Origin of the sequence: Pseudomonas sp. AAC (genome assembly GCF_000725445.1) — a bacterium.
GTDB classification, from domain to species: Bacteria; Pseudomonadota; Gammaproteobacteria; order Pseudomonadales; family Pseudomonadaceae; genus Pseudomonas; species Pseudomonas citronellolis.
Genome location: NZ_KL647094.1, coordinates 1246147 through 1302558, shown reverse-complemented (window position 1 = coordinate 1302558; position 56412 = coordinate 1246147). Strand labels below are relative to the sequence as shown.

Annotated in this window: 50 protein-coding genes, 1 tRNA gene and 11 pseudogenes (2 of these 62 cut by a window edge); 37 read left to right on the top strand and 25 right to left on the bottom strand. The window is 59.1% G+C overall.

All coding sequences use genetic code 11. The annotated features are described in order from the left end of the window. From FG99_RS05580 to FG99_RS05570, 3 genes are all read left to right on the top strand, one after another. A protein-coding gene (locus FG99_RS05580) for an OprD family porin (RefSeq protein WP_081884566.1) crosses the window boundary here: on the top strand, window positions 1–1270 show its 3' portion. Its footprint begins 29 nt before the window's first position; 1270 of the gene's 1299 nt are visible here — the last part of the coding sequence; its start codon lies beyond the left edge, outside the window; the stop codon is at window positions 1268–1270. Between the two features lie 313 nt (window positions 1271–1583). Beyond that, on the top strand, window positions 1584–2723 hold the full coding sequence (locus tag FG99_RS05575; protein ID WP_043267805.1) for an acyl-CoA dehydrogenase family protein: 1140 nt from the start codon (window positions 1584–1586) through the stop codon (window positions 2721–2723). A gap of 65 nt (window positions 2724–2788) precedes the next feature. Then, complete coding sequence (locus FG99_RS05570) at window positions 2789–3970, top strand: CaiB/BaiF CoA transferase family protein (RefSeq protein WP_043267803.1); 1182 nt, start codon at window positions 2789–2791, stop codon at window positions 3968–3970. Between the two features lie 2 nt (window positions 3971–3972). Here FG99_RS05570 and FG99_RS05565 read toward each other — a convergent pair whose 3' ends face one another. From FG99_RS05565 to FG99_RS05555, 3 genes are all read right to left on the bottom strand, one after another. Next, window positions 3973–4470, bottom strand: a complete 498-nt coding sequence (locus tag FG99_RS05565) for a SprT family zinc-dependent metalloprotease (protein ID WP_043267801.1) — start codon at window positions 4468–4470, stop codon at window positions 3973–3975. 439 nt (window positions 4471–4909) lie between these two features. Next, entirely contained in the window at window positions 4910–5506 is a 597-nt protein-coding gene (locus FG99_RS05560; RefSeq protein WP_009618488.1) for a Yip1 family protein, read from the bottom strand. 161 nt (window positions 5507–5667) lie between these two features. Then, window positions 5668–6264, bottom strand: a complete 597-nt coding sequence (locus FG99_RS05555) for a DNA-J related domain-containing protein (RefSeq protein ID WP_043268005.1) — start codon at window positions 6262–6264, stop codon at window positions 5668–5670. Between the two features lie 89 nt (window positions 6265–6353). Between FG99_RS05555 and FG99_RS32450 the strand changes: the two are divergent. The 5 genes and pseudogenes from FG99_RS32450 to FG99_RS31085 form a co-directional block, all read left to right on the top strand. Next, a pseudogene (locus FG99_RS32450) lies at window positions 6354–6485 on the top strand (tRNA 2-thiocytidine(32) synthetase TtcA); the annotation flags it as partial. 395 nt (window positions 6486–6880) lie between these two features. Then, complete coding sequence (locus FG99_RS05550; RefSeq protein ID WP_256204831.1) at window positions 6881–7888, top strand: site-specific integrase; 1008 nt, start codon at window positions 6881–6883, stop codon at window positions 7886–7888. Continuing rightward, window positions 7885–9537 (top strand): hypothetical protein, encoded by a 1653-nt coding sequence (locus tag FG99_RS05545; RefSeq protein WP_042939406.1) that lies wholly within the window; start codon window positions 7885–7887, stop codon window positions 9535–9537. Before FG99_RS05550 ends, FG99_RS05545 begins: the two co-directional genes overlap by 4 nt. Then, window positions 9500–11827, top strand: coding sequence for a hypothetical protein (locus tag FG99_RS05540; protein ID WP_042939407.1), 2328 nt, complete (start codon window positions 9500–9502; stop codon window positions 11825–11827). The genes FG99_RS05545 and FG99_RS05540 overlap by 38 nt, the downstream gene beginning before the upstream one ends. A gap of 49 nt (window positions 11828–11876) precedes the next feature. After that, window positions 11877–12239, top strand: a complete 363-nt coding sequence (locus FG99_RS31085; RefSeq protein ID WP_079390465.1) for a hypothetical protein — start codon at window positions 11877–11879, stop codon at window positions 12237–12239. Window positions 12240–12343: 104 nt separating this feature from the next. Here the strand turns inward: FG99_RS31085 and FG99_RS05535 are convergent, their stop codons facing one another. The 4 genes and pseudogenes from FG99_RS05535 to FG99_RS05520 all read right to left on the bottom strand — a co-directional run bounded on the left by FG99_RS05535 (window position 12344) and on the right by FG99_RS05520 (window position 15508). After that, window positions 12344–13552, bottom strand: coding sequence for a GIY-YIG nuclease family protein (locus FG99_RS05535; protein ID WP_042939408.1), 1209 nt, complete (start codon window positions 13550–13552; stop codon window positions 12344–12346). Further along, window positions 13545–14420: pseudogene (locus FG99_RS05530) on the bottom strand (DEAD/DEAH box helicase); the annotation flags it as partial. The gene FG99_RS05535 and the pseudogene FG99_RS05530, both read right to left, overlap by 8 nt. 1 nt (window position 14421) lies before the next feature. Continuing rightward, window positions 14422–14916: pseudogene (locus FG99_RS05525) on the bottom strand (type IIL restriction-modification enzyme MmeI); the annotation flags it as partial. A gap of 370 nt (window positions 14917–15286) precedes the next feature. After that, a complete protein-coding gene (locus FG99_RS05520) occupies window positions 15287–15508 on the bottom strand; it encodes a helix-turn-helix domain-containing protein (RefSeq protein ID WP_023083092.1) in 222 nt (73 codons plus the stop codon). Window positions 15509–15612: 104 nt separating this feature from the next. Here FG99_RS05520 and FG99_RS05515 point away from each other — a divergent pair, with 104 nt between their 5' ends. The 4 genes from FG99_RS05515 (at window position 15613) to FG99_RS31075 (ending at window position 18577) form a co-directional block, all read left to right on the top strand. Further along, window positions 15613–16200: a hypothetical protein gene (locus FG99_RS05515; RefSeq protein WP_043267793.1), complete on the top strand. Its 588-nt coding sequence runs from the start codon at window positions 15613–15615 to the stop codon at window positions 16198–16200. Continuing rightward, complete coding sequence (locus FG99_RS05510; RefSeq protein WP_042939413.1) at window positions 16197–17597, top strand: DEAD/DEAH box helicase; 1401 nt, start codon at window positions 16197–16199, stop codon at window positions 17595–17597. Before FG99_RS05515 ends, FG99_RS05510 begins: the two co-directional genes overlap by 4 nt. 66 nt (window positions 17598–17663) lie before the next feature. Then, window positions 17664–17927, top strand: a complete 264-nt coding sequence (locus tag FG99_RS31080; RefSeq protein WP_070878380.1) for a BPSL0761 family protein — start codon at window positions 17664–17666, stop codon at window positions 17925–17927. A gap of 14 nt (window positions 17928–17941) precedes the next feature. After that, window positions 17942–18577 carry a DUF6088 family protein gene (locus tag FG99_RS31075; protein WP_070878382.1) on the top strand — a complete coding sequence of 212 codons (636 nt, stop codon included), beginning with the start codon at window positions 17942–17944 and terminating at the stop codon, window positions 18575–18577. 63 nt (window positions 18578–18640) lie between these two features. On the opposite strand, the gene FG99_RS05495 is transcribed toward FG99_RS31075, so the two are convergent. Together FG99_RS05495 and FG99_RS05490 are read right to left on the bottom strand one after the other, a co-directional pair. Then, the gene (locus FG99_RS05495) at window positions 18641–19795 is read right to left on the bottom strand and encodes a helix-turn-helix domain-containing protein (RefSeq protein WP_042939420.1); all 1155 of its coding nucleotides are present in this window, start codon (window positions 19793–19795) and stop codon (window positions 18641–18643) included. Between the two features lie 6 nt (window positions 19796–19801). Continuing rightward, complete coding sequence (locus tag FG99_RS05490; RefSeq protein WP_042939422.1) at window positions 19802–20452, bottom strand: hypothetical protein; 651 nt, start codon at window positions 20450–20452, stop codon at window positions 19802–19804. Window positions 20453–20785: 333 nt separating this feature from the next. Here FG99_RS05490 and FG99_RS05485 point away from each other — a divergent pair, with 333 nt between their 5' ends. Further along, window positions 20786–21019 (top strand): hypothetical protein, encoded by a 234-nt coding sequence (locus FG99_RS05485; RefSeq protein WP_031653269.1) that lies wholly within the window; start codon window positions 20786–20788, stop codon window positions 21017–21019. A gap of 166 nt (window positions 21020–21185) precedes the next feature. Continuing rightward, complete coding sequence (locus FG99_RS32750) at window positions 21186–21467, top strand: hypothetical protein (protein WP_041106953.1); 282 nt, start codon at window positions 21186–21188, stop codon at window positions 21465–21467. A 522-nt stretch (window positions 21468–21989) separates the two neighbouring features. Here FG99_RS32750 and umuC read toward each other — a convergent pair. Both umuC and FG99_RS05475 read right to left on the bottom strand, forming a co-directional pair. Next, window positions 21990–23153: pseudogene (umuC, locus tag FG99_RS05480) on the bottom strand (translesion error-prone DNA polymerase V subunit UmuC); the annotation flags it as partial. Window positions 23154–23604: 451 nt separating this feature from the next. Continuing rightward, entirely contained in the window at window positions 23605–24495 is an 891-nt protein-coding gene (locus FG99_RS05475) for a cation efflux transmembrane domain-containing protein (protein ID WP_037060584.1), read from the bottom strand. A gap of 154 nt (window positions 24496–24649) precedes the next feature. Here FG99_RS05475 and FG99_RS05470 point away from each other — a divergent pair, with 154 nt between their 5' ends. Then, the gene (locus FG99_RS05470; protein WP_009400465.1) at window positions 24650–25138 is read left to right on the top strand and encodes a hypothetical protein; all 489 of its coding nucleotides are present in this window, start codon (window positions 24650–24652) and stop codon (window positions 25136–25138) included. A 64-nt stretch (window positions 25139–25202) separates the two neighbouring features. On the opposite strand, the pseudogene FG99_RS31060 reads toward FG99_RS05470, so the two are convergent. Further along, window positions 25203–25376 (bottom strand): annotated as a pseudogene (locus FG99_RS31060) (transposase domain-containing protein); the annotation flags it as partial. On the opposite strand from FG99_RS31060, the gene FG99_RS33160 reads away from it, so the two are divergent. Beyond that, the gene (locus tag FG99_RS33160) at window positions 25311–25457 is read left to right on the top strand and encodes a DUF4113 domain-containing protein (RefSeq protein WP_336512780.1); all 147 of its coding nucleotides are present in this window, start codon (window positions 25311–25313) and stop codon (window positions 25455–25457) included. The pseudogene FG99_RS31060 and the gene FG99_RS33160 sit on opposite strands and share 66 nt — an antisense overlap. 62 nt (window positions 25458–25519) lie before the next feature. Here FG99_RS33160 and FG99_RS05465 read toward each other — a convergent pair whose 3' ends face one another. From FG99_RS05465 to FG99_RS31925, 8 genes and pseudogenes are all read right to left on the bottom strand, one after another. Continuing rightward, window positions 25520–25936, bottom strand: coding sequence for a hypothetical protein (locus tag FG99_RS05465; RefSeq protein WP_009400469.1), 417 nt, complete (start codon window positions 25934–25936; stop codon window positions 25520–25522). Next, window positions 25929–27773 carry a site-specific integrase gene (locus tag FG99_RS32745; protein WP_232244909.1) on the bottom strand — a complete coding sequence of 615 codons (1845 nt, stop codon included), beginning with the start codon at window positions 27771–27773 and terminating at the stop codon, window positions 25929–25931. Before FG99_RS32745 ends, FG99_RS05465 begins: the two co-directional genes overlap by 8 nt. Further along, window positions 27763–29379, bottom strand: coding sequence for a hypothetical protein (locus tag FG99_RS05455; RefSeq protein WP_037060585.1), 1617 nt, complete (start codon window positions 29377–29379; stop codon window positions 27763–27765). The genes FG99_RS32745 and FG99_RS05455 overlap by 11 nt, the downstream gene beginning before the upstream one ends. 10 nt (window positions 29380–29389) lie before the next feature. Then, window positions 29390–30547: a tyrosine-type recombinase/integrase gene (locus FG99_RS05450; RefSeq protein ID WP_009400475.1), complete on the bottom strand. Its 1158-nt coding sequence runs from the start codon at window positions 30545–30547 to the stop codon at window positions 29390–29392. Window positions 30548–30654: 107 nt separating this feature from the next. After that, a pseudogene (locus tag FG99_RS33155) lies at window positions 30655–30774 on the bottom strand (hypothetical protein); the annotation flags it as partial. Then, window positions 30761–30850: pseudogene (locus tag FG99_RS32740) on the bottom strand (peptidase S24); the annotation flags it as partial. The pseudogenes FG99_RS33155 and FG99_RS32740, both read right to left, overlap by 14 nt. A gap of 2 nt (window positions 30851–30852) precedes the next feature. Further along, window positions 30853–31041 (bottom strand): annotated as a pseudogene (locus FG99_RS32735) (transposase domain-containing protein); the annotation flags it as partial. Then, window positions 30998–31261, bottom strand: coding sequence for a transposase (locus FG99_RS31925; protein ID WP_074198800.1), 264 nt, complete (start codon window positions 31259–31261; stop codon window positions 30998–31000). The pseudogene FG99_RS32735 and the gene FG99_RS31925, both read right to left, overlap by 44 nt. Window positions 31262–31275: 14 nt before the next feature. Here FG99_RS31925 and FG99_RS31920 point away from each other — a divergent pair, with 14 nt between their 5' ends. The 12 genes and pseudogenes from FG99_RS31920 (at window position 31276) to FG99_RS05395 (ending at window position 43495) form a co-directional block, all read left to right on the top strand. After that, window positions 31276–31539, top strand: a complete 264-nt coding sequence (locus FG99_RS31920) for a hypothetical protein (protein ID WP_041771899.1) — start codon at window positions 31276–31278, stop codon at window positions 31537–31539. Window positions 31540–31752: 213 nt separating this feature from the next. Then, a pseudogene (locus tag FG99_RS31045) lies at window positions 31753–32030 on the top strand (helix-turn-helix domain-containing protein). A 36-nt stretch (window positions 32031–32066) separates the two neighbouring features. Next, entirely contained in the window at window positions 32067–32636 is a 570-nt protein-coding gene (gene hsp20 / locus FG99_RS05440) for a small heat shock protein sHSP20 (RefSeq protein ID WP_013984531.1), read from the top strand. Window positions 32637–32731: 95 nt separating this feature from the next. Further along, window positions 32732–35581: a heat shock survival AAA family ATPase ClpK gene (clpK, locus tag FG99_RS05435; protein WP_043267789.1), complete on the top strand. Its 2850-nt coding sequence runs from the start codon at window positions 32732–32734 to the stop codon at window positions 35579–35581. 3 nt (window positions 35582–35584) lie between these two features. Then, a complete protein-coding gene (locus FG99_RS05430; RefSeq protein WP_041110302.1) occupies window positions 35585–35770 on the top strand; it encodes a hypothetical protein in 186 nt (61 codons plus the stop codon). A 60-nt stretch (window positions 35771–35830) separates the two neighbouring features. Further along, window positions 35831–37711 carry an ATP-dependent zinc metalloprotease FtsH gene (ftsH, locus tag FG99_RS05425; protein ID WP_041110301.1) on the top strand — a complete coding sequence of 627 codons (1881 nt, stop codon included), beginning with the start codon at window positions 35831–35833 and terminating at the stop codon, window positions 37709–37711. Beyond that, complete coding sequence (gene trxC / locus FG99_RS05420; protein ID WP_041110300.1) at window positions 37708–38148, top strand: thioredoxin TrxC; 441 nt, start codon at window positions 37708–37710, stop codon at window positions 38146–38148. The genes ftsH and trxC overlap by 4 nt, the downstream gene beginning before the upstream one ends. 6 nt (window positions 38149–38154) lie before the next feature. Further along, window positions 38155–39861: a cation:proton antiporter domain-containing protein gene (locus FG99_RS05415; RefSeq protein WP_043222783.1), complete on the top strand. Its 1707-nt coding sequence runs from the start codon at window positions 38155–38157 to the stop codon at window positions 39859–39861. Window positions 39862–39976: 115 nt separating this feature from the next. After that, window positions 39977–40875: pseudogene (locus FG99_RS05410) on the top strand (GGDEF domain-containing protein). An 11-nt stretch (window positions 40876–40886) separates the two neighbouring features. Beyond that, window positions 40887–41375 (top strand): phosphate-starvation-inducible PsiE family protein, encoded by a 489-nt coding sequence (locus FG99_RS05405; protein ID WP_004152114.1) that lies wholly within the window; start codon window positions 40887–40889, stop codon window positions 41373–41375. Continuing rightward, window positions 41362–42324: a zinc metalloprotease HtpX gene (locus tag FG99_RS05400; protein ID WP_051878465.1), complete on the top strand. Its 963-nt coding sequence runs from the start codon at window positions 41362–41364 to the stop codon at window positions 42322–42324. The genes FG99_RS05405 and FG99_RS05400 overlap by 14 nt, the downstream gene beginning before the upstream one ends. A gap of 19 nt (window positions 42325–42343) precedes the next feature. Next, window positions 42344–43495, top strand: coding sequence for a S1C family serine protease (locus FG99_RS05395; RefSeq protein WP_013984523.1), 1152 nt, complete (start codon window positions 42344–42346; stop codon window positions 43493–43495). Window positions 43496–44020: 525 nt separating this feature from the next. Here FG99_RS05395 and FG99_RS05390 read toward each other — a convergent pair. Next, window positions 44021–45171 (bottom strand): IS3 family transposase gene (locus FG99_RS05390; protein ID WP_141766183.1). Its coding sequence is split into 2 segments (ribosomal slippage): window positions 44021–44934 and window positions 44934–45171, totalling 1152 coding nucleotides; the frame shifts between segments, so codons are not numbered across the junction. A 688-nt stretch (window positions 45172–45859) separates the two neighbouring features. Between FG99_RS05390 and ttcA (FG99_RS31035) the strand changes: the two genes are divergently transcribed. The 3 genes and pseudogenes from ttcA (FG99_RS31035) to FG99_RS05375 all read left to right on the top strand — a co-directional run bounded on the left by ttcA (FG99_RS31035) (window position 45860) and on the right by FG99_RS05375 (window position 48308). Next, on the top strand, window positions 45860–46753 hold the full coding sequence (gene ttcA / locus FG99_RS31035; protein WP_108104971.1) for a tRNA 2-thiocytidine(32) synthetase TtcA: 894 nt from the start codon (window positions 45860–45862) through the stop codon (window positions 46751–46753). A gap of 168 nt (window positions 46754–46921) precedes the next feature. Beyond that, window positions 46922–47623: pseudogene (ttcA, locus tag FG99_RS05380) on the top strand (tRNA 2-thiocytidine(32) synthetase TtcA); the annotation flags it as partial. A gap of 13 nt (window positions 47624–47636) precedes the next feature. Further along, on the top strand, window positions 47637–48308 hold the full coding sequence (locus tag FG99_RS05375) for a DNA-3-methyladenine glycosylase I (protein ID WP_043267779.1): 672 nt from the start codon (window positions 47637–47639) through the stop codon (window positions 48306–48308). Here FG99_RS05375 and FG99_RS05370 read toward each other — a convergent pair. Both FG99_RS05370 and ddaH read right to left on the bottom strand, forming a co-directional pair. Then, complete coding sequence (locus FG99_RS05370; protein WP_043267778.1) at window positions 48305–49720, bottom strand: basic amino acid/polyamine antiporter; 1416 nt, start codon at window positions 49718–49720, stop codon at window positions 48305–48307. The genes FG99_RS05375 and FG99_RS05370 overlap by 4 nt on opposite strands. Window positions 49721–49842: 122 nt before the next feature. Then, window positions 49843–50607: a dimethylargininase gene (gene ddaH / locus FG99_RS05365; protein WP_043267777.1), complete on the bottom strand. Its 765-nt coding sequence runs from the start codon at window positions 50605–50607 to the stop codon at window positions 49843–49845. Between the two features lie 177 nt (window positions 50608–50784). Between ddaH and FG99_RS05360 the strand changes: the two genes are divergently transcribed. From FG99_RS05360 to FG99_RS05335, 6 genes are all read left to right on the top strand, one after another. Continuing rightward, the gene (locus FG99_RS05360) at window positions 50785–52179 is read left to right on the top strand and encodes a sigma-54 interaction domain-containing protein (protein ID WP_043267774.1); all 1395 of its coding nucleotides are present in this window, start codon (window positions 50785–50787) and stop codon (window positions 52177–52179) included. A gap of 13 nt (window positions 52180–52192) precedes the next feature. Beyond that, a complete protein-coding gene (locus tag FG99_RS05355) occupies window positions 52193–52957 on the top strand; it encodes an NAD-dependent deacylase (RefSeq protein WP_043267772.1) in 765 nt (254 codons plus the stop codon). A 65-nt stretch (window positions 52958–53022) separates the two neighbouring features. Beyond that, window positions 53023–53655 (top strand): C40 family peptidase, encoded by a 633-nt coding sequence (locus FG99_RS05350; protein ID WP_089391873.1) that lies wholly within the window; start codon window positions 53023–53025, stop codon window positions 53653–53655. 82 nt (window positions 53656–53737) lie between these two features. Continuing rightward, entirely contained in the window at window positions 53738–54268 is a 531-nt protein-coding gene (locus FG99_RS05345) for a C40 family peptidase (protein ID WP_043267766.1), read from the top strand. A 16-nt stretch (window positions 54269–54284) separates the two neighbouring features. Continuing rightward, a complete protein-coding gene (locus FG99_RS05340; protein ID WP_043267764.1) occupies window positions 54285–54947 on the top strand; it encodes a class I SAM-dependent methyltransferase in 663 nt (220 codons plus the stop codon). Between the two features lie 58 nt (window positions 54948–55005). Further along, window positions 55006–55081: transfer RNA gene (locus tag FG99_RS05335), tRNA-Ala, on the top strand. 54 nt (window positions 55082–55135) lie between these two features. Here FG99_RS05335 and FG99_RS05330 read toward each other — a convergent pair. Further along, window positions 55136–55834 carry a pirin family protein gene (locus FG99_RS05330; RefSeq protein WP_043267762.1) on the bottom strand — a complete coding sequence of 233 codons (699 nt, stop codon included), beginning with the start codon at window positions 55832–55834 and terminating at the stop codon, window positions 55136–55138. A gap of 129 nt (window positions 55835–55963) precedes the next feature. Beyond that, window positions 55964–56412: the 3' portion of an L-cystine ABC transporter ATP-binding protein TcyN gene (tcyN, locus tag FG99_RS05325; RefSeq protein WP_009618464.1), read on the bottom strand. It continues 316 nt past the right edge of the window; 449 of the gene's 765 nt are visible here — the last part of the coding sequence; its start codon lies beyond the right edge, outside the window — the gene reads right to left on this strand; the stop codon is at window positions 55964–55966.

Genomic DNA, 56412 nt, shown 5'->3' with positions numbered 1-56412 from the left:
CATGGGCGGCCTGGCGCAGGCCGTGCTCGGCGCCAGCATTGTCGTACCCGCAGTCGCTCACGCCGACTTCATTTCGGACAGCAAGGCCAACGTTGAACTGCGCAACTTCTACTTCAACCGCGATTTCCGCAGCTCCACCCAGGCGCAGCAGAGCAAGCAGGAAGAGTGGGGCCAGGGCTTCATCCTGAAATTCGAGTCGGGCTACACCGACGGCACCATCGGCGTGGGCGTCGACGGCATCGCCGCGCTGGGCCTGAAGCTGGACTCCAGCGCCGACCGCACCGGCACCGGCCTGCTGCCGAAGACCGCCGACGGCGACGCGCCGGACGACTTCAGCAAGGGCGGCGCCACCCTCAAGCTGCGCTACGAGAAAAACACCCTGAAGATGGGCACCCTGACGCCCAAGCTGCCGGTCGTGGTGACCAACGACAGCCGCCTGCTGCCGCAGCTCTTCGTGGGTAGCGCGGTCAACTCCACCCAGCTCGACGGCCTGAACTTCGACGCCGGCCGCCTGAACCAGACCAACCGCCGTGACTCCTCCAACTACGAGGAAATGACCGTCACCACCGGCGGCAAGAAGAACATCACCGTGCGCAGCGGCAACACCACCAACGAGTTCGACTACGCCGGCGCCACCTACAACTGGACCAAGAACTTCAGCACCGGCTACCACTACGGCCAGTTGGACGACTTCTACAAGCAGCACTACCTGACCCTCGGCTGGACCCTGCCGATCGCCGAAGGCCAGTCGCTGAAGTCCGACGTCCGCTGGGCCAAGTCCACCGACGATGGCGGCAGCAACGTCGACAACAAGGCGTTCAACGCCATGGTCACCTACAACCTGGGTTACCACGCCTTCGGCGTCGGCTACCAGAAGATGAGCGGCGACACCGGCTTTGCCTACATCAACGGTACCGACCCCTACCTGGTGAACTACATCCAGATCCTGGACTTCGCCAACAAGGACGAGAAATCCTGGCAGGCCCGCTACGACTACAACTTCGCCGGCCTCGGCATCCCCGGCCTGACTTTCATGACCCGCTACGTGAAGGGCGACAACGTCGACCTGCTGAACGCCAGCGGCGACGACGGCAAGGAATGGGAACGCGACACCGACATCGCCTACGTCGTCCAGGAAGGCGCGCTCAAGGGCTTCGGCATCAAGTGGCGCAACGCGACCACCCGCAGCGACTTCGCCCGCAACAGCGCCTCTTCCAACAAGGCCGACGAGAACCGCCTGATCCTCAGCTACACCATGCCGCTGTGGTAATGGCGGGCTGAAGCAAGACGTCACTCCTATGGTTTGAGCCCCGCCGCCTGGCGGGGCTTTTTTTCGTCTGCGACAAGTGGTAGCGCCGTCGTAGGATGGGTTGAGCGAAGCGATACCCATCACCATGGCCCGATGGGTTTCGCAAGCTCAACCCATCCTACGAAAAGCACCTCGACGCAGTCGGCTGCGGAAACATCCGCGTGGTTTCCTCCATGGAAGAAAGCGTCAATCCAGGCTGAGCGCTGCCGTCATTGAGGCGTGGCGGGGCTGGCACCTAACCTGCCGGCACTTCCACCGACCAGGATTCGCCAGCATGCAGCGCATACACTTCGAGACCGAGCACAACCTGTTCCGCGACGCCTTCGCCGCCTTCCTCGCCAAGGAAGTGGTGCCGCACCAGGAGGCCTGGGAAGAGGCCGGGGTGGTCGACCGCAGCGTCTGGCTGAAGGCCGGCGAGCTGGGCTTCCTGCTGCCCTGGGCCGACGAGGAATACGGCGGCGCCGGGCTGAAGGACTTCCGCTACGAGCAGATCATGTGCGAGGAGCTGGCGCGCATCAACGAGCCGGGCTTCATGATCCCGCTGCACTCGGCGCTGTGCGGGCCCTACATCGCCGAATACGGCAACGCCGAGCAGAAGGCGCGCTTCCTGCCCGGGATCATCCGCGGCGAGACCATCCTCGCCGTGGCCATGACCGAGCCTTCGGCCGGCTCCGACCTGGCCGGCATGCGCACCACCGCCGTGGACAAGGGCGACCACTACGTCCTCAACGGCTCCAAGGTGTTCATCTCCAACGGCCTGCTGGCCGACCTGGTGATAGTCGCGGCCAAGACCGACCCGAACAACAAGCACGCCATGGGCCTGTTCCTGGTCGAGCGCGGCATGCCCGGCTTCGAGCGCGGGCGCAACCTGAAGAAGCTGGGCATGAAGAGCCAGGACACCGCCGAACTGTTCTTCAACGACGTGAAGGTGCCCAAGGAGAACCTGCTGGGCGACGCCAAGGGCGGCTTCTACTACCTGATGAACATGCTCGCCCAGGAACGCCTGACCAACGCCTGCGGCGCGGTGGCCGGGGCCGAGGCGGCGCTGCAGGCCACCCTCGACTACGTGAAGGAGCGCAAGGCCTTCGACCGGCCCATCGCGCACTTCCAGAACACCCGCTTCAAGCTCGCCGAGATGCGCACCCAGGTGGACGTGGCCCAGGTGTTCACCGACCGTTGCGTGATGGACCACAACCAGAAGAAGCTCAGCCCCGAGGTGGCCGCCGAGGCCAAGCTGTTCACCACCGAACTGCTCGGCAAGGTGGTCGACGAGGGTGTGCAACTGCACGGCGGCTGGGGTTACATGTGGGAATACCCGATCTGCCGGATGTACGCCAACGCGCGCATCCAGCGCATCTTCGCCGGCACCTCGGAGATCATGAAGGAGATCATCAGCCGCGGCATGAAGCTCTGAGGCGCGGCTGCTTCACTGGGCCCCCGCGAACGCGGGGGCGCGGAAAACCAGACCCAGGAGTTCCCATGAAAGGCCCGCTCGCCTCGCTGAAAGTCCTCGACTTCTCCACCCTGCTGCCGGGGCCCTTCGCCTCGCTGTTGCTGGCCGACATGGGCGCCCAGGTGCTGCGGGTGGAATCGCCCACGCGCATGGACCTGGTGCGCGTGCTGCCGCCCCACGACGACGGCGTCTCGGCCAGCCACGCCTACCTCAACCGCAACAAGCGCAGCATCGCCCTGGACCTGAAGCGGCCCGAGGCGGTAGAGGTGGTGAAGCAACTGGTGCGCGAGTACGACATCGTCCTGGAGCAGTTCCGCCCCGGCGTCATGGACAAGCTGGGCGTCGGCTACGAGGCGCTCAAGGCGATCAACCCGAGGCTGATCTACGTCTCCATCACCGGCTACGGCCAGACCGGGCCCTACCGCGACCGCGCCGGGCACGACATCAACTACCTGGCCCTGGCCGGCGTGGCCAGCTACACCGGACGCAAGGACACTGGCCCGCTGCCCCTGGGCGTGCAACTGGCGGATATCGCCGGCGGCTCGCTGCACGGGGTGATGGGCCTGCTCGCTGCAGTCATTCATCGGCAGCAGACCGGCGAAGGCCAGCAGGTGGACATCAGCATGACCGACTGCGCCTTCAGCCTGAACGGCATGGCTGGCGCCGGCTACCTGGCCTGCGGCGTGGAGCCGGGCATGGAGGCCCAGGCGCTGAATGGCGGCAGTTTCTACGACTACTACCGCACCCGTGATGGCCGCTGGTTCTCGGTCGGCAGCCTGGAGCCGCAGTTCATGCAGCAGTTCTGCGCCGCCATCGGCCGCCCCGAGCTGGCCGCGCGTGGCCTGTCGCCCAAGGCCGAGGACCAGCGACTGCTCAAGCGCGAGATCGCCATCGAGTTCGAGAAGCGCGATTTCGCCGACTGGTGCGAACGCTTCGCCGCCGTGGACGCCTGCGTGGAGCCCATGCTGCCGTTGTCCGAGGCGGTGGAGCACCCGCAGATCCAGGCTCGCGGCCTGGTCACCGAGGTGCCCCGCGGCGATGGCCGCAGCCAGCGGCAGATGGCCTGTCCGATCCGCTTCTCCGCCGGCCTGCCGGCACCGAAACACATAGGCGTGGCGGCGGGCGCGCACAGCGCCGAGGTCCTGGCCGAACTGGGCTACAGCGACGAGCAGGTGGCGGCGCTTAAGGCCGCGGGCGCGGTGGGCTGAGGCTACTCGCGGACCACTTCCCCGGTGAACACCAGGGTGGTGCGGCAGCGCCGGCAGTAGTAGCGGCGGCCCTGGGCCACCAGGTTGTGGCGCTGGGCGGAGAAGGGGAAGTCGGGGTTCTCCTCGCAGCGGCAGCGGTAGATGTAGCGCGTGGCGCGGCGCCGCTTGATCTCGTAGGTGTGGCAGCGGTCCGGCGGCAGGCCGTAGACGCCGCGCATGATCAGTTGCCACTCCTCGCCATGGGGGCGGATGCGCGGGCCGAACATCTGGTGCGCGATCAGGTGCGCGACCTCGTGGGCCACGGTCTGCTTGAGGAAGTGCTCGCGGTTCTCGCGGTAGAGCTGGGGGTTGAAGCGCAGCAGGTTCTCGTCCAGGTGCGCCACCCCGGCCTTCTGCCCGCGCAGGCGGAAGCTCACTTCCGGGCGCGGGAAGCGGCGCTGGAAGAAGCTTTCCGCCAACTGGTAGCAGGCTTCGACACGGGCGTTGAGCTGTTCGGGCATACAGTGTTTTCTCCGACGGCTGCCGATTATGCCGCAGGCGCCGGCGTTGTGCAGGCCGCTCGTCTGCCGTGCAGGTTCGGGCAAGCGGCGGGGAGTTTCAGGCAAGGAAGAGCAGGTGTTGTAGGAGCGAGCTTGCTCGCGAACGGAGTTTCCCTGTTATTCCTGTTTGGCTTGGCACACCGCTCCCTCTCCCTAACCCTCTCCCTGAAGGGAGAGGGGACCGTTCGGTGAGGTTGGGTGTTTCGGCGTCAGTTGGAGGCGAAGGTTCAGCTTGAAACCATGCCCATCAGCCGGTACGGACAAGCTCCCTCTCCCTTCAGGGAGAGGGCTGGGGAGAGGGTTGCGGACTTCGACAACGCTCTGTGGCCAAGCCAGAAACCAAACCCCAAAAAACGAAAACCGGGCCCCCAGGGCCCGGTCTGCATTCGCTAGTCAAGCCTCAGGTATATTCCGGCCCCACCCCGCTCCCCCAGAGGATCACCGACAGCGCGATCATCGCCACCAGCACCACCAGGCCCACCGCCAGCACCGAGCTGGAGAACAGGAAGCCTTCGTCCTTGGGAATGTTCATGAAGGTCGGGATGCCGACGTACAGCAGGTAGACCGTGTAGCAGATCGCCGCGGTGCCTATGACCATGCCCAGCCACAGGTGCGGGTAGAGCGCGGCCACGCCGCCGATGAACAGCGGGGTTGCCGTATAGGCGGCGAACACGATGCATTGGGTCATGCTCGGAGTGGCGTCGTAGGTGCGCGCCATCCAGTGGATGAAGGCGCCCATGACGGCGACGCCGGCGAGCATCGCCACGTAGGTGAGCACGGTGAGCTGGATCGCGCTCGCCGGTGTCAACTTGACCGGCCCTGCGCTGCCCAGCACCCAACCCACCTGGGTGGTGCCAATGTAGGCGCAGATGACCGGGATGGCAGCCAATATCAGCACATGGGTCAGGTACATGTGGCTGATGCTTTCTTCTTCGCCGCGGATTTCCTGCCATTCCTGATCGGGATGGGTGAAGAGCCCCCACACATGATGGATCATCTCGGCAACCTCCTCGTTATTATGCAGGCCGCCTCCCAGCGCCGCGCCGGGGACGCATGGCCAGCGCCTTCCGGTGCCCGTCAGACTCGTGCGACCTTGTGTCGCAGTATAGGAAAGCCCCGAAGGCCGCGTCCTGCCTGGGGTTAGAGCAAATCGGAGCTTCATGGTCGGCTGTAATAGCGCTCGAGAATTTCCATCGCCTTGTTTATCGACTGCAGGCGCGTGGTACTGCCGCCGCGGTCCGGGTGGTGCTGGCTGACCAGTTGGCGGTAGCGCAGCTTGATCAGCGCGTAGTCCACCGGGCCGTCTTCCAGCTCGAACAGGGCCAGCGCGGCGGCCTTCTCGCCGTCGCCCTGCATGCGCGTCCAGAAGCTTTCCAGCAGCTTTTCCACGTCGCGTTCGGTGGTGTCGCGCAGGTTGCTTTCGTCCAGGTAGTAGTCGCGCAGCGGGTCGCTCTCCACCAGGCCCGGCGCGCCGGGTTGCCAGGGCAGCAGGCGGATCTGCAGCGGGCCGATCTGCAGGAAGCCGGCCTCTTCGGCGCAAAGCTCATCGCGCAGGCGGTAGAGGGCGTTGAACACCAGGAAGTGGGTGCGGAACAGCACCAGCTTGTCCAGCAGCGGCAGGTGCGGGACATGGGTGGAATGCCGCGCCTTCAGCTGCTGGATCAACTGATATTCGGAAAGGCCTTCAGGGGCCTCGCGCAGCAGTTCGAGCAACTGCCCGGCGAGGTCGAGGCGGGCGTCGAGGTCGGGAGTCATGGGCATGAGCCTAGCATCAGGCTACCGATGAAGGCGGGGTGCGCGTAAAATAACCAGCTTTTCGTCTTCCCCCCGGATTCCACAGCACCATGGCCAGCACCCTTTCGGTCAACCAGAACAAACTGCAGAAACGCCTGCGCCGCCAGGTTGGCGAGGCCATCGCCGACTTCAACATGATCGAGGACGGCGACAAGGTCATGGTCTGCCTGTCCGGCGGCAAGTTATAGCCAAAAAAATATTTGTAAAGCCTTTAAACCTGTAGACACTGCCTGTAAGTCCCGCCTTCCGCCGCTCTTCCTTCTCTCTCGTTTGACAGAACTCATTTGTAGGCTAGTTTGTAACTAAACCAGTTATTGGACTAGATTTTTTGTCAGCCATGAGAGTCAAACGATACCAATTCAATTCGTTGCCCTTCGTGTCGATAGTGGACGAAGCGGATTGCCCTATTGATCCGTATGTTTCCTGCTACCTCAATGGTGCTTTGTCTGCTAAATCGGCCAATACGAGATTTAGGTACGCAAATGAACTGCTGTTCGTGCTGCAGTACTTTTCGGAAAAAAATATTGACCTACCCGCACGAGTTGCATCGGGAATTTTTATATCCCAGATGGAGTACATGCAGTTCTATGACAGATGCTGCTTAAGTAAGGGTTCTGGTGATGAAGGTATAAATATAAGGTTTCTAGATATAAATGATAAACACCTAAGGAACATCATTGTTGCCAATCAGAAAGGGATGACAAAGGTCGCTAGCGAAACCTTGCAAGGTCGCATCAGACGACTTCGACAATTTCTTTTGTGGCTGTTCGATGAGTTTCACGAAGTGCAAGATGCTGACGAAAAAACAAAAAATAAATTTAATAGGCTTATTTCAAAAATTAGGTTAGATGAAGATGCCCTTGGCAAGAATGGAGGGCAACATGTCGGCGATCCTGAGGACTCGGTGATCCCGGATGAAGTTTTCGTAAGATTTTTAGAGATGGTGATGCCATCATCTCCTAATAATCCCTTTAAAGCATCCAGGGTTAGGAATTACTTGATCGTCAATTTGCTAGTCCAAAGCGGCATCAGAAGAGGTGCGCTGGCAAAATTGAAGATTTCAGACTGTCTATTCCATGGCACTAACGATCAGCTAGCTATTTATCGATCTGCAAATGATCCAACAGATCCGCGCTCTGAAAAACCCAATCAAAAGACAAAAGCACACTTCGCCTCGGTTGATCCAGGTTTTTTGGAGAAGGTTAAGTTCTATGTTGACAACGTTCGTATTGTCTTTCCTCGTGCGCAATTCCATGACTTCGTGTTTGTCAGCGAAAATGACTCGAAAGGCACTGCGGGTCAGCCTCTTTCTTTAAAGGCAATAAATGCAATATTTCAAAAGCTCTCTAGATCGCTGGGCTTTCATGTCCATCCTCATATGTTGCGCCACAAATGGAATGAAATTTTTGATAAGAAAGGGGAGTCGCTTGGGGTCAATCCGGCTTTGCTTGAGGATGCTAGAAAATATGCCATGGGCTGGTCGCAAAATACGACTCAGAACAGGCGATATAATGAAAAGCGAATTGCGCTGAAGACGAGAGAGATATCAATGGCGCATCAAAAAAGAGTGGATCAGCAAAAATGACTCGCGAGAAGAGGCGGGAAGTTTTTAAGTCTCTGACTAATGAAGGCTCATGGATTACGGCCAAATCTGGCCTGATGGTAAATACCTCGGACGATGTATGGATATTACTGCCGAATAATGGAAAAGGAAAACGGTTGTGCGTTGACTGGGTTCATTCGTCTAACATGCCAGATGATGATAAAAAATTAATTCTGAGTGTATTTGTGGACTACGTGCGAACCAAGGCTGCGAGTACGGCGTCAGGTATCGTTTGCAATGTAAAGCCATTTATGTTGAATGGCATTCCCTCGTTAGCCAGAGTTAAATCTATATGGAGTGGGCTGCAGACAAACAATAAGAAGGGGCTCAATCAGTTCTTTGGAGCGCTCTCTAGGCAAGGTGATACGCGGTATGAAGAATATCACAAGTATACACGGGCGCATTTGGATAAGGGTAAAGACAATACCCTTGATCCTTCCATTGGGGCATTAAGTGATATTGAGTTTGATTCGTTAGCCAGGCAGATCAATAAAAATATACAAGAGTTCGATTGGGACGCCCCTCGTGATCATTTGTTTTTCCAATCGCCGAGGCTATATGCGCGGCTGAGAAGGTTAGTCACTAACAAGCTGTTGCTCTCCATTGTGAGGCGACCAATTCAAATCGCGCTATTGAAATGGTCTGATCTGATCCCTGCAGGTGCAAGTTTTCGAGACGCAGGAATTCTTCCTGTGGACGAAATCGGCACGTTAGGGGGGCAAACATTGCAGCTTCGAGTGTTCATCGCTAAGTCTAAGGGGGCACAATTCTCAAGGGAGCGTCCCGAGCGCTATCCAATCCATCTTTCCGAATATATCTCAAAGATTCTCATAGACTATAAGCGAGTTGTCTTGGAAGGGCTCGTACTGTTGATGGACTCGGCGGAGATTCAAGTGGATCAATCTGAGCTCTTGAGTCTCATGAATGATATGCCCATGTTTCCAGAAATTAGCTTTTTTGAAGTGCGATTTGACTCTTTGGATTTTTTCAAAAGTATGTTTACGCCTAAGTCTACTGCCTACCACATATCGGAGAGTGCAGTTGCACAGGCCATGAGATGGGTTCCGGTTACCTCTGATCGAACTCTCGAGTGTATGGCTACTTCCAACAGAATTCGTCACACCGTATTAACTCGCGGCGCTCAAAATGGTTTGCCCGCCGTTCAATTGGCCAAGATAACAGGTGTCACCGTGCCGGCTGCAAGGCATTACATAGATTTGGATTATGTATCTAGGAGAGAGATTGACTCAAAGTTTATCGGAAATGAGTTTCTAAAGAAGGCTTTTAGCCATACCTTAACTGTCGTTCCGGAAGGCGATGAGGTCATTGTCGACAATAAGTTCAACCCTGTTGGTGGGGCACTCAACAAGCATTCCTGCGCGACCTGTTCAACTATTTTAGGGAGACCATTGGGGTGTTATGGGTGCCCAAACTTTCGTCCGATACTAGAAGCTGATCACAGGTCGGTATTGGCTGATGCAGAGGGCAAGCTTGCTGCAAATCGCAACTCCTTAGTCAATCCTCTTTACGCTCGCAGTATTGAAAAATTGGAGAGACAGATTGTTTGGGTGAGGCAAACAATAATGGTTTGCGATGAAGAACTCGCAAGGCGGCGCACAATCGATGCTTAACAAATACCTTGGCCGATTGGAACGGCTCATCAGCGAATATCGCGAAGCCAAGCTAGCGCAATTTGAAGGGCATGGCGGCAAGAAAGCGGAGTTTGATGATTTGGTCTGGTATCATATTGATCCCAATACTGGCCGCCGAACCCGATTCTTGTGCGGTGTACATGGCCGCAAGGGCAAAGGAAACGCCGGCAACTACCCCATAGACGCCCTTCCTTACCCCTATGACCACCTGATAAAAATATGGATCATAGAAACAACTAATACACCACTTTCCGCCAAAGAAAAACAAGCTCGGACGTCGGTAGCTAGGAAGATGTTGTCACTCATAGATGGTGATCTCTATGAGCAATCAGAGTCCACAGTCACCAGCCTTAATTTGGGGGCGCGTTCAGCTGACCGCTTGCGGCCGTTTCTCGCGTTCTGCGCTGAAAAGGGGGTAATGCGAAAGGTCAACCTGAAGGGCAGCGACAACAGAGACAGGACGGGACATGCCGCGTTTGACAATACGCTGGAGAAACTTCCAGATACCCAAACAGTACTTGCGCTAGCCGACATCTTCTCTAGTGTGTTTGAGTATGTGGATGAACATGGCTCGCTGAGCCCTGGTAAAGAGATAAAAATCCATGATGCCTTAGTGGTGACTTCTGCACTACTGTCGCTGGCATCGCCCAATCGAATTTCTGCGGAAATACCAGTTCTGCCTAAACAAAAACTGCATTGTTACTCTGAAAGTAATGGAGAGCCAGTTTATTATCTCGACTGGATTGGAAGTAAAGGCTACGGGAACCACAAAAATCACGTACTTGCGGTGCTCGCTGAGCCGATAAAGAAAGCCCTAAACTTCTTCTACAAGGCATGCGAGCCGGCAAGAATTCTCTGTCGATTCTACGAGAATCCGGGCAAAAGCTTGAAAGCGTTGCTCAGTGGGTTCGAAATGGAACCAGAGCTAGAGAGAAATTTAAATTTAACCAAACGGCCTAATCTTTTCACATTGGGCTATGCTTTAGGGTTTTATGGGGTTAATGATTGCGTTCCGGTCCTTAAGGAAGGAGCTGATCTGACTTCCATCCATCAAAGTCAAAGAGGTCGTTTTTTCGAAAAAAAACCGATTTACTCGTTGCGGTCTCAAGATCAGTTGTCCGTGTCGCAAACGAGAAGTGCAGCTTTAGCAGGATTACCCCACTTGTTCGGGTACGCCAATATGCCAAAAGTTTTTTCCGATAAGTCTGTCGTTTCGGTTGAAGAAGTGCAGGAGTGGTGGATTGCTTTCTATAGGACATCAATTTTGCCGGAATTCCCACTCTCATTTTCAACCGGAGAATCAAGTATCAAACTTAAGGATGCCATGTTCTGCTTCTTGGGGAGTTGGCTTTATGGTGCGCCCGAGAGTGTCGGAAGTGGTGGGAAAGTTTTTCAAAAGACAAACTATGCGGTGGTGCCATTAGCGTCGCTAGGCGCCTCGGTTCTTACTCGACTGGTCGGCCAGGGGCGCTACACGACATCGATTTTTCAGGATTACGGATTTTCGTCAGAGTTAATTCTTCGACCGCATAGTCTGCGGCACTTATCTAACACCCTTGCTGATTTAAGTAGCATTCCAGTTGAAATTATCACTGCTTGGTCTGGCAGAAAGAATCCCGAGCAAACCCTTACTTATATTCATACGACTCACGACGAGAAAGCCAGTCGTGTGAGTGCGATATTGAATCCGCCAGATATCGACAGGCGGGATATTCGAGTCGTTTCGCAAGATCAACTTACACAAACCACCAACCTGCCGGCATCTGTCACCTCCACCGGTCTTTGTACTCAAAATCTTAATGTAACGCCTTGCAATTATTTGAACGATTTCGTCTCGCAGTGCTTCATGTGTCCGGAGACTTGTCACATAGCAGGCGATGTGAAGACAATCGAGTTTTTTGAGAAGGATTTATCGTTTCAAACTTTGAGATTAGAATCGGTAGCGTGTGATCCACGCTTACCAAACTCCCAGGCAATGAGGCAGTGGTATCTAATTCACTCGCGAAATACCCATATTCTATCCATGCTGAATGATTTGATGAAAAGTAAGCCTGTCGGAACGATGATTCGTTACTCAGATAAAAATTCTGAGTTCAGTTTGACCGATCTAAATACCAAGATCATTACAAAGGTCGCGTGTGCCCTACCGGATTTTGAGGCTCGCCTGAAGGGTATTATTGAAGATAAGACTGCCAGAACAGCATCTGATGCTAATCCCGAGTTGCGCTCTCTTTTATCCTCTTTCGGTCTGTCTGAAGGCGAGGTGTGATGTGGTAGTCCCAAAAATATCAGCTCAGCAGCAGCGTAAGATAGAGATAATGTTGGCTAAATGGGTAGGTAAGCTGACGTGGGATGCTCTGGTGACTAAGGTTGAACTTGAGCTTGGCATAAAAACAACTAGGCAAACCCTCTGCACTTATGTGGGTATCAACACGTCTTATAAGAACAAAAAAGCTCAACTTCGTGGCGCAACGCCTTCCCTTGTCACAAAGATAACTGCTTCTGAAATAAAGCTTGTAGAGCAAATAGAGAACTTGAAGGCTGAGGTTGCGGTACTCAGAAAGAATAATGCAGAGCAACTCCGTATGATTGAGAGGATGCTTTTGAACGCCAATGCCATTCCCAACCTGGATCTCTATGCCTTGGTTAAGAAAAGGCCGGAAGAGATACACAATAGCTAAAATTTCGCATACCGCCTCGACTATGACGTGTTGGGCACACGCGTGGTTTGCTATCCGAGGGGGGTATCCGGGAGAGAAGTCCTGCTTTCGCCCGGATATGATCATCACGCTTTAATTGCGCCTTCGCTGACCAGGCGAGCCGTTTGTGGGTCATACGCTACACCGGTAATCGATCCATCCCGAATACGCTCAACTGCTTCATCAATCACATGCAGTGGTACTAGGAACCATTCCCTCGGCTTGACCGGATTGCCGAAGCGGTCTTCGATGGTCAAGTCCAACTGCGCTGCGCCGAACAGGCGGTGGAAGATGTTCTCCAGCCTGGTGCGATTCAGGTTGTGCAGCTTGTAAGTAGCGACCACTTCCACATCTGCCAGTAGGTAGGTGGCATCTTTGTTCGCCCCAGCGATGCGGGTTTCCACCTTGCCGCCGGTCACTCCGATCTTGTGGATCAGCTCGCGGTGCTCGGCTACGAATGGGTGGCTGGACTGGCTGCGCAGCACATAGATAGTGCCAGTCTCGATGTCGTCCGGCTCGGTTATGTCGCTGAACAGCGGGCCGGAATCTACCTTGATAAGCCGAGATCCGGCACGCCCGTCACTGTCTTTGTAGAGCGCCCGCTGCAAGGATCGTAATAGCAGATCGCTTTCCGTCTCATTTGAGTAGATTACGCGCAAGCGCCCATTCATCTCCGCATTCGGCGTCTTGTAGGTATCGCCCACCTCGGCGACATAGGCAATGAGTCCGCTCAAAATGAAGAAGTCCCCGGCCTCGATGCTCGCGTTCTTGCCAAAGGGCTTGGTTACCCACAATTTCTTCTTGAGGCCCGATTCCACCTCATCAAACAGTGGCTTGAACTTCTCGAAGTCTTTACATGGGTTTCGAGCGGCAATTTCTTCTGCCGCCTTGATTGCCGCGCTGGAACGCACATGTCGCAGCACTGTGATATCGTCCTGGTCGACGGACTCACTGCCTATGCCCAGCTCGGCGAGCAAGGCGTCCTCATCCAGGTCATCCACATTTACAGCGGCGACCGCACTGCCTGACAGTAGGCCTTGACTATCCAGGCCGGCCAGTAGGGTTTGTGCCTCCGGCAGCTTGCGCAGCTGATCCAGGCGTACGGCATACAAGCGCTCGAAGATGTCGCGGTCTTCGCCATGCAGTGGGGCGCGGCGGTGGGTCTGGTAGAAGCGCTGAATGTCCTCGAAGCCAGCGATGATGCGTTCTTCGCGAGGGGTTCGAGTGGTTGTCGTGAGCGTGGGGACTTCTACCCCCAACGCATCCAGCAGGTCGTCATCGTTCATATCAGCCATTGGCGGATTCCCCCTGTGCCGCTTTGGCCTGGGCGCGGTAGCGTGCCAACGCAGCTACACCTTCGGCCATGCGCTTTTCCCAGGCATCAGCAGAGTTTATGTCGGGCAGGCGGCCACGCTCGTTCTTGAACTGCAGAGCACGTTTTGCCAGTTCTCGTGCTTCGTCTTCGGGAATGCTCACCTTCTTGGCAGCAATGCTTGCCTGCACCTGGCGAAGGGATTTTTCATCCATCGCCTTCCCCAGTACCGCATAGGCGGCATCGAAGGGGTTGATGCGGTCGATCAGATCAATGTCCAGCTCGCGCACGTTAACGAACTTGCGCACGCCATCCAGCAGTGCGGTACTGCCTTGCACGTTATCGCTACCGTTTGCATCTGCCTGCGCCAAAGCCAGTTTGGCCTGTTGGGTAATGTTCATGGCCGCGATGGCGTGTTGGCGGATGGCTTCCTGGTCGACGTCGCTCAAGTCGGGATAACGCTCGCGCACGATCTTGCCCATGCGCAGCTGGGTCAGCTCCTCAGGCAAGGTATTTTCCTTATCGAATAGACCGCGCTCCAGCACGGTTTTGTCCTGCAGGAAGCTGGTTACAACTTCGTTCAAATCTTCCTTGCAGATGCGCGTGGCTTCTGTACTTTGCGGTGTGGTCAGGCCATTGATCTCGACATGGAACTGGCCCGTGGTCTCATTCACACCCAGATTGGTGCCACCCGTTTGATACCCCTCCGGCCCATAATTGAAGCCTTCTTTCGGCCCGGTATCTTTCGGGGTGAACTCATAACGTGGGGCCAGCACCTGCTCCATCAGCAGGCTGGCGGAAATGGCCTTGAGCATATCGTTCACCGCTTCGGCTACAGCAGCTTGATCAGCTGGCCCAGTCTGGGTTTTCATTCAGCAGCTCGACGTACAGCTTGTTCAAACGGCTCGTGGCGCGCACGTCGATGGGGTTGTCCTTGATCTCCTTGATGGTGGAGATGCCGGCCAGCGGCAGCAGGAAACCGAAATGGTTGGGAAGGTCTGGATAGTCGCAGGTGATGGTTTCACCCGTGATCAGCTCTTCGGCCTCCAGCGTTTGCCCGTCGGTGACGAGGATGAACTTGGCTTTGGCTTTTGTGGTGGCCGAGCTGGTGCGCAGCGCCTTGAGCGTTTCGCCCACGGTGCCGGGCTCGCAGGCGGCGATATGAATGTTATTGCGCAATAGTACGCCGCCGGGTATGTCCGAGGCGTTGTTGTTGCCAGCGCGCAGACGTTTGATTTCCGCGTCCTTTCTGCCAAATGCAGCTAGGAAGGTGAACGGAAACTCCGCTGCATCAAAGGGCTCAAGAGCCAGGTCCGAAATGGCGGACTCAATTTCTACTGCATTCATGGTTTACCACTATCCAGATCGCGAATGCGCGACAGCGGCGATATTAGCCGCTAAATTTTTGGTGATGGCTACATCCCGGCGGGTACCTGCCGTTCTGTCAGTTGGCCGCCTGCATCGGCAACTCAGCACTGCTCAGCAGCATTGACGTATGCCTAATACTATCGGCAGCGGCAGCCGAGCGCTCTGAGCCAGTGACCGGGGAAATCAACCACTACACGATGCCGGGGATGATAAAGGAAGGCGCTTCTGTAATGCGAAAAAGCCGCAGACCTCCAAGTATTGTCTGCAGTAGCAGGGGGGCATCCGAGAGCGAAATTAGGCTCGGATCTGGTCAGGCCTTCTTGGACACCGCTCTCGATCAGATGCAGAGCTACAGCTCTGACAACTGAGGCATAAGGCAGGATGGATCGCAGGCAAGCTCGCTTGCGATCCGATACAGCTTCTCGACGGTGATGTTTACTTCACCACGCTCGATACGCCCCATATAGCTACGGTCGATACTGCAGGCCAGCGCTAACGCATCCTGAGAAATCCCACAGGCCTTTCTCTGCGTCCGGATGCGTTCCCCTAACGCTTTCGCCAACTTCTCCATGACCGTCTCAATTCCACTTGAGGCGGCACTATCGTGTGTTTGCGGATGCAGGGGCCACGGATTATAATCCGCATTTCTGCTGCGTTAACTCTTCTGGTGCCTCAATGAAATCGGCCTCGTTTATCTTCGACAGGCGTCTGTATGAGCTGCTTCAGGAGGAAGGGCGTGCAAGGTTCACGACGCGTGAATTGCGTGACGCCTATGCTGCTCGCCTGAAGGGCACACAGTTCCGTATCGCCGATGTGCGCCACTACGTGTATGAACAGATCCGCAGAATGCTGCGCATGGGCTGGGTTGTGCTCGATGAAGAGCGCCGTTCGCGGGGACAGGTCTACCACCTGCTGCCGATTCCGGCACATCTGCAACTGGAGCTGATCGACAACGGGTTCGAGAACAGCCTTAAGACCGCTTGTGAGTCAGAGCAGGAGCCGTCAGCGTTCGATAATGCGGCGGCACCGCAACCATCAGCCGATGTGGATCAGCACCTCGAGGCGCTCCTCAAGGAAATCAGGCTGGACTTCCTCGCATCGATGGGCGAGGCGGAGCGATACAAGCTGCTCCTCGATGATATGCCGCATCTCCGGGATAAGGTCGAAGGCGAGTACCTGGAAGCTAGAGACCGAAGCTCGCGCCTGCTGGGCCATCTTCGCGCCATCGAGAAGACACTCAAGACGCTTGCCTCCGCACGATGACCACACTGCTTCGAGACTGGCAACGCCGCTGCCTCGACACGGCACTAGAGCACTTCACTACCACGCCGCACTTCTTCTGCCAGGCAACGCCGGGCGCCGGCAAGACGCGCATGGCGGCAGAGCTGGCCAACAGACTGCTTGAGCAGGACAGAATCGATCTGGTGCTCTGCTTCGCTCCGTCCTGTCAGGTTGTCGAGGGCTTTCGCTCGTCCTTTGCTGCGGTGCTCGGCAGACGCTTGGATGGTCAACTCGGCGCAGTTGGGGCAGCGTTCACCTATCAAGCCATGGAATACCGAGATGAGGCGTTCTGGCGACTCCTCGATGACTACCGTGTATTCGCGGTTTTTGACGAGATCCACCACTGCGCCGGCCACGATGTACTCCTGAGCAACGCCTGGGGCCAACAGATTCTTCAGCGGATACAGGACAGGGCCACCTTCACCCTGGCCCTCTCCGGCACCCCATGGCGTTCGGACGACCGGGCCATTGCCCTGGCCCGCTACTCGACGCCCGAGGGGTACCTGATCTGCGACTACCGCTACGGATTGAAAGAGGCCATTGCTGATGGTGTGTGCCGCTCCCCTCGCATTGTCCTGCTCGACAACCAGAAGGTGAAACTTACCGAGGAGCTGGACACTGAGAGCACTGTCAGGATGTTTCCCAGCATTGCCAAACTATTGGGGGAGTCCCCTGTCACCTACGAAGAGCTGTTGCGTCATGACGAGGTGATTGATCAGTTACTCGGTCTCGGGTGCAGCAAGCTGGATGAGCTTCGCCTGATCAAGCCTGATGCGGCAGGCTTGGTGGTTGCCACCGACATCGAGCACGCCCAGCAAATTGCCTTGGCCCTGGAAACCCTGGGTGAAGGTTGCCGCATCGTGACCAACAAAACCCCGGCTGCGCAGCAGGTTATCAATGCGTTCAGACACAGCGCCTGCCGTTGGATTATCGCAGTTGGAATGATCAGCGAAGGCACGGACATTCCTCGACTCCAGGTGTGCTGCTATCTCAGTCGCATCCGCACTGAGCTGCATTATCGACAAGTGCTTGGGCGAGTGCTTCGGCGCACAGGCGAGCTCGATAATCAGGCGTGGCTATTCATGTTAGCGGAGCCGACACTGCAGTGCTTGGCAGAGAGAATTGCAGATGATCTACCGGATGACCTGGCAGTGCTGAACGAGGTAGAGATGCCAGCCTCCACTTCAGGTTCAATATCTGGCTGGATTGGGGCTGCTGGCAATATCGATGTCCTGGATGACAGTAATGGAAGTGGCATTGCGCAGGTAATTGGGGCAGGTGCTACATGCGCCTTATCCCTGGGGGGCTCTGCCGCTGAGCCAAACCATCTGGTCAGCTTTTCCAAGCACTACCGGCAACAGTTGCTGGCTTGCTTTTGATGCTTGTATGGAGGACTGAATTCAAGCGTCGGCAGACGTGGTTGACTGAATCAGGAGATAGCCGCATTGACCCTTCCTCACGAAAGAACCCGCAGCGTCATCAAGACCGAAGCGTTCCTGCGAGAGCTCTCTCGCGACTCTGAACTGCCCCAGGATATCCGCAGCTATGCGAAAAGCCTGCTTAGGCACTATCCGTCGGCCGACCAGATCCTCTCGTTGGGGCGCCTTGAAGAGTGCCTGGTGAGCGATGCACCAGATGATGAATATCGACGGCGGGTGATCGCTTTCCATCAGCCGCTGTTCAGCTCGTCATTGGACTTCACGCGATAGAAATGAGAGCTGCAATGTCCAGCACTTATTTTGCTCTGTCGGTATCCACCCGCATTGCGCAACGGGTCAAGCGCTTACCCAAAGGGCAACCCTTCTGCATCAGCCGCTTTGCGGAGCTTGGAGCGCGTGGCGCCATATCCAAGGCAGTAGCTCGGCTGGTCAGCCAAGGTGAACTTGAACGGGTGCATCGAGGAATTTACATGCGCCCGAAATCCAGTCGATACGTTGCACGGGTTCGCCCAAATGTATGGGAAGTAGTGAGCTTGATCGCTAGGCAGAACCGCCATGTTCTACAGATTCATGGCGCTCATGCGGTCAGGTTGTTTGGACTGAGCACCCAGATGCCGCTCATTCCGATCTATTACACCAGCGGACCCAGCCGATCATTTTTTATAGGGAAGGGTGAGGTCCGGCTGGTACATGCGGCACCAATGGTCATGCAGCGTGCCGGGACCGAGGTAGGGACGGCTATCAGCGCACTATTTTATCTCGGTAAAGACGGCTCGACCCCGGAATGCATTGCCGCGATCAAGAAGGTGCTCAGGCCTGAAGACCTAACCACATTAATGGCCTGCAAAATGCCGAAATGGATGCGCATGGCGTTGGAGCAGTCAGCGCGCATACACACCGTCAACACGCTTGCTCCTTAACGCTCTGTCAGGCAGGTTTCCGTTGCTGGCCGAGTCCGACCAAGCGACATCGACGGCATCCCTTCACCCCTTGACCAAACGAAGATGGGCACCTGATTTCCCGCCAGAATCGGATGGGGTAGCGCTCTGCCCCTTCAACACGTTCAACATCAATCCGAACGTCAATTCATTGATCTCCTCAGGACTGATTGCCAGTTCTCCCGCGACGCCAGCTTTCCCAACCCCATCTGCACGTAGCGCGGCGAAAATCTTCTCCAAGATCACTGACCGCTCATGAGCAATAGATTCCGGCTCTTCGGTGCGATAGCCCTCTTGAGCAATCTGAATACACAGCGTGCGGTAAGTCCACTCCGTGGAAAGCCCCAGGCTATGAAGCCGGTAATTTAAGGCTGCCACAGAAACGGACCAGAGCTTCTTGTATTTGATGAGGCTTTTGATAGTGATCGAACGTGGAGCCATTGCTAGAACGCTTGCACGTGGCATTAGAAAAGCCGACGCAAAGGCATTCGCCTCACGCTCTAAATCAGGTCCTTGTGGGTGGGCATGCTGGTGCATAACCAAATGTCCTAATTCATGAGCTGCGTCAAAGCGGCAACGCTCGGCCGACTTGAAGGTATTCAAGAACATAAAGGGACGGCCGCCACTCCACATCGAGAACGCGTCGACCTCCTTTGCATCAATTGCAAGTGAGTAGACACGAACGCCTTTCGACTCAAGAAGCGCAATCATGTTCTTAACCGGCTGCTCACCTAAACCCCAGTGTGCCCTCAGCATCTCCGCAGCGGCCTCTGGCGCTTGGGCACTGCTTGATAGTTCCAGCTTATCGAGCGCCTCAAAATTCGTCAGTGCAGCGCGTTCGGACCCCAGGTCCGGAAGATCCGGCTCTGGCAAATCGAAACGTTGCTCGATCCAGTCATTCAGCAGGAGCGCAATCGCGCCTGCACCGAGAGCTGAATCCCTAAGGCCAGCAGTCATCTTTGAGAGCGACCGGAAACTGGCAACATCCGGCGTTGGCACCTCAGGATCATCACCAAAGAAAAACGCTTCGGGGAACCGAAGCGTTTTAGCGATTTTTGCCAGGGTCCCAGGCTCAGGCTCCTGCGTGCCACTCTCGTAGCCGGAGACCGATCGCTCCGTTACTCCTATATGAGTGGCAAGCTCACGCTTTTTCATACCTCGCCGGCGACGGGCGAGCGCAAATCGTTGTGGATTAAACATGATCTATCACGAGCTTTTACGGCGAATTTCGATGTCGATATCCGGACCGCCTGGGGGGGTAACCTCAAAGAAATCATCATCAAGAGCAAGGGTGCCAAGCATGATGCGTTCAGACCAGAAATTGATCTTGCCGCCTTTACCCATTCCAGATGGACGTGAGAGCTCGATGCGGATTTCCTTCTTCACCTTGTCGGTGTGGTGGAGCAGGATCCAGGTCTCATGAGGGCCTGATTCAGGCAGCTCCTCCGGATCGGGCAGCAAGTCAGCAAACATGTCGAACTGGCAATTCCGCTCAACAGCATCAACTGTATTTTTACCCTTCCTGGATCGGCTGCTCGGCATCCCCAGCAGATTTCCAACATAGCTATCCCCCGATGCGACCGCAATCGCGAGATTGAGCGCCGAGTGAACGGTAAGCGGGTAGTTCGACTGTTCATGCGCGACCCACCCTAGTGGGCGCAGCTGATCACGCACCGCTCCTACCAACCAGCCCCACATTTCAAGGCCGGGAAAAATGCTGGGATGGTTAGGAGTCAGGCGAACCCGCTGTAGGTGAGCTTGATTGATAGCCTCACGCAGTGGCTCGCGCTCCAGACTCAACTGTTCAAGACGGGCGGCGATTTCATCCTGATCACTGAATACCTGGCAAGCCTGCATCTGAGGACTCCTAACACAACGGTGACTTCCGGTTATTCTTCCTCAAATGAGGTTGAAAAACAAGAAGCACACGTCGCGGAGGGAGACCGAGAGGAAGTTGCAGCATGCGTGTTGCCGCCTGTGCATTTTCCACCCACATGCCGGAATTTCATTGACCCAGTTTCGAGCACCAAGCGAGTTGTAGAATTTTGCTTTCAGACTGCTGGGTTAGGGCAGAATAGCGTCGGCACCTGGGTTAAAAATGCACTGGCGATAACATTTGATGTTTGCGGCAGTACCGCCTCCCGTTCCGGATTGGCACAGTAATAGACTTGATTCAAATTCGGAGGAAGCATGGGTATTTCGTATTACCTCGCATGTTTGGAGACCCGGCAATATGTCTGGGTTGGCAGGCTTGACCCACAGGGGGAGGTGCCGGCGGTGGACGTCGAAGGCTCCATCGCCATGTTCGCGCTGGAGAATCGGAACAAACCGTTGATCGTCGTTAGTGAAAGCCATCCGATCCTCGAAGAGGGAATGGAGTGGTCGCCGCCGGCAACGCAAGAAACGTGCAGCGGACAACCATGATCAACCAACGCCAACCGCATCTGTCGAAGACCTGCCATATCCACCGCCGGCATGGCACACCAGACCATGCTTGAGCTAACGCAGCGGGGCTGGAAAACTGGCAAAAGGCGCTCCGTTGCGCAGTGCCCTCGGTTACTCTTTTTAATACGAAGATGAGGTCTGCCCGGTGACAGAGAGCCATAAAGACACCATTTGCGATGTATGCGCTACCAGTACGAGGGTGCCGGGGTACGGCGAGCAGTTCGGGACGCTTCAGGCGCTCTGGGGCTATGGCGCTGGGCATGATGGCGAACGCTATCGAGTCAATCTATGCGAAAGCTGCTTTTTCGCGGCACTAGCGTTTTTGAAGCAGGAGCGCCGCACGCAGAATCTGTTCAGCGATGAGCAGCCCTGCGAGGAGCGCCCATTCGGACTAGTCGCCCGCGATGACTACTTTGGTGATTCGTAGCCATATCGCAGAGATGAGGTTATTGGCTCGCCAGCATCGAACTCTGACCATATCAGCACGACTTCTCGGTACAATGGCGTCACCCGCAATCGCTCTAGGGATCTCGCTTGACTGACGCAAAACTCACTGAAGTCGAGATGCGGCGCGCGCTTGGCCTAGACCTCGCGCCTTCGAAATCGAAGCAGCCCATACCCAAACAGCACTCTACCGTCACACTCGTTGAATTGAGCGTGCGTAAGAACGGTGGTTCGCCATTCCGCTTCGAGCACCGCTCCCGTTCCATCAGTACTCTCGCTGCCCAACTAGAGGCCGAGAAAGCAGCACGGGAGAAAGGGTATGAGGTCTGGGTCGTGTTGGATATCAGGCAGGTTTCATCATAGAGCCGCAACAGCCGTCAGTCAGTCCACGCCTCGCTGGTTGCTCTGGGGCAATGAACGCTTGAGTCAACTAGATCGAGTCAGTTCGCACTCGGGCAGCTCTTGGCCGGCACCTGTCTCTTCCAGGATAAGCCGCCTCAAGCCCTTACGTTACCGTCCATAACTGATCAATCCGCGTCGTATAGCTCGGGCTCATCATCTCCCGCCGCATGCCCCAGTCCGGTTTCGCCGGCACCCCTGCAGGTCGCATCGTTCCACGCCCCCATCGTGCATTGATCGCATCCATCACCCCCATCACCCGCTCGGCAGCCATCGGCGGTGTCGCGACGAACAGGTCATCGGTGAACTCGCCACGCTGGCGCAGATCGAGCAACAGGATCTCCGCCTTACTGAATGCAAAACCGGCCCGGAAGATCAGTTCCAGCCCCGCGGAGGCGGCCTTGGTTATCAGTCGGGTATCGTCGGTCGGATAGGGCAACTCACAGATAATGCCCTTGGTGAACTTCGGCTCGTCCGGGTTGAACATGCCAGTGCGAATGCTGATCCGTACCTTCTTGCACAGGGAGCGCTGCGCGCGCAGCTTTTCACAAGCCCGAGCGGTGTAGGAGGCCACCGCTTCGCGGATCGGTGGCAGTTCATGCAAACGCTTGCCGAACATCCGGCTGCAGCAGATCTCTTGCTTCGGCGGTACTTGCTCCTCGAGCGCCAGGCAGGATGTGCCGCGCAGTTCACGGGCCGTCTTCTCCACCAGCACTGAGAACTTGCTGCGCAGTGTCCAGGCGTCGGCCTGGGCAAGATCCCAGGCAGTACGAATGTTCATGTCGGCCAGGTGGGCGGTCATCTGCCGGCCGATGCCCCAGACCTCGCTGACATCCATCACCTGCAGGAGCCTGTTGCGCTTTTCGGGCTTTCGGATGTCCACGACCCCACCGGTCTGCCGTTGCCATAGCTTCGCCGCACGATTGGCCAGCTTGGCCAAGGTCTTGGTCTGGGCAATGCCCACCCCCACCGGGATGCCAGTGCAGCGCAGCACCCGTGCACGCATCTCCCGCCCCAACCTCTCCAAACTGCCAGGCATATCGGTCAGGTCGGCGAACGCTTCATCAATGCTGTACACCTCAAGCACCGGAGCCATCCCCTCGAGGATGGTCATCACCCGCTGACTCATGTCGCCATAAAGCGCGTAGTTGCTGGAGAACGCCAAAATGCCGTGCTGCCGAAGCTTTTGCCTGATCTGAAAATACGGCTCACCCATCTTGATGCCCAGCGCCTTGGCCTCGGCCGAGCGGGCAATCACGCAGCCGTCGTTGTATCTGAATGACTCTAACAGTTAGTAGATTGTAACATACTGTTTTATAAGCATTTTACCAGACTAACAATTTTTCAATTTTTCGAGGCCTCTTGAAACCCTTCACGACCACTGTTCGAACGCCAACGTAACCATCGTCATCCCAGCAGGTCATGCGTACAGTCGCCCGCAAGCTGGCAAGGCCGATCTGATTGAGGTGGCAGAAAAGAGCGTTTGCTCACGGTAAGTGGGCACCCTCGTGCCGACGTGCAGAAATCAGCCGGACGCATACATCTAGCTAGGCGAACGGGGCATCACGCCTTGCCGGGGAGCCCAGCTGTGCAGCAACAGCTGGCTTTCCGGGTTGGCAAGCGCGTGAGCACGTCCTTTAGGTAGATCGAAAAAAGAAAGATTAATTTCCTCCCGGTTAAACCTCCACGTTGCTTAATGGGCGGAGGTTTGAGCATGATCATCAAGCCTTCATGGCAAGAATTCGCCGACCACCGTTGAGGACAAGCAGCCCGACAGCAAAACCAATGGCAAGGTCGGGATAAGGCGAACCCGTAAGCATCACCAGTAAGCCAGCAACAATAACCCCTAGGTTGGCCAATACATCGTTTGCTGAGAATATCCAGCTTGCTCGCATGTGAGCGCCACCATTCCGGTGTTTTGATATCAAGAGCAAACAGCCAACATTGGCCACAAGGGCGACCAGGCCAACCCCCATCATCAGCAATGACTCGGGTTCGCTGCCGAAAATAAATCTGCGCACAACTTCCAGTAAAACGCCTAACGCGAGCGCTATTTGTAGAAAGCCCGACAGATGTGCGGCCTTAAGCTGTAGACCCTTGCTCCGTCCAGCGGCATAGAAGGCAAGGCCATAAACAGCGGCATCGGCGAACATATCCAGCGAATCCGCAATCAACCCTGTGGACTCAGCAATAACCCCAAGAACCAGCTCGGCTACAAACATAAGAGCGTTGATACCCAGCAAGGCTTTAAGCACTCTGGACTCGTCTAGAGCCTCCTGGGCGTCAGCCTGCCCTCTCTCCGCGACCTCGCTTGGTGCGCAAGCCCGCGTACCTATCAGGGTCGAGCCAAGGCCCAAGGAATCGAGCTTGTTAGCGTGCAGATCTATCGCCCCCGAGTGATAGACGTGAACGCGCCGTTGACTGAGATCGAAGGATAACGACTCGATACCTTCCAGCCCCTCCAAAGCCAAGCGAATCATGCGCTCTTCAGAGGGACAGTCCATCTTGGGTACAGAAAACTCACTGACCCACGCAGCCCCATTGCTTGGGGTGGACACCTCATTCGACGGCGCAACGCTATTCGCACAACCACAAGCTTTGTCACCACTCATCCCGTTCACCTCCTAACAAGTAGGCAGCCTGAATACACCCTGTAGCAGGTACAGGGTCAACCATTGATCCCAGTCAGGCTATGCCCAAAATTGAGGTCTATATTGGAAAGTAGTGATTCACCCTCGATCAATCACCAGCTACAAGGAGCAGAAGATGAAAGCATCCCAACTCGCCGCCGTCGCTTTGGCGGCAGCGCTTTTCCCCGCATTAGCCTCCGCGCAGCAGGACTCAACCGCTGCTAAATCGGCCCAACAGCAACCGATAAGCGTTGAGCAATTCGACCAAGAGATGGCAAAGGCACAAGAAAATCTCAAAAAAATGCAGGAGCAAATGAGCCAAATTCAGAAGTCCACCGACCCCGCTCAGCGCCAGAAGCTGATGCAAGAGCACCAAGCCATGATGCAACAAGGCATGCAGATGATGAATGGGATGCAGGGTAACGGGATGATGGGGTGTTGCGGGGGCGGCATGATGGGCGGCCATATGATGGGCTGGGGCCAAATGGGCAGTCACTACTCCCAGATGACGCCTGAGCAGATGAAGCAGCATCAATACATGATGGATAGGTACATGGGCATGCAGCAGATGATGATGGATCAGATGATGCAGCATCAGCAACACATGGGCATACCGCCTCGCTAAGCCCTCACGTCCACTCCACGGGGGAGCATCCTATTCCGCACTGTTAAGCGTCTGCCCAACTCACCTAGCATGGGTTAGGCAGGCCCCACCGATGCGGCAGCAGCTGCTCGATCTCACTCGCCCGCTGCGTCGGCAACCGCGTGCGCACATCTTTCAAGTAGGCATACGGTTCATGCCCATTCATCCGCACCGACTGGATCAAGCTCATGATTGCCGCCGCCCGCTTACGGTCATGCAGGTGATGGATCAAGTCAACTCGAAATGGGGCCGTGGAACCCTGCGGCCAGGCCGTTGCCTGTTACCCCGAAGTGGAACATGAAGCGAGCCCCAGCTATACAACCCGGATCGATCAGCTATGGATGGTGAAATAAGCCCCTGGGGCTACTTAGCCCCAGGCTTCGGTGCAAGCGTAACTACCTTACCTTGGGCAACGCCATCCAACTGGGCCAGCTCAATCATGAGGCGCTGGTTCACCGACGCGAGCCTGGCTAGCTCCTCAAGAAGCAGGCTGTTCTCCCCCCGGAGCGCCTTGTTCAGTTCTTTCTCCTTCATCAGTGCTTGATGCTTGGAGTCACGCTGGGCGCGCACCGACTTGCCCATAAGGTTGCGAATACGTTCCGCCACCGCAGGGTAGGTATTATGGATAAGACCCGGCGTGACTCCTGCGGCCCTGGCAACTGAGGAGATGCTGAGCTTTTGGTTGCCCTCGACCATGCCATCGATGACCTTGTCGAGTGCATCGGCTGTCTTTGGCCGAGATCGCCCAGTGGAGCGAGGCTCCGTCGCTTGCTTAGCCATTCACAGCCCCTTCTTGCTCGTCGCCATCAGGGGATAGGCCTAGGCTGTTGATAACATCGAGCGCGACCTTCAAATCACGCTCGGCGCGCTGTCTTACTGCTGGGCCTGCATCCTCAATTTTCATCAACTCCCGCTGTTGCGAGTAGATAGCATGCCAAGTGCCGGCGAATGTCTCATCAATCACCGAATGCTTGCACCCAGGGCACCGTGTCGCCTCGTATAAGCCCGCACCTCCGCATCCGCGCTCTGTGGCAATGCACCAGCCATGGCCAGTCGCCCGAATATTCGCATGAGGCGCAGTTTGGGCCAGTAGAGCGGCCCTGTTCTTGACCGGAATAGCCCGCAACTCAACGATCCTCTCTCCTGCGCCTCCGGCCAATGGCTGATCGTCGAGCCAAGATTCAATCAGGTCGATTTTGAATTCGGTCATTTGCTGGAGGATCTCATCGAACAACGTGAGATCCTGAAGGGGGTTGGAGGCATAGAGCTGAGTCATGCTCATACTGCTGTGTTTGAACTGCCACTTGAGGAATACAAGCGAAGCACGCCCCATACGAGACTCTACAAAGCACCGGGCATAGGTGCGACGGCACTGGTGAGTCCGCAATGGCCAATCACTTCCAGCGGCTTTTGCGAGTCGCTTGAAGGCCTCATTGGAACCTGCGGCGCTGAGCACTTCGATGTGTCCAACGCGCTCGGTTTTGTTGCCGCTTCCATTCAAGCAGAGGAACAGTCTCTTCGAGTCTTTTCTGGCCTTCTCCAATCGAAGCAAAAGATCAGCGGAGTCAGTTAAATTGGGCGACAGTTCAAGGTCGCTCAACTCCGCCTCAAGCTCTCTTCTCATTGGGGTTGAGCACACGGCAAAGAGATTTAACGCATCCAGCGTAAGCTCAGGGACAAGATATTCGACTCGCCCCTTTCCTGTTTTATGCTCGGTCGTGATTACCCAGCAGTAAGTAACACCATCCACCACCTCTTTTCGCCATGCGCCGACTTCAATTCCGATGACTTCTTCGTTACGCATGCCGCTGGTAATTGACGCGATGTACAAGACAGCATCACGACAATTAATCATTTTGGGGCTGCGGCGAGTAAAAGTGTCAATGCCGGTGACCATCAAATCTTCTTTCGCCTCATGGACGACCTGCTCGCAGTAATTAAATATCTTCGCCTGATCGTCTGGCGGAATTATATCCGTCCTACCGGTGTTCTTATTAGCAGCTGAACTTCCCCTTGTTTCTCCAATTCCGCTAACTCGCCACAGGGACGACTCTCCCCATGGAAAATACTGAAGAGGGGAAATGGTTTCGACAGAGAATATCCATAAAAAATCAATTATCCGCAGTCTGGAATAAAGAGGCATCGGCCTCAATGATTCTGACTTGCAATGATGTATGTAGTTGCTGATATGTATAGGCCGAACATCGGAAAACCGTTCAATTCCCAAGCCACTAAGCCAACGAATGAACGGAATTACGCTGGCGCTGACGAGAGTTGTGATCCCCCTGGCGACAGGTGGCTTTGACCCTGGGAGCCCTCTCTTGAACCATGCATACGCGACTGCCTTGCAGTCATCAATCATCTCAGGTGGGAGATTAAAGTCCCAACTGACATACTTGTGCCCCTCACTTACGTTAGATTGATCAAAGAATGGCCGAAGATCCCACCGAGCATCACCAAATCTGCTTAATACAAAAGTTTCGCCATGATCATTAACAATCGCACTAACAACTATCGCATCTCGCTCAGCCTTGCTGAGGCCCGAGGCTGTTACAGGTTGCGCGAACAGTACATCATAGGCCTTGAGAGCTGCCTTGGAGTTCCTATTAGCCGACAAGATCGCCCCCTCGAATTTTCCGCATAAACTCAATCTTGCATCCCCAGAACGGATGAGGGGACATTTTCGCTTTGGCTTTAGCCGCCTCGATCAGTTCAATATTAAATTTTCTCGACGTAAACTCGTCAATGAGCCTGATGAAATCGCCTTGGCGTTTACGCCATCCCGCCCACTCATCCGTTAAAAAATACTCCATCTCCGCGCGCAGAAACTGCTGATAGCTGAACAGTCGATACAAGTCATCAAGAGTACCGACAATTGCGTAACTAGGACATGTCAAGCAATGAATGAACTCGGAACAATGGGTGACACCATCTTTGGGCGCCAGGCTTCCATAGAGGCTATCTTTACAGCCTCCTGGGGGTGTCGGTGTGACATTGATGCCACGCAGCTGATCGGTGAAAGCCGATCCGACGAAGATCGCCCCCTCAACCCTGATCTCGTCATTTATCTTCAAATAATGGTTATCAGCGACGCTAGGGGACTGGCCCATCACGGCGGACACTTCCAGTAGGTCGCCGCCGCTGAGCTTCCAAAGCCTACTTTCCATAGTCTTTCGAAGACGACTGAGATTAACGATCAGCGGCTTGCCCTGATCATCCTTCAAAGAGTGCCTCGCACAAATACTCTTCGTTGATTGAAATAACGTGCTGGAAGCAAGCGCGACTATCTTATGACCATGCCCATTCTGTCCGGATCTATATAGCCAAACATGCGACTTAATATTCTCAGGTGCAAACTCAACCAGTGGTTCAGAAATTGACAAAGCCTTATTTACAACAGCAACCCCATCTAAAGGAATTGAGTTGTATTCGTCATGCAGTCCCGTCTGTCGAATGGTTTTGCTCTGAGCACCCTTTCCGCGTCTTTTTACGGTGTTCAAAAGTCGAAGATTAGGGATGAATGGGTGTGACTGGAGCGCATCTCTAGACATTTCCAAGAGCGGCGTAGTGTTAATGCCAGATCTGGCGGCTGTAATCAGTAACAAGACCGTCATTGCTTCAGCGTCATTCCCAGGGAATAACCCCTTATGAATAGCTATTAAGTCTGATTTTAGTGCAGTTATAAGACTCTGCATTTCCGAGAGGCTGAGCGGCTTCGCGTCATTGGTGGATTTCGCGTTATTCGGGAAAGGAACAACTGGAAGAAAATTATCTTTGTCTGCCTCAATGAATCCGTATTCAATTAGACTGATGATCAATGACCTCAGTGAAGTGTAATAGTTCTTTGCAGTTGACCCGTTTGGATATTTTAGCTTCAACCAAGAAACATATCGATCAAGATGCCGTCTAGTTAGGCTGTTGGGGGATGACGGTGGTGAATCAATCGCTCCGCTTTTCAAGAAGGCCATGAAATATCGAAGGCCATAGCTAGAGTACCCTACAAGAGTAGCCAGAGAGAAGTTCCCTCCATTGACCAGCGCCCTGATTACATGAGTGCTCTGAATGGCCCATGCGTCAAAGCCAAGCCCAATGTACTGAGTGTGATCAATCTTAGTTACATTCCGAGGATTTTTCGGGAGATCGATTACAAGCTCATTCTCTACGGTCTCGAATCCTTTAGTGACCGAATGCATCTCGGCCTTATAGTTTTTCTTTCGAGCCAACAGTAGTACCTCAGGCGCTTGGAGTAGAGCCGGCCATAAACATCATGTCTATCTCATCCTCATGGGCAAGAACAGACTGAGCCTCTAGCTGATTAATTAGATGCAGATACACCATTGTTGTTTGAATGTCGGAGTGCCCCATTCTGTCTCGGACATAGAGTAACGGCTCGCCTTTAAAATCTCGGCTTTTTCGCAATGCAAGAAGGGTATAAGTTCCATAGGTATGGCGAAGCATATGGGCCCTAACATAAAAGCCGCACTTGCGCTCATACGCTTTCATCACGTCGACGATAGAGTCTTTCGCGTATTGCCGCCCCTCCTTGGTCAGCACCAAGGCCGTGGTGCGTCCGTTGCCGGTCGCTTTCCGTACTTCGCGCTTATGAAGCGTGTACGACCACATTTCCTCCATCAGCGACCAAGGCACGTCGATTGTCCTCGGACGGTTGTACTTGAGATGCATGTCCGATGGTTCAAGAGCCACGCTGATCATTTGCCCAAGACGTAGGCCCTTCTTCAGCCGAGGATTAAAGATGTACTTGAGAGGGAAAGTGCGAGCCTCGCAGGAGCGAAGGCCAGTACGAACCATTAGATGGAACAAGATCCGGTGACTCGGATCTGCATCAAGGGCGAGGCAAACCTTTGCCTGATCTTTGGTCAGGAATTTGGTCAATCGCTTACGCTCTCGCACCATCACTGAGGGTTTGGTACTCGCGGCGTTAGGACGCGCTACGTGACTGAGAAAGCCAGAGTGCGGAGTCGCTCTGACCCTTCGCTCGCCAAAGGGTAGAACTGCGATCAGATCACGCTGCTTGGCCCATTGGTAGAACCTCACAATTAGGTTCAGTCGCTTATTCAGTGTGCTGGGATCTAGCTCCAGCTCACCGCTCGACCAGTCTCTATATCGCGACAGGACGCTCAGGCCATCTGCCTGACTCTCCTCATTCCAGGCCAGGCCATTAGCCTCCAGGAAGGCGAAGTAGTCGAACAGACGACGACCATAGGCCTCCCACGTCAGAACACTGAGTGCCTCACCTGACTCGACTAGAATGTGCCATAGGAATGATTGAGCCGGTTCCACAGGCCAGCCATCTGAACCAACCAAGAGCGGGAAACCTTCGAAGGATCGACCGGCTACCGTCAGGTCTTTTGTCGCGAGCACTAACCTCATTCCACAGCCTTCAAGCCTCTATTAGTGATCTCCCATCAAGAGCCGGGACAAACCTCGATCAGGGGGGGCGGACTGTAATGGATTAGCTAACAGTTGGCACCCTTCAGATCGTTGTTCGACAGCACGACGATAGGCGTACGCAGCAGGTCTGGGCGAAACACCCGCTCGCAACTGGCGTAGAACGAGTTGCAGTCGATCAGGGCAATTGCCGACTCAGCCTGGGGCATGGCAGCGCACGCTGTGGGTGACCACGCCCCAGATCAATAGCTCATCTCCCTCGAGTACGTAGCGCGGCGCGTAGGCCTTCAATCTCTGCCAACTTGGCCACAAGCGGCGCGCGTTCCTCCTCCGATTGTGCCTTTTCCAAGCGAGCCTGTAGTCTGAGGCGCCCGCTGCGTCGGCAACCGTGTCAGCACATCCTTGAGATAGGCATACGGATCGTGCCCATTATTACGGGCCGACTGGATCAAACTCATGATCGCAGCAGCGCACTTGAGCATGCGATCCCGCGCCGAGCATTTGAGAAGGCAACGGGATGAACGCTGGCTGGATAGCCGTGGTTTTCTGGGTATGCAGCCGAATCCATTTGTGGACGAGGTTGGCATTGAGGCTGTAGCCCAAGGCGATATTTGCGATGGAGGCACCGGGTTCAGAACACTCGTGAATGACCTGGGCCTTGAAAGATTTGCTGTAGGTACGGCGCTGAGGGGGCATGGAAAATCCGCTTGATGGGCCATGGCCTTCGGCGGCGGTGTCGGGAAGGTGTGTTGGCCGGACGGATACTGTTGAACTACGTTGTCTGGGGCAACGGAAGTGTTTCGGCCCGACTCTGGAACGCGATCCGCAGCGACGACTGGGCAATTCCGCACATTGGCCTGAGCAGCCTCGGGGAAATCGTCGGCTGGGCGCGCCCAGACGAGTTTCCGCCAAGGAACATGCAGACGAGCAAGGGGCTGCGGGCACTCGGCTATAACGTGAGGATCGGTGTTTGATCGAGGCGCCTGTGGCACACGCAGGCTAGCCAAGCTAGGCTCTGTCCATGGCCGGATCGGGCCGCCCCGCTGCGCCTTGCCTGAGCATTTGACCTGCATCAATGGGGCGGCAGAACGCTGTGCATTGACCCTTGAGTTTTTCCTGAAAGGCGCAATGTCTTGCAAGAATTTCCTTGGCCGGAACCGCAAAGCGGCGCGGTTGGAGAGGGTGAAATGAAAGCGCACCTGCAGGTGATTTTCACGCTCGATGAATTGGCAGCGTACTTGAAAGTCGGCAAGCGGACGCTTTATCGGCTCGCGCGCACGGGGAAATTCCGGCTTTCAAGGCGGGCGCGACGTGGCGGTTTCGTCAAAGCGAAATCGATCAGTGGATCAATGATCAGACCCAAGCCGGGGAAAAGAAGGAGGTGGTGCGCAGAGATGAGCAGCAGTCATCGGAACATCCCGTATCGCCTGGGCGCGCTGTCCGTCGCAGCAGGCGAAAGGATTGAGTGATTCTTCATTTTTCTTTTTTCTGGAGGTGTGACATGGATATTGATTTCAAGAAGTTGGCTCCCTGGAACTGGTTCAAAAAAGAGCAGGAGGAGCAGCAAACCGTCTCTTCACTGCCAGTGCAACGCAATGACCTACCGGCGGCGAGCGGGCCAGTCAGCCCGATCCTGCAACTGCATCGCGAGATCGACCGGCTGTTCGATGATGCGTTCCGGGGCTTCGGCTTTCCGGCGCTGGCCATGCCGCGGCTGCCATCCGATTGGTCGGGCATGCTGAAGCCGGCCCTGGACATCCAGGAAACCGACAAGCAGTACAAGATTGCCCTGGAAGTGCCCGGTGTCGAGGAGAAGGACATCCAGATCACCCTCGACAACGACGTGCTGATGGTGCGTGGCGAGAAGCGCCAGGAACAGGAGAAGAAGGAAGGTGGCTTCCACCGTGTGGAGCGCTCCTACGGCAGCTTTCAGCGTGCCTTGAACCTGCCTGACGACGCCAACCAGGATTCGATCAAGGCATCGTTCAAGAACGGGGTGCTCACGGTCACGATCGACAAGCGCGAGGTCAGCGCGCCGAAGCAGGGACGCTCGATCCCGATCAACGGCTGACGTCGCCGGCTCGTTCGTCACAAGAAAAACCCGGCACGAGACGAGGTGTCGCGGCTCGCGATGCCTCGTGCCTCAACCTTCTCAGGAGCATCAGCATGGCCAGAAAACAATGCCAGGTCTGCGGCCAACCCGCCACCGTGCGGGTGGAAGCCAATCTCAACGGTCGTCACAGCACCATGCTGTTGTGCGACGACCATTACCGCCAACTGGTGCGCCAGCAAAAGCGCACCGTCTCGCCGCTGGAAGCCTTGTTCGGCTCGCGCAGCGGCCTGTTCGAGGACTTCCTCGGCAGTGACTTCTTCCGCATCGGCGATGACGCGACGCCCTTTGCCGCCGATACCGATGACGTGGTCGATTCCGTGTTTGGCGAACCCGCCGCCGCAGGTTCGGGTGCACCGCGCCGGCGCGGCAGTGGGCTGGCCAGCCGCATCAGCGAACAGTCGGAAGCCCTGCTGCAAGAGGCCGCCAAACACGCTGCCGAATTTGGCCGCTCCGAGGTGGATACCGAACATCTGCTGCTGGCGCTGGCCGACAGCGACGTGGTCAAGACCATCCTGGGTCAGTTCAAAATCAAGGTCGATGACCTCAAGCGGCAGATCGAGTCCGAGGCCAAGCGCGGGGACAAGCCGTTCGAGGGCGAGATCGGCGTGTCGCCGCGCGTGAAGGATGCGCTCAGCCGCGCCTTCGTGGCCTCCAATGAACTCGGCCATTCCTATGTCGGTCCGGAGCATTTCCTGATCGGTCTGACCGAGGAAGGCGAAGGGCTGGCCGCCAACCTGCTACGCCGCTACGGCCTGACGCCGCAGGCGCTGCGCCAGCAGGTAAGCAAGGTGGTCGGCAAAGGGGCCGAGGATGGCCGCGCCGAGACGCCGACCAACACGCCCGAGCTGGATAAATACTCGCGCGACCTCACCAAGATGGCGCGCGACGGCAAGCTCGACCCGGTGATCGGCCGCGCGCAGGAGATCGAGACCACCATCGAGGTGCTGGCCCGGCGCAAGAAGAACAACCCGGTGCTGATCGGCGAGCCGGGCGTGGGCAAGACCGCCATCGTCGAGGGGCTGGCGCAGCGCATGGTGGCGGGCGAAGTGCCCGAGACGTTGCGCGACAAGCGCCTGGTGGAACTCAACATCAACGCCATGGTGGCTGGCGCCAAGTACCGCGGCGAGTTCGAGGAGCGCGTGCAGAAGGTGCTCAAGGAAGTGACCGAGCACCAGGGCGAGATGATTCTCTTCATCGATGAGGTGCATACCATCGTCGGTGCCGGCCAGGGTGGCGGCGAAGGCGGGCTGGACGTGGCCAACGTGTTCAAGCCGATGATGGCGCGCGGCGAACTGAACCTGATCGGCGCCACCACGCTTAACGAGTATCAGAAGTACATCGAGAAGGACGCCGCGCTGGAGCGTCGCTTCCAGCCGGTGATGGTGCCCGAGCCGACGGTAGCGCAGACCATGATGATCCTGCGCGGCCTGCGCGACACCTTCGAGGCGCACCACAAGGTCAGCATCACCGAGGATGCGATCATCGCCGCCGCCGAGTTGTCGGACCGCTACATCACCGCGCGCTTTTTGCCTGACAAGGCCATCGACTTGCTCGACCAGGCGGCCGCACGCGTGAAACTGTCGGCCACAGCCCGCCCGGTGGCGGTGCAAGAGCTGGAGTCCGAACTGCACCAACTGCGGCGTGAGCAGGACTATATGGCCTCGCGCAAGCAGTACGACAAGGCCGCAGAGCTCGGCAAGCGCATCGAAGCCAAGGAGGCCGAGCTCAAGAAGCTGATCGAGGACTGGGAGCGGGAGCGGGCCTCCGGCAGTGCCGAAGTCAAGGCCGAGCACGTGGCCCAGATCGTTTCGCGCCTGACCGGTATCCCGGTCAACGAGTTGACGGTGGAAGAGCGCGAAAAGCTGCTGCACTTGGAGCAACGGCTGCACGAGCGCCTGGTGGGACAAGACGAGGCGGTACGCGCGGTGGCGGATGCGGTGCGGCTGTCGCGCGCGGGGCTGCGCGAAGGCAGCAAGCCCGTGGCCACGTTCCTGTTCCTGGGCCCCACCGGCGTCGGCAAGACCGAGCTCGCCAAGGCGCTGGCCGAATCGGTCTACGGCGACGAGGGCGCCCTGTTGCGCATCGACATGTCGGAGTACGGCGAGCGCCATACCGTGGCACGGCTGGTGGGCGCTCCCCCGGGCTACGTCGGCTATGACGAAGGCGGCCAGCTCACGGAGAAGGTCCGTCGCAAGCCCTACAGCGTGCTGCTGCTCGACGAGATCGAGAAGGCACACCCCGACGTCTACAACATCCTGCTGCAGGTGTTCGATGATGGCCGCCTCACCGACGGCAAGGGCCGGGTGGTGGATTTCACCAACACCATCATCATCGCCACGTCCAACCTGGGTTCGGACATCATCCAGCGACGGCTGAAGGTGCGCGGGGCGGCCGGCGAGGAGTACGAAAAGACCAAGGCCGAGGTGATGGACGTGCTGCGCGGCCACTTCCGTCCCGAGTTCATCAACCGCATCGACGAGATCATCGTCTTCCATGCGCTGGGCAAGGAGGAGATTCGCCACATCGTCGGCCTGCAGCTTGATCGCGTGGCACGCAGCGCCGCCAGCCAGGGCGTGACGCTCAGATTCGATCAGACCCTGATCGATCATTTCGCGGAAGAAGGCTACAAGCCGGAGTTCGGTGCGCGTGAACTCAAGCGCCTGATCCGCAGCGAGCTGGAAACCGCGCTGGCACGCGAGATGCTCGGCGGCGGAATCGGCAAGGGCGATCACGCCAGCGCACGCTGGGACGACAAGGCCGAACGCGTGGTGTTCGAACGCCATGAGTCACCGCAGACTCCGGCCGAGCCAGAGCAGCCGGATGCCGCGAAGGCGGCCGAGGCGCCGCCGAGCGACGCGAGCAAGCCTGCGCGCAAGAAGAAGTCAGCGGGCGGCGAATCTTGAGCGATGGGGGCTGCCGTGTCCGATCCCATCGGCCTGGCATGGGCAGCCTCCCTGGCCTCGATCGCGGTGGCGGTCGTGGCCGCGGGTCACGCGGTCGTCTACAAGCGTGATCCGCGGTCGGCCACGCCGTGGGGGCTGCTCATCAGCGGCGGCACTGCCCTCCCGCTCGCTGGCCATCCGTTTGCGTGACGGCGCGGCCCGTCTGTTCACCTGATCCTCTGGCGACTCGACTTTCGAGGAACACGGCCCATGGAAAAAAAGAATCAATGGAATACCGGCTACTGGATCGTTGCCCTCCTGCTGTTGTTGAGTTTGCAGAGCTACTGGCAGACGGCGAAAACCGTCGAGCCGGTGCCCTACAGCGAGTTCGAGAAGGCGCTGGCCGAGGGTCGCGTGGCCGAAGTGCTGGTGTCGGATCGTACGGTGACCGGGCGCCTGAAGTCGCCGGACAGCCGGGGCAAGACGACGATCGTGGCAACGAGGGTCGAACCCGATCTTGCCGATCGCCTGTCGAAGTACGACGTGCCCTATGCCCGCGTGTTGGAGAGCACCTGGCTGCGCGATGTGCTGTCGTGGATCCTGCCAGCGGTAGCCTTCTTTGGCGTCTGGTTCTTCCTGTTCCGCCGCTTCGCCGAGAAGCAGGGCATGGGCGGGTTTCTCAACATCGGTAAGAGCCGCGCCAAGGTGTTCGTGGAAAAGAACACCGGTGTGACGTTCGCCGATGTCGCGGGGGTGGATGAGGCCAAGGCGGAGCTGGTCGAGATCGTCGATTTCCTGAAGAATCCGCAGGACTATGGCCGTCTCGGGGCGCGCATCCCCAAGGGTGTGCTGCTGGTGGGGCCGCCCGGCACCGGCAAGACCTTGCTGGCCAAGGCGGTCGCCGGTGAAGCGGGCGTACCGTTTTTCTCCATCTCGGGTTCGGAATTCGTCGAGATGTTCGTCGGCGTGGGCGCGGCGCGGGTGCGCGACCTTTTCGAGCAGGCCCGCGGCCAGGCGCCGGCCATCATCTTCATCGACGAGCTCGACGCGCTGGGCCGTGCGCGCGGCGTCGGCGGCCCGATCGGCGGTCATGACGAACGCGAGCAGACGCTCAACCAGTTGCTGACCGAGTTGGACGGTTTCGATGCCTCCGTGGGGCTCATCATTCTGGCCGCGACCAACCGGCCCGAAATCCTCGATCAGGCGCTCTTGCGCGCCGGCCGCTTCGACCGCCAGGTGCTGGTGGACCGCCCCGACAAGAAGGGCCGGCTCGACATCCTGAAGGTGCATGTCAAGAAAGTCACGCTGGCACCCGAGGTCGACCTCGAGCAGGTGGCCGCGCTGACCACCGGCTTCTCGGGGGCGGATCTGGCCAATCTGGTCAACGAGGCGGCGCTGGCCGCGACGCGCCGCCGCTCGCAGGCCGTGGAGCTGCAGGACTTCACCGCCGCCATCGAGCGCATCGTGGCGGGGCTGGAAAAGAAAAACCGCGTGCTCAACCCCAAGGAGCGCGAGACCGTGGCCTATCACGAGATGGGCCATGCGCTGGTGGCGCTGGCGCTGCCGGGCACTGACCCGGTGCACAAGATTTCCATCATCCCGCGTGGCATCGGCGCCTTGGGCTACACCCTGCAGCGCCCGACCGAAGACCGTTTCCTGATGACGCGCAGCGATCTGGAACACAAGATCGCCGTGCTCCTGGGCGGACGCGCGGCCGAGAAGCTGGTGTTTGGCGAACTCTCCACGGGGGCGGCCGACGACCTGGCGCGGGCCACCGACATCGCCCGCGACATGATCACCCGCTTCGGTATGGACGAAGGCTTGGGCTACATCGCCTTCGAGGCGCAGCGGCCGCGCTTCCTCGACACGCCCGAGTTGGCCAGCGGCGGCTGCCGGGTGGCGGAATCGACCCAGGCGCGCATCGATCAGGCCATCCGCGACATCGTGATGGGCGTGTTCGAGCGCGCCTACGGGATTCTCGACGCCAACCGCGCGGTGCTGGAGCGCTGTGCCCGCGAGCTCCTGGCGCGGGAAACCCTGGATGAAGCCGATATCCGCCGCCTGACCGAGGGGCTCCAGCGCGCCACCCCGGCCACGGCGGCCGAGGCGGCGCTCCCCTCATCCTCAACACCTTCAGGAGCCTCGACATGAGCGACAGCCTGCACATCGTTTGCCCGCATTGCCAATCCGTCAACCGCGTACCGGCGGGCAAACTCGCCGACCAGCCTAACTGCGGCCGTTGCCAGCAGCCGTTGTTCACGGGCGCGCCCATCGAGCTGACCACGGCGACATTCACGCGCCACGTGGAGCGCAGCGACATTCCTCTGCTGGTCGATTTCTGGGCCCCCTGGTGCGGCCCCTGCAAGATGATGGCGCCGCAGTTCCAGCAGGCCGCGCGCCTGCTGGAACCCAAGGTACGGCTGGCCAAGGTCGACACCGAGGCAGAGCCTCAATTGGCCACCCGCTTCGGCATCCGCAGCATTCCGACCCTGGCGCTGTTCCGGGGCGGGCGGGAGATCGCGCGTCAGGCCGGCGCCATGGGGGCACAGGACATCGTGCGCTGGGCATCCTCGGCTGTGGTGAGTTGAGGGCCGATGCAGGACTTGCTCGGTACGACGCTGATTCTGCTGGTCGCCTGCAGTCTGGCGGCTGCGTTGACGGCCAGGCTGAATATCCCGACCTTGCTGGGTTATCTGCTGGTCGGTGTCTTGCTGGGCCCTCCGGCCACGGCCTGGATCATGCCGGGACCGGCGCTGAATTTCCTGTCCGAGCTGGGGGTGGCGCTGCTGCTGTTCATGGTCGGGCTGGAGTTCTCGCTCGGTCATTTCTGGCTCACCCGCAAGACCGTGCTGGTGGCCGGGACACTGCAGCTGGCGATGGTCGCCGCACCGGTGGCGTTGGCTTTGCTGTGGCTGGGGCTGCCGCTCGACAGCGCCGCACTGCTGGGCGCGGCGGCGGCCATGTCGTCGACAGCGCTGGTCAGCCGGCAGCTGGCCGATCAGGGCGAGTTGACCACACGCCACGGCCGCGGCGCCATTGCCGTGCTGGTGTTCCAGGATCTGGCCAGTGTGCCCTTGCTGGCGCTGCTGGCGATCTGGGCGCGCGGCGATGCTCCCGGGCTTGGCCGTGTGCTTGGGGAGGTGGCGGGCGTGCTGTTGCTGTTTGCCGTCTCGGCGGTTGCGTCGCGCCGCCTGTTGCATGGCTTGCTGGGCTGGGTGGCGCGGCAGGGGCACGAAGAGTCCTTCGTGCTGGTCTCGCTGAGTCTGGTGGTGGCGGCTGCGGCAGCGGCCCATGCACTGGGTGTGTCGGCTGCGCTCGGTGCCTTTCTTGCCGGCATGGTGCTGGGGGAGAGCGATTTCCGGCACCACATGGAAAACCACCTCAAGCCCTTTCGTGATGTGCTGTCGGGCTTGTTCTTCGTGACCATTGGCCTGCAGCTGGACACCGCGCAGATCGTGGCCGCACCGCTGGCGGTACTGGGTTGGCTGTTGGCCTTGGTGCCTCTCAAGATGGGGCTGAACTTTCTGGCGCTGCGCGCAACCCGCCTGTCGGCGCTCGACGCCTGGCGCGCAGGCATCGTGCTGGGTCATGGCGGCGAGTTTGCGCTGCTGCTCCTGGGCATGGTCATGCAGCAGCACCTGATCGCCGCCACCATGGTGCAACCGATGCTGGTGGCGCTGGTGTTGAGCATGGGGTTGGCACCGCTCCTGATCCGACACCATGACCGATGGGCGCGGGCTTTCAGCCGCTCGGGCGCACTCGGTCAGCCACCGCAGGCCGAAGAAGGCGAAGTCGCCGAGCGGGCGCGGTCGTTGCGCGACCATGTGATCATCTGTGGGGCGGATGACGTCGGGCTGCTGCTGAGCCGAACGCTGCGCCTGGCAGGCATACCGCATTTGCTGCTGGAATCGGACCGCCAACGGGTCGAAGCGGGGCGTGCGATGGGGGTGCCGGTGTCGTATGGCGATGCCAGTCGGCTCGACACCCTGGCCGCCGCCGGATTGGCCCATGCCCGCCTGGTGGTGCTGACGTTTGCCCGTCCGCAGACGGCCCTGCGTATCGCTCAGGCGGTTCTCGACCGCCGCCTGAGCTTGTCCGTGGTGGTGGCCACTGAGCGCGTAACGGATGCCCAGCTTTTGCGTAATCTGCCCAATGTCAGACTGTACCCGTTGTACCTGGCTGCGGGACTGGGACTGGCCGAGCAGGTACTGTTGATGTTGGGCATCAACGCCGACCAAGTCGACCACCGGATCGAGGAATTACGGCAGACACTCAGTGAGTCAGGTGGGGATAGACCATGAACGGGCCGACCATTTGGCTGATGGTGTCGCTACTTGCCAATATTGGCATGGCGGTTGCGCTATGGCGTTTTGTTCGTACCAATCGCCAGAGGCGTGACGAGCTGAAGCATCGCAAATCGATGACAAGGAACGGATCGCCATCGCCCTGGAGGGCGCAGGGCTGGGATTCTGGGAGTGGGATATCGCTACCGACAGCTTCAGGCTTTCTGCCCGCAGTCTGGCGATGTTCGGCTTGACCTCCGACGAGGAGGTTGGCGCCACCCATGCCGCATGGCAAGCGCGTATTCACCCGGAGGATTTGCCGGTCGTTCTGGCAAAGGTGCGCGCTTACCAAGAAAACCCGTCGGAGCGATTGGAGTGCGAGTACCGCGTTCGTCATCGATCTGGCGTTTGGATTTGGGTGCTGGATCGCGGCCGTTGGCTGGGTGACGCGGGCAGGCAACTGATAGTCGGCACTCTGCTCGACATCTCTTCTCGCAAGGAAATGGAGCAGCAGTTGCTGCGTATGGCGATCACCGACCCCTTGACCGGCTTGTCGAACCGGCGGGCTTTTAACGAACGATTACAGCTGGAATGGGAGCGCCTCAAACGCAGCCCCGAGATACAAGCAGCACTTGTGCTCTGCGACATCGATCACTTCAAGCGCATCAATGACACCTATGGACACGGATGCAGCGATGAGGTGCTCAAGCACTTTGCTTCACGGTTGAGGGAACATGTTCGCGCAACCGACATGGCTGCCCGGATTGGGGGGAGGAATTCGCTGTGTTGTTGGAAGCGGCATCGATAGAAGACGCCCAAGTATGGGCGGAGCGATTTCGTCAGGACACTGCGGCGACAGCGGTGGTGTGTGGAGAGGTGTCGATCAGCTATAGCGCCAGCATGGGGGTGGCTCTTCTTGACCCCCGTTTGCACTCTGTCGAGCAGGTGATGCAGCAGGCGGACAGCGCGCTCTACCAGGCAAAAAGACAAGGGCGCAACCAAGTTGTGGGTGCACAAGTATTTCAGAATTGAGAGGAGTGGCGATGAAGGAAAAGCAAGCAGACCCGATCAAAACATTTCGCGCCCAATGGGCAGTGATGACGTTCTACGAGCGCTTCGAACAGGTGATCGCGCTCGCGCTGTCCGCAATCATTGCCGTGATCATCGTGGTCTCGCTGCTGCAGCTGATCTCGATCGTCTTCAGCCTGCTGATCATTGATGCGTTCAATCCGCTCGATCACAAGGTCTTCCAGACCGTGTTCGGCATGATCATGACGCTGCTCATCGCCATGGAGTTCAAGCATTCCATCGTGCGGGTGGCCTTGCGGCGCGACAGCATCATCCAGGTCAAGACGGTGATCCTGATCGGGCTGATCGCCCTGGCGCGTAAATTCGTGATCCTCGACCCGGAGACCGGCCCCGCCAAGGTCGCGGCGCTCGCAGGCGCGACACTGGCCCTCGGGGCGACTTACTGGCTGCTGCGCGAGCGCGATGACCGGACAGCCGGGGAAAGCTCAGATGATCAGTCGTGATCTGCGCCACGCGCAGAATGTCGGCGCGCGGCATCGCTGGCTCAATCGCCTGCAAACCGCGCTGTTGGTGCTGACCCTGCTCGGGATTGCCGCCGTCGCTGGCAGCCTGCTGTTGGGTGACGGCGGGCTTTGGCTGGCGCTTGCGGCCGCGGGGTTCACCCTGCTGCTCGAACCGGCGGCCGCCTCCGGGCTGACCTTGCGGCTGTATGGCGCACGCCCCCTGCACCCGGATGAAGCGCCCGATCTTTGGGCTGTGTTGCGCGAACTGGCGGCGCGGGCCGGGCTGCCTGCCGTGCCGGTACCGCACTACGTGCCCAGCGGGGTCGTCAACGCCTTCGCCACCGGTTCGAAGCATCACGCGGCCATCGCGCTGACCGACGGCCTACTGCGTAGCCTCACGCCCCGCGAGTTGACCGGCGTGCTCGGCCACGAAATCGCGCATATTGCGAACGAGGATTTGCGTGTCATGGGCTTGGCCGATTCGATCAGCCGGCTCACCCATCTTCTGGCCTTGTTGGGGCAGCTTGCGATCGTGCTCAGCTTGCCAGCGTTATTGCTTGGAGTCACGGAAGTCAATTGGCCCGCGTTGCTTCTACTGGCGGTCGCGCCACAGCTGGCCTTGCTGGCTCAGTTGGGCTTGTCCAGGGTGCGCGAATTCGACGCCGACCGGCTCGCTGCCGAATTGACCGGCGACCCGCACGGGCTGGCCTCGGCGCTCGCCAAGATCGAGCGGGTGAGCCGCTCCTGGCGCGTCTGGCTGCTGCCCGGATGGGGCAATCCGGAACCCTCCTGGTTGCGCACGCATCCGGCGACGGCTGAACGCATTGAGCGCTTGCTGGAACTTGCTCCGCCGCCCGCGATGCCGCCGTTTCCATCGGCCCGTTTCGTCCCCGAGGTGACCGTATCACCACGTCCGCCACGCTGGCGCACCGGCGGCCTTTGGCGCTGATTTCAACATGGAGAATGACGTGACCTACCCCGACCCCTACAGCCGCCCGGCGCCGGATCGATTCATCCGGCGCTGGCTCGTCATCACTGGCTGCATCGCCGCACTCATGCTGCTGTGGCAGTTCCTGCCCGCCATCGAAGCCTGGTTCAGTCCCCACGAAACGCAGGAGCGCACGGTGACGCCGCGCGGCGACCTGGCCGCCGACGAAAAAACCACCATCGAGCTGTTCGAGAAATCGCGCGGGTCGGTGGTTTACATCACCACGGCGCAACTAGTGCGTGACGTCTGGTCGCGCAATGTCTTTTCCGTGCCGCGCGGCACCGGCTCCGGCTTCATCTGGGACGATGCCGGCCACGTGGTGACCAACTTCCACGTGATCCAGGGGGCATCGTCTGCCGCGGTCAAACTCGCCGACGGTCGCGATTATCAGGCTGCGCTCGTTGGCGCCAGTCCTGCGCACGACATCGCGGTACTCAAGATTGGCGTCGGCTTCAAGCGCCCGCCGGCGGTGCCGGTGGGCACCAGTACCGATCTCAAGGTGGGGCAAAAGGTCTTTGCCATTGGCAATCCCTTCGGGCTCGACTGGACGCTCACCACCGGCATCGTCTCGGCGCTTGACCGCACCCTTTCCGGCGACGCCAGTGGCCCGGCCATTGACCACCTGATCCAGACCGACGCCGCTATCAACCCCGGCAATTCCGGTGGCCCGCTGCTCGATTCGGCTGGGCGGCTGATCGGCATCAATACCGCCATCTACAGTCCGTCTGGCGCCTCGGCCGGCATCGGCTTTGCGGTGCCGGTCGATACCGTCATGCGCGTGGTGCCGCAACTCATAAAGACCGGCAAGTACATCCGTCCGGCGCTGGGCATCGAGGTGGATGAGCAGCTCAACGCGCGTCTGCAGGCGCTGACCGGCAGTAAGGGCGTATTCGTATTGCGCGTGACGCCGGGCTCGGCGGCGCACAGGGCCGGGCTCGTCGGCGTCGAGGTCACCGCAGGCGGCATCGTGCCCGGCGATCGCGTTATCAGCATCGACGGTATCGCCGTCGACGACGTCACCACATTACAGGCCCGGCTAGACGACAAGAACGTTGGAGATGTTGTGGTCTTGTTAGTGGAGCGGGCCGGCAAGACTCGCGAGATGCTTGTGGAACTACAACCGGGAGTTTGATGGAAAGTGGGTCATGGATCTGCACAGCGAAGCAGCCAAGCGACTTCAGCCTTGCGCCGAACTACGAGCCCTAGCTAGTGCAGTGGGGGGAAGGCTGTTTAGGTTAAATGGATATAAGGGAGTCATTTTTGATTGTGTTTTTAAAAGAAGGTGTTGATTTTTTTGGGTAAGCATTTAGGGCGTCCAAGGGTTGGAGCAGTTGGCACGGATGAGAGAGCTCAATGCTCGCTAGGGATTGGATCTATGTGTTTTTTCTGACTGACTGCTTACGTGTTGGAACGGGCAACATCGGAAAAGGATGAATCTTTATTTTCACCATTTACCGTATTTTTCGAGCCTGGGCGAAAATTAGGATGATACTTTAGCGCCCTTAATCATTCTCCCATGAAAGGCAAAACGATCCAGTCTCGGGTGTAAGTGCTCACAACATACTGATATAAAATGGATTTTTTATGAATAGGAGAGCGCGCGACGTTTCTCTCTGTTTTTAGGGTTAGGATGAAACTTTGAATCGCCCCAGGTTTTCTAGACACTCTCCAAGCTCTGGAAATAGCGCTTCTCAAACTCCACTGGCGATAGCTGCATAGCGCTGCTGTGCCGGCGCTTGGGGTTATAGAACATCTCGATGTAATCGAACACATCACTGCGGGCTTCTTCGCGGGTGCCGTAGGTTTTCCGTCGGATGCGTTCCCGCTTCAGCAACTGGAAAAAGCTTTCCGCGACCGCGTTGTCGTGGCAGTTGCCGCGTCGACTCATGCTGCTGATCAGGTTGTTGGCCTTGAGGAAACTCTGCCAGTCCGAGCTGCTGAACTGGCTGCCCTGGTCGGAGTGGATCATCACTTCCTGCTTGGGCTTTCGCCGCCACACCGCCATCAACAGGGCATCAATGGCCAGGTCGCTGCACATCCGTGGCTTCATCGACCAGCCAATCACTTGGCGCGAAAACAGATCCAGTACCACCGCCAAGTACAACCAACCCTCATAGGTGCGGATGTAAGTGATGTCGGTGACCCAGACCTTGTTCGGTTCACTGACGTTGAACTTCCGCTCCAGACGGTTGGGCGAGGCCACAGTCGGCTTGCCACCATAGTACCCGGGGCGCCGACGATAACCGGTCTGCGAGCGCAGTCCCTCTCCCCGCATCAGGCGAGCCACGCGGTGCCGGCCACAAGACTCGCCCAGCTCACGCAGGTCGTCGTGGATCTTGCGGTAGCCGTAGACCCCGCCGCTTTCCAACCAGGCATGCTTGATCAATCCGAGCAGACGCTGATCCTCCTTGGCGCGTGCAGATTTCGGCTCGGCCAGCCAGGCGTAGTAACCGCTGGGATGTACCTGGAGGGTCTGGCAGAGGCGCCGCACCAGGTACTCCACCGACAGCTTGCTGATAACGGCGTACTTCAGCCGGACTCCTTGGCAAAGTACGCGGCGGCCTTTTTTAGGATGTCTCGCTCTTCGGTCACTCGCTTGAGTTCAACGCGCAAACGACGCAGTTCGGCTTGCTGATCATCTACCTGCTGCCGCTGTACTTGGGGCTTGCTGTAGCGCTTTACCCAGGCGTACAGGCTATGCGCGGACACACCTAGACGCTCTGCCACATCGGCAACACGCAAGCCGCGCTCAGTGATGTGCTTGACCGCTTCGATCTTGAATTCTTCGGGGTAACGCTGGTTGCTCATGGCACCTCCTGATGGGCCTCATTATGAGGCTTGGAGGTGTCTACGAAACTAGGGGCGATTCAGACCACTTGTGGAGCGCGATCATCGACAATGGGGGCAGGTGAGCGCGTATGGCTGATGCAGGGGCGAGTGGGGCGTTTCGTGGTAGATCACCCCGCATATCCTGACGGCTGCCATACCCAGCCCTGATCGAGCGGCAGCAGTGCGTGCGTTCGTGGTCATGATGGCATGACGAAGATCGACATTGCCGCGATCGAGGCTTCGCTGAAGGCTTGATCTCCACCGCCTGAATACTGATGCCTGCCTGTAGCCATATGCGTTTCTGGGGCTGCTGCGGTCTCTCCGCGTGACTTGCAGAGCTCCGTGCCGTCATCCTCCTCTGTTGCGACTCGGTCAAGCTGAATGGATCGTTGGTCAGGAGCTTCTATAAAACGCAGGCATAATCTTGTTATGATATAGCTGGGATCAAACTCGGCAGATGAAACTGCCGTATAGATTTACTTAAGAGTTTGTGTTGTATATTAAAAGCGTAGCCTCAATGCAGTGTCTTGCCACGGATTTTTTCTGCGCCCGATTTTGGTAGTGTCTAGCTATCTCAATCCTTCGCAAGTAGTGAGGGATGTTGCATGGTGGCCATGCTTATATGGCAATTTGATTTTGTAAATATTTTAATTGGAAACTAGTGTTTATGATGATGGGCGAACAAGCGTCTCGGATTAATAGTGCTGCGGAGCATCGTCGCAAAAAGCTGCGCGGCAATGTGGGCAAGGCTGTTGTAGATTACGCAATGATCGAAGATGGCGACAAAGTTATGGCCTGCGTAAGTGGTGGCAAAGATTCATTCGTAATGCTTGACGCTTTGCTGCACTTGCAAAGAGTTGCGAAAATAAAATTCAGTGTTGTGGCGGTGAATCTTGATCAGAAGCAACCTGGCTTTCCAGAGCATATATTGCCAGAGTTTTTTGAGGCTAAAGGTATTGATTATTACATAATTGACAAGGATACTTATTCCGTTGTCAAGAGTAAGATTCCAGAAGGTAAAACTACTTGTTCTCTTTGCTCTAGGCTCAGAAGAGGCACGCTTTATAGTTTTGCCGAGGAAATTGGGGCTACTAAATTGGCACTCGGTCATCATATGGATGACATGGTTGAAACTTTGTTTCTGAACATGTTCTTCCAGGCGCAAATGAAAGGGATGCCTCCTAAGCTTCTTAGCGATGACAAGAGAAATATAGTTATCCGGCCGCTCGCCTACTGTCGTGAGAAAGATATAGCAAAGGTCGCTGCCGATAGCGCATATCCAATCATTCCGTGCAATCTCTGCGGCTCGCAAGAGAATTTGCAGAGGAAAAAAATCAAGTCGATGATTGCGGAGTGGGATTCGGTAAATCCTGGCTGCGTAGAAAACATCTTTCACAGCTTACAAAACGTAAGTCCATCCCAGTTAGCTGATCGTAGTCTCTTCAATTTTATAGATCTATCCATTGATAGGTCGGATGCCCGACCGCCCTACGAATTCGAAGCAGCCGAGGTTTCATCATCCAGCGTTGAAGGCCGGATTGATGTCGTTCGGATTTTGTAAAGGTTCAAGGTGATTTTTCGGGGGGGGAAGAGGGTGTTTAGAGGTCAGGAGGACGCAAAATTTACTTTTTCGCATTTTCCTGTAAAGCCAGCTTTCTATTTAATTCATTTAAAATCAAAAGGTTGCGATTATTTTGATGCTGTCCAGTTATGTTTTCTTAAGCTATAAGGGAAGGATAGCTACACCCTGCTCGACATCCTGCTGTACCTGCAGAAGGTCGCGCCGATCAAGTTCGAGATCGTCGCGGTGAACATGGACCAGAAGCAGCCCGGCTTCCCCGAGCACGTCTTGCCGGCCTACCTGGAATCCATCGGCGTGCAGTACCACATCATCGAGAAGGACACCTACTCGGTGGTGAAGGAGAAGATCCCCGAGGGCAAGACCACCTGCTCGCTGTGCTCGCGCCTGCGCCGCGGCACCCTCTACACCTACGCCGACGAAATCGGCGCGACCAAGATGGCGCTGGGGCACCACCGCGACGACATCCTCGAGACCTTCTTCCTCAACATGTTCTACGGCGGCACCCTCAAGGCCATGCCGCCCAAGCTGCTGTCCGACGACGGCCGCAACGTGGTGATCCGCCCGCTGGCCTACTGCAACGAGAAGGACATCGAGGCCTACTCGGTGCTCAAGGAATTCCCGATCATCCCCTGCAACCTCTGCGGTTCGCAGGAGAACCTGCAGCGCCAGGTGGTCAAGGAAATGCTGCTGGAATGGGAGCGCAAGACCCCCGGCCGCACCGAGATCATGTTCCGCGCCCTGCAGAACGTGGTGCCCTCGCAACTGGCCGACCGCAACCTGTTCGACTTCGCCAGCCTGCGTATCGACGACAACGCCGCGCCGCGCTTCGTCGACGTGATGAACCTGTAATAAAGGAAGGGCGATGCGCGACTACCAATGGCTGCACGAATACTGCCTGAACCGCTTCGGCTCGGCGGCGGCGCTGGAGGCGCGCCTGCCGCAGCCCAAGAGCCCGGCCGAACTGGCCGCGGTGAGCGATGACCGCTACCTGTCGCTGATCAGCCTGCGCATCTTCCGCGCCGGCCTCAAGCACAGCCTGGTGGACGCCAAGTGGTCGGCCTTCGAGGAAGTATTCTTCGGCTTCGACCCGCAGAAGGTGGTGCTCATGGGCGGCGAGCGCCTGGAGAACCTGATGCAGGACACCCGCCTGATCCGCCACCTGGGCAAGCTCAAGAGCGTGCCGCGCAACGCCCAGATGATCCTCGACATCGCCCATGAGCACGGCAGCTTCGGCAAGCTGCTGGCGGACTGGCCGGTGACCGATATCGTCGGCCTGTGGAAGCTGCTGGCCAAGCGCGGCAACCAGCTCGGCGGGCTGTCGGCGCCGCGCTTCCTGCGCATGGCCGGCAAGGACACCTTCATCCCCAGCGACGACGTGGTCGCCGCGCTCAAGGCCCAGGAAATCGTCGACAAGGCGCCGACCAGCCAGAAGGACCTCGCCGCCGTGCAGGCCGCCTTCAACAGCTGGCACGAGCAGAGCGGCCGGCCGCTGTGCCAGCTCTCGATGATGCTGTCGTACACCGTCAACCACTAGAGCCCCAGGCGGCCGCTGCCGACCATCCACAGCGCGGTCAGCGCCAGGGCCAGCACCAGCGCGCCCAGCGCCCGCTCCCCGGCGTTGCCGAAGGCTGCCAGGCCGCGCTGGCGCCGGGCGTGGACGAAGAAGCCCAGCCCCGGGGCGTAGAGAATCATCGACAGCAGCAGGTACTTCAGGCCGGCGGCGTACAGCAGCCAGACGCCGTAGAGCGTGCCCAGCGTCGCCATCGCCAGCAGCGCCGGGCTCGGCTGCCGCAGCACGCGCTTGAGGCAGAAGCCGGCGCACAACAGGTAGGGGATCAGCGCCATCGAGGTGGCCAGCTGGATCAGCGCGTTGTAGCCGGAGGCGTTGAGGAAGGCGACCAGCAGCAGCGCCGAGATCAGCGCGTTGGTCAGCCACAGCGCCGGGGCTGGCGTATCCACGTCGTTGGTCCTGCCGAACAGCGCCGGCGCGGTGTGCCCTTCGCCGCGGCTGGCCAGGTAGAGCATCTCCACCGCCAGCATGGTCCAGGCCAGCAGCGCGCCGCCCACCGAAACGATCAGGCCGGCGTTGATCAGCGTGGCGCCCCAGGGGCCCACGGCCGCGGCCATCACCTGGGCCATCGACGGGTTCTTCATCTGCGCCAGCTCGTGCTGCGGCACCACCCCCAGCGACAGCACCGAGACGCAGACCAGCAACAGCAGGGTGATGACGAAACCGAGCAGGGTGGCCCGGCTGACGTCGGCCGCGCGCCGCGCGTGGCTGGCATAGACGGTGGCGCTTTCGATGCCGAGGAAGACCCACACGGTGTACAGCATGGTGGTTTCCACCTGGCGGGTGACGCTGCCCAGCGCCGGGCTGCCCCAGAAGTCCAGACGGAACACCTCGACGCGGAAGGCCAGGGCGACGCAGAGGATGAACAGGGCGATGGGCACCACCTTGGCCAGGGTGACGATGGCGTTGGTGATGGCCGCGTTGTGCACCCCGTGCAGGACGAAGGCGTGCATCAGCCAGAGCACCGCCAGCTCGCCGAGCAGCGCCGGCCAGGTGGTGCCGTCGCCGAAGAAGGCCAGCGCGCCGAACGAACCCAGGGCGCTGAACAGCACGACGAGGTAGCCGGCGTTGCCGACCCAGGCGGAAATCCAGTAGCCCCAGGCGGCATTGAAGCCCAGGTACTCGCCGAAGCCCTCGCGGGCGTAGCCGTAGACGCCGTCGTCCAGTTCCGGGCAGGTGGTCGACAGCCACTGGAAGACCCGCGTCAGCGTCAGCATGCCGACGAAGGTGATGCCCCAGGCGATGAGAATGGCCCCGGCGCCGGCGCCTTCGGCCATGTTCTGCGGCAGGCTGAAGATACCGCTGCCGATGATGCCGCCCACCACCAGGGCGGTCAGCGCCGGCAGGCCGAGTTTTCCTTTATCCGAAATCGACATCTTGCGCCTCCGAGACGGCAACCGGTGGCGTGGCGGCACTTGCCGCCACGCATGACGCCGGCGCAGGGGAGGGGGCCCGCGCCGGCGCGACGGGCCGGCAGGCCCGCCGCTGGAGCGGCCGTTCAGAAGCGCAGGGACATGCAGCTGACGCCGCCGTCGATCTTGCGGTACTCGGAGGTGTCGACCTCGATCACCCGGTAGCCGAGGTCGGCGATCTTCTGCCGCGTGCGCGGGTAGCCGGCGGGCATGATCACCCGTTCGTTGACCCAGATGCAGTTGGCCGCGTAGGCCTCCTCCTCGGGGATCTCGACGATGTTCAGGTGCTGGAACTCCGGCTTGTCGATGAACTCGCCGGCAGCCAGCAGGTTGCCGTGTTCCAGGTAGGCCAGCCCGGTCTTCAGGTGCAGTACCTTCTCCAGGCGCACCACCGAGCCGGTGAAGCCGTGCCTGGCGAGGAGGGCGATCATCTGCCGGGCGCCCTCGGCGTTGGTCCGCGCCGATTCGCCGATATAGAAGTGCTCGCCGACCATCATGATGTCGCCGGCTTCCACCGTGCCGGGCGCCTCGATGCGCTCGACCTTGCCCGGATAGAAGCGCTGGATGGTCTGCTCGATGATCGCGGTCTCGCCGCGCCGCGATTCGGCGCCGGGGCGGGTGATGATGGCGCAGCGCGAGGTGCAGAGCACCGGGTCCTCGACGAACACCGAGTCGGGGAAGCGCTCGTCCGGCGGCAGCAGGGTGATGTCCAGGTCGCAGGTCTGCAGCGCGCGGATGTAGGCGTTGTGCTGCTCCAGGGCCCTGGCGAAGTCCGGTTTGCCCAGGTGGCTGGAGGTCAGGCCGTCGACCAGGCTGCTGGCCGGGGTGCGGGCGATGATGTGCTTGAACATGGCGTTTCCTCTTGCAGGTGGATGCTTGCCGTGTTGCAAGGCGTGCGCCAGGCGGGCCGGCGCGCCGCGGACGATTTTCCTGGCCTGGCGTTGACCCGCAGCGGGGCGGGCTCGCGCACTTTCGTCGAAACTGGGACAGTTGTCGAAAACCGGACGGATATAAAAGGCTGGGCTGCCATGGTTGTTGTCGAGAATGCGACGGTTCCTACGGAAAAGGACGAATTGCGCTGGCTGGTGGACAGCCTGGCGCCGATCTTCGATGGGCTGCGGCAACCGGTCACGGTGGTCGATACCCGGGGGCGCTTCGTCTACTACAACCAGGCCAGCGGCCTGCTCGACGGCCTCGATCCGCGGCAGGCGCTGGGCATGCACGTGCTGCAGAGCGCGCCTTGGCTGGAGGCGGAGCAGAGCACCTTGCTGCGTTGCCTGGCCCAGGAGCGGCCATCCATCGATACGCTGCAGGCCTATGTCGGCGCCGGCGGCGAGCTGTTGCAGTACCGGCACCGTGCGATCCCGCTGCACGGCCGCGGCGGCCAGTTGCTCGGGGCGATGGAGGTGGGCGAGGTGGTGGCGGAATGCGCTGCAACGGACGACGAACCGGACTGCCCGCCGATCCTCAGCGTCACCCCCGGCCTGCAGCGGCAGTTGCAGCGCCTGGACATCTTCGCCGCGACCGACCTGCCGCTGCTGATCCATGGCGAGACCGGCACCGGCAAGGAACTCTTCGCCCGCCGCGCCCACGCCCTCAGCCCGCGGCGCAGCGGCCCGATGATCAGCCTGAACTGCGCGGCCATCCCCGAGACGCTGCTGGAGAGCACCCTGTTCGGCACCACCCGCGGCGCCTTCACCGGCGCCGAGAACCGCAAGGGCATGTTCGCCCTGGCCGAAGGCGGCACGCTGTTCCTCGACGAGATCAACTCCATGCCCATGGCCCTGCAGAGCAAGCTGCTGCGCGTACTGCAGGACGGCAGTTATCTGCCGCTGGGCGGCCTGCGGCCGTTGCGCGCGGACGTGCGCCTGGTCGCCGCGAGCAACCAGGCGCCGCGCCAGGCGATCGCCGAGGGGCGCCTGCGCGAGGATCTCTACTACCGGCTGGAGGTCGGTTGCCTGAGCATTCCGCCGTTGCGCGAGCGCCCCGCTGACGTCGAACTGCTGGCCCGGGCCTTCGTGCGCCGCGACGCGCGCAGCCTGAACCCGCGGGTGACGGCCCTGGGGCCGCGGGCCCTGGCGCGCCTGCAGGCCTGCGCCTGGCCGGGCAACGTGCGCCAGCTGGAAAACGTGATCCGCCGCAGCCTGCTGCTGCATGGCCAGGGCGGACCGGTGCTCGACGAGGTGGTCTTCGCCGACGAGGAGCCACGGGACATGGCGGTGGCCGGAGACGGGCCGCCAGCGCTGGGCCTGCGCGAGAGGCTGGCGGAACAGGAGCGCAAGCTGATAGAAGAGGCCTTGCGCCGGGCGCGGGGCAACCTCTCGCAGGCCGCCGCCAGCCTGCGCATCCCACGGACGACGCTGCTGGGGCGCCTGCAGCGCCTCGCCGTACAGCACCCACCCGCCGGCGACACGCCGGCCTGACAGGAACCCGCCCATGGACTCATCAATGGCCGCGCTCGTCCAAGCCGTGCAGGCCGCCGAACGCATCCTGGTGATTACCGGCGCCGGCCTCTCGGCGGATTCCGGCATGCCCACCTACCGTGGCCTGGGCGGCCTGTACAACGGCGTGACGGAGGAGGGCATCGCCATCGAGCAGGCCATCTCCGGGCCCATGCTGCGGCGTGACCCGGCGCTGTGCTGGAAGTACCTGGCGCAACTCGGCCGGGCCTGCCTCGCGGCAGCGCCCAACGCCGGCCACGAGGCCATCGCCGAACTGCAGCGGCGCAAGCCGGAGTGCTGGGTGCTGACGCAGAACATCGACGGCTTCCACCGCCAGGTGGGCTCGCCGCTGGAGCGGCTGATCGAGATCCACGGCGAATTGCGGCCGCTGTACTGCCAGTCGTGCGGGGCCGAGAGCGATGAGCTGGAGGAACACCTGCAGCGTCCGCTGCCACCGCAATGCGCGGTCTGTGGCGGTGTACTGAGGCCGCCGGTGGTGCTGTTCGAGGAGATGTTGCCGGAGGCGGCGATCGACAGTCTCTACGGCGAATTGCGCAAAGGCTTCGAAGTCGTGCTGCTGGTGGGGACCACGGCGAGCTTCCCCTACATCGTCGAGCCGGTGCTGCGCACACGGGCCGCCGGCGGCTTCGTCGCCGAGGTGAATCCGGCGCCGACCGACCTCAGTTCGAGGGTCGATGTAAAAATTGTAGGACGAGCCTTAGACATTCTGCCGCAACTGATAGGTCACATTTCACGATAAAAAACTTGCATCGGCTCGATCGAGCGGGCAAATTAGCGCGCTAATGGAACTAATGAGACACGGTCGTGCCCATGCTTAGACGCTTCGCACCCCTCGTGCCCATGAGTTTCGTCTTGCTGCTGGCCGCTTGCGCCAGCCATTCGCCAGAGTCCCAGCCGGGTCAACAGCAGGTCGCCGTAGAGCAGGCCACCCGCAGCTGGGCTCAGATTGACCACCATCAGGCAACGCTGGCGGATGTAGAAGACGAGGGGGCAGGAAATGATAACGGGAACCCGTCAGGGCGGGTTTCCAGCATTCTGGATCGCGCATTCGAACTGATCGGCACGCCGTATCGCTTCGGGGGCCGTTCGGAAAAAACCGGTTTCGATTGCAGCGGCTTCGTCGGCTATCTGTTCCGCGAAGAGGCTGGGATCAAGCTGCCGCGTTCCACGCGCGAGATGATCACCATGGATGTCCCGCTGGTCTCCAAGGAAGACCTGCAACCGGGCGACCTGATCTTCTTCAACAACCGTGGTCGCGGACGTGTGAGCCACGCCGGCATCTACATCGGCGATGGCCAGTTCATCCACTCCGCCAGCCGCCGTGGCGGTGGTGTACGGGTGGACAACCTGGACGACAGCTACTGGCGCCTGAGCTACATGGAAGCCAAGCGCGTCCTGGAGCCGGGTTACCAGGCGCAACAGACGGTAACGCGCTAATCTTAAAGTTTTACTTTAAGTATTGCGCTTAAGCGTTTGACGGTGCAAAGTGATGGCATTCCTGAACAGGGGATGCCATCACATGCATATCTCCCTCCGCATCATCACCCTCGCACTCGTTTCCCTGCTGGCCGCCTGCGCCAGCCATACGCCGCCCGCGCCGCCGCCGGTGGTCTACGCGCCCTCGAACAACTTCAGCGATTCCCAGGCTGCGGACGACGTGCTGATCCGTGCCATCGGCCTGGTGGGTACGCCCTATCGCTGGGGCGGCAATACCCCGGATGGCGGGTTCGACTGCAGCGGCCTGATCGGCTACGTCTACCGCGACGCCACCGGCCTGCAACTGCCGCGCTCCACCCGCGAGATGATCGGCATGCGCGCCCCCGTGGTCGGCCGCGAAGGCCTGCAGAGCGGCGACCTGGTGTTCTTCGCCACCAACGGTGGACGCAACGTCAGCCATGCGGGTATCTATGTCGGCGAGGGGCGCTTCGTGCATGCGCCCAGAACGGGCGGGACCGTACGCCTGGACAGCCTCGACAGCCCTTACTGGCAGCGGGCCTTCCTGGAAGCCAAGCGCGTCCTTGCGGTACAGAGCCTCGCCCTCCACCCCTGATCTCCAGGAGGGCCACATGACCACCCGTACGCTCAACCTCGACGACGCGCTCTACCGATACCTGCTCGATACCTCCCTGCGCGACACCCCGCTGAAGGCGCGCCTGCGCGAGGAAACCGCCGCGCTGCCCACGGCGCGCTGGCAGATCGCCCCCGAGCAGGGCCAGTTCCTCGCCCTGCTGGTGAAGCTGACCGGCGCCCGGAGCATCCTCGAAGTGGGCACCTTCACCGGCTACAGCGCCCTGTGCATGGCCGAGGCGCTGCCCGAAGACGGCCATATCCTCTGCTGCGACCTGCCCGGCGACTACAACGCCACGGCTCAGACCTACTGGCGCGACGCCGGCGTCGAAAGCCGCATCGAACTACGCCTGGGCCCCGCGCTGGACACCCTGGCCGGCCTGGAAAGGGAAGGGCAGGCGGGCAGCTTCGACATCGCCTTCATCGACGCCGACAAGGCCAACTACCCACGTTACCTGGAACACGCCCTGACCCTGCTGCGCCAGGGCGGCCTGGCAATTTTCGACAACGTGCTGTGGAGCGGCCGGGTACTCGAAGCCAACCCGCAAAGCGCCGACACCCGCGCCATCCAGCAACTGAACCTGGCACTGAAAAGCGACGCGCGGGTGGACTATTCGCTGCTGCCGCTGGGCGATGGCATGGGGCTGTGCCGCAAGCGCTGAGCACCCGCGCAAGGGGCATTGCCTGGCGTCGCCGGCTGGGCTAGATTCTGCCTACCTCGGGCCGATAGCTCAGCTGGGAGAGCGCCGCGTTCGCAATGCGGAGGTCGGGAGTTCGATCCTCCTTCGGTCCACCAGGCGAATGAAAAAGGGCACGCAAACGCGTGCCCTTTTTCGTTTCGCCGCGGCCCTCAGGCAACATCCACCAGAATCACCTCGCTGTCCTCCAGCGCCGTCACCTTCACCACCGCTTCCTCGGCGATGGCCGCGCCGTCGCGGGCTTCCAGGAGCACGCCGTTGACTTCCACCTTGCCAGCCGCCGGCACCAGGTAGGCGCGGCGTTCGCTGCCCAGGGTGTATTCGGCGCTCTGGCCGGCCTTCAGGGTGGCGGCGGCCAGGCGGCCGTCGGCGCGGATGCGCAGGGTGTCTTCGTCGTTTTCGTCGCCGCTGGCGAGGATCACGAAGCGGCCGGCGCGGTCGCCTTTGGGGAACGGCTTGGCGCCCCAGGACGGCGTGCCGCCGCGTTGCGTCGGCAGGATCCAGATCTGGAAGATCCTGGTCACGTCCTGCTCCAGGTTGTACTCGGAGTGGACGATGCCGCTGCCGGCGCTCATCACCTGCACGTCGCCCGCCTCTGTGCGGCCCTTGTTGCCCAGGCTGTCCTGGTGGGTGATCGCACCCTGGCGCACGTAGGTGATGATTTCCATCTCGCGGTGCGGGTGCGGCGGGAAGCCGGTGCCCGGGTCGATCTCGTCGTCGTTCCAGACGCGCAGGTTGCCCCAGCTCATGCGCTCGGGGTCGTAGTACTCGGCGAAGGAGAAGTGGTGCTTGGCGTTGAGCCAGCCGTGGTGGGCGCCGCCGAGCTGGGCGAAGGGTCTGCGTTCGATCATGGGATCAGTCCTCTTGGGGCGCCGGGCCGGCGAGTTGGCCGGCCTGCGCGGTTCATGGAGGCTATGTTGATCCCACTTTAGTCGATATAAAAGCGCAAATATCCGAGCTGATTTATCGAATTTACAGATTTATTCAGGTCGCCCCTGGTCGGGGTTGAGGAACTTGCTGAGGAACTGCCGGGTGCGTTCCTCGCGGGGCTGGGCGAACAGCGTCTTAGCGTCGCCCTGTTCGACGATCACGCCCTTGTCGATGAAGATCGCCCGGTTGGCGACGTCGCGGGCGAAGCTCATCTCGTGGGTGACGATGACCATGGTGCGCTTTTCCTGGGCCAGGCCGCGGATGGTCGCCAGCACTTCGCCGACCAGCTCCGGGTCGAGGGCCGAGGTGGGTTCGTCGAAGAGGATCACGTCCGGCTGCATGGCCAGGGCCCGGGCGATGGCCACGCGCTGCTGCTGGCCGCCGGAGAGGCGCTTGGGATAGGCGTCTTCCTTGCCGGCCAGGCCGACCTTCGCCAGCAATTGGCGGGCGCGTTGCACGGCGCTGTCGCGGGGCTCCTTCTTGACGATCACCGGGCCTT

Bases quoted from the DNA above. Each gene is read 5' to 3' on its own strand.
- FG99_RS05330 (WP_043267762.1), bottom strand. From the start codon at position 55,834: ATGATCGAACGCAGACCCTTCGCCCAGCTCGGCGGCGCCCACCACGGC.
- FG99_RS05370 (WP_043267778.1), bottom strand. From the start codon at position 49,720: ATGTCGATTTCGGATAAAGGAAAACTCGGCCTGCCGGCGCTGACCGCC.
- FG99_RS33160 (WP_336512780.1), top strand. From the start codon at position 25,311: ATGCCCATTCATCCGCACCGACTGGATCAAGCTCATGATTGCCGCCGC.
- FG99_RS05540 (WP_042939407.1), top strand. From the start codon at position 9,500: ATGAAGAACTCGCAAGGCGGCGCACAATCGATGCTTAACAAATACCTT.
- FG99_RS05520 (WP_023083092.1), bottom strand. From the start codon at position 15,508: ATGGAGAAGTTGGCGAAAGCGTTAGGGGAACGCATCCGGACGCAGAGA.
- FG99_RS05450 (WP_009400475.1), bottom strand. From the start codon at position 30,547: ATGAGGTTAGTGCTCGCGACAAAAGACCTGACGGTAGCCGGTCGATCC.
- FG99_RS05415 (WP_043222783.1), top strand. From the start codon at position 38,155: ATGCAGGACTTGCTCGGTACGACGCTGATTCTGCTGGTCGCCTGCAGT.
- FG99_RS05575 (WP_043267805.1), top strand. From the start codon at position 1,584: ATGCAGCGCATACACTTCGAGACCGAGCACAACCTGTTCCGCGACGCC.
- FG99_RS05570 (WP_043267803.1), top strand. From the start codon at position 2,789: ATGAAAGGCCCGCTCGCCTCGCTGAAAGTCCTCGACTTCTCCACCCTG.
- FG99_RS05375 (WP_043267779.1), top strand. From the start codon at position 47,637: ATGCGCGACTACCAATGGCTGCACGAATACTGCCTGAACCGCTTCGGC.
- FG99_RS05465 (WP_009400469.1), bottom strand. From the start codon at position 25,936: ATGGCTAAGCAAGCGACGGAGCCTCGCTCCACTGGGCGATCTCGGCCA.
- FG99_RS05495 (WP_042939420.1), bottom strand. From the start codon at position 19,795: ATGTTTAATCCACAACGATTTGCGCTCGCCCGTCGCCGGCGAGGTATG.
- clpK (WP_043267789.1), top strand. From the start codon at position 32,732: ATGGCCAGAAAACAATGCCAGGTCTGCGGCCAACCCGCCACCGTGCGG.
- FG99_RS05400 (WP_051878465.1), top strand. From the start codon at position 41,362: ATGATCAGTCGTGATCTGCGCCACGCGCAGAATGTCGGCGCGCGGCAT.
- FG99_RS31925 (WP_074198800.1), bottom strand. From the start codon at position 31,261: ATGCCCCCTCAGCGCCGTACCTACAGCAAATCTTTCAAGGCCCAGGTC.
- FG99_RS05430 (WP_041110302.1), top strand. From the start codon at position 35,585: ATGGGGGCTGCCGTGTCCGATCCCATCGGCCTGGCATGGGCAGCCTCC.
- ddaH (WP_043267777.1), bottom strand. From the start codon at position 50,607: ATGTTCAAGCACATCATCGCCCGCACCCCGGCCAGCAGCCTGGTCGAC.
- FG99_RS05515 (WP_043267793.1), top strand. From the start codon at position 15,613: ATGAAATCGGCCTCGTTTATCTTCGACAGGCGTCTGTATGAGCTGCTT.
- trxC (WP_041110300.1), top strand. From the start codon at position 37,708: ATGAGCGACAGCCTGCACATCGTTTGCCCGCATTGCCAATCCGTCAAC.
- FG99_RS05490 (WP_042939422.1), bottom strand. From the start codon at position 20,452: ATGCAGGCTTGCCAGGTATTCAGTGATCAGGATGAAATCGCCGCCCGT.
- FG99_RS05565 (WP_043267801.1), bottom strand. From the start codon at position 4,470: ATGCCCGAACAGCTCAACGCCCGTGTCGAAGCCTGCTACCAGTTGGCG.
- FG99_RS05345 (WP_043267766.1), top strand. From the start codon at position 53,738: ATGCATATCTCCCTCCGCATCATCACCCTCGCACTCGTTTCCCTGCTG.
- FG99_RS05360 (WP_043267774.1), top strand. From the start codon at position 50,785: ATGGTTGTTGTCGAGAATGCGACGGTTCCTACGGAAAAGGACGAATTG.
- FG99_RS05485 (WP_031653269.1), top strand. From the start codon at position 20,786: ATGGGTATTTCGTATTACCTCGCATGTTTGGAGACCCGGCAATATGTC.
- hsp20 (WP_013984531.1), top strand. From the start codon at position 32,067: ATGGATATTGATTTCAAGAAGTTGGCTCCCTGGAACTGGTTCAAAAAA.
- FG99_RS05535 (WP_042939408.1), bottom strand. From the start codon at position 13,552: ATGGCTGATATGAACGATGACGACCTGCTGGATGCGTTGGGGGTAGAA.
- ttcA (WP_108104971.1), top strand. From the start codon at position 45,860: ATGATGATGGGCGAACAAGCGTCTCGGATTAATAGTGCTGCGGAGCAT.
- FG99_RS05550 (WP_256204831.1), top strand. From the start codon at position 6,881: ATGCAGTTCTATGACAGATGCTGCTTAAGTAAGGGTTCTGGTGATGAA.
- FG99_RS05475 (WP_037060584.1), bottom strand. From the start codon at position 24,495: ATGAGTGGTGACAAAGCTTGTGGTTGTGCGAATAGCGTTGCGCCGTCG.
- FG99_RS05555 (WP_043268005.1), bottom strand. From the start codon at position 6,264: ATGACTCCCGACCTCGACGCCCGCCTCGACCTCGCCGGGCAGTTGCTC.
- FG99_RS05340 (WP_043267764.1), top strand. From the start codon at position 54,285: ATGACCACCCGTACGCTCAACCTCGACGACGCGCTCTACCGATACCTG.
- FG99_RS31085 (WP_079390465.1), top strand. From the start codon at position 11,877: ATGTTGGCTAAATGGGTAGGTAAGCTGACGTGGGATGCTCTGGTGACT.
- FG99_RS05510 (WP_042939413.1), top strand. From the start codon at position 16,197: ATGACCACACTGCTTCGAGACTGGCAACGCCGCTGCCTCGACACGGCA.
- FG99_RS05545 (WP_042939406.1), top strand. From the start codon at position 7,885: ATGACTCGCGAGAAGAGGCGGGAAGTTTTTAAGTCTCTGACTAATGAA.
- FG99_RS05560 (WP_009618488.1), bottom strand. From the start codon at position 5,506: ATGATCCATCATGTGTGGGGGCTCTTCACCCATCCCGATCAGGAATGG.
- FG99_RS31075 (WP_070878382.1), top strand. From the start codon at position 17,942: ATGTCCAGCACTTATTTTGCTCTGTCGGTATCCACCCGCATTGCGCAA.
- FG99_RS31920 (WP_041771899.1), top strand. From the start codon at position 31,276: ATGGGCCATGGCCTTCGGCGGCGGTGTCGGGAAGGTGTGTTGGCCGGA.
- FG99_RS05405 (WP_004152114.1), top strand. From the start codon at position 40,887: ATGAAGGAAAAGCAAGCAGACCCGATCAAAACATTTCGCGCCCAATGG.
- FG99_RS05355 (WP_043267772.1), top strand. From the start codon at position 52,193: ATGGACTCATCAATGGCCGCGCTCGTCCAAGCCGTGCAGGCCGCCGAA.
- FG99_RS05470 (WP_009400465.1), top strand. From the start codon at position 24,650: ATGAAAGCATCCCAACTCGCCGCCGTCGCTTTGGCGGCAGCGCTTTTC.
- ftsH (WP_041110301.1), top strand. From the start codon at position 35,831: ATGGAAAAAAAGAATCAATGGAATACCGGCTACTGGATCGTTGCCCTC.